The organism is Caballeronia concitans, from assembly GCF_001544615.1.
GTDB classification, from domain to species: domain Bacteria; phylum Pseudomonadota; class Gammaproteobacteria; order Burkholderiales; family Burkholderiaceae; genus Caballeronia; species Caballeronia concitans.
In genome coordinates this window covers 1-57671 of record NZ_FCNV02000014.1, presented here as the reverse complement: position 1 = coordinate 57671, position 57671 = coordinate 1, and the positions used below count along the sequence as shown (strand labels likewise).

Here is a 57671-nt window from a genome sequence, read left to right as displayed (position 1 = left end):
CCGGATATGACAGCCTGTGAAGCGATGACGGTGGCGAGCGCTGCCAGCAAAACGAGAGGAATGAGCGCCCACGCGGGCACCGACTCGAAGAAGGGCTGGCTGATGACCGACGGCTTGTTCAGCACCAAAGCCGCCTGACCGAAATAGTTGAGCACCAGCGCAGGAAAGACGAGCAACAGCCACGACAAGCGGATAGGCCTCTTGCCGAAATGCCCCATGTCCGCATAAAGCGCCTCGCCGCCAGTCAGAGCCAGAAACACTGACCCGAGCACGATGAAGGCAGTACCGGGCGCATGCGCAAGGTACTCGAGCGCAAACGCCGGAGACACCGCCTGCAGAATGCCGGGCCGACTCGCGATGTTCATCACGCCAGTCACTGCGAGTGTGAGGAACCATATCAACATGATGGGCCCGAACACTTTGCCCACCGCGCCCGTACCACGCTTTTGAACCCTGAAGAGCGCCGTGAGAATGACGAGTGCGATCGGGACGATCCACGTCGACAGATGCGGATCGACCAACGTTACGCCTTCGACTGCGGAGATGACCGAGATCGCCGGCGTGATCATGGAGTCGCCATAGAACATGGCCGCTCCGAAGACGCCGAGTGTCAGCAGCAGGCGACGAAGCCGCACCGGCGCCACGCCCGACGCGAGCGCGGTCAGCGCGAGAATGCCGCCTTCGCCGTCATTGTCCGCGCGCATGACGAAGCAGACGTACTTGAGCGTGACCACGACGATGATCGACCACAAGATTAATGAAACGATGCCATAAACGTTTGCCGGATTGACGCCGCCGGCGGCTTTCAGACATTCCCTCAACGTATAGAGCGGACTCGTGCCGATATCGCCGAACACCACGCCGATGGCGCCGAGCGCAAGCGTAGGCGTGGCGCGTTTTGCTGGTGCAGCAGTCTGTAGGGCGGATGTAGACATAGTGCAAGCTGAGTGAGTAGACGAACGCTGCCGGAGAGAGTCAATCGCGGTGCGCAGAATCCGGACCTGAGGCGCGGAGAAGGAGGCGCCATGTGTGCGCTGGATAGCACATCGATTTTTTATCGTGAATCTGGACGGAAAGCTTACACACGCATTGCAGTCAGTTTTCATCCCAATCGATGTTAGATAACCTGCGACACTTAGATATGCGAATGATCGCGTTTGTGCATGAAACCGACGTGCGCTCGCCGCCTGCGCAGAACAGGAATGTCACGCAATTCTGACAACTCACTCCAAACGCAACGCGGAAGTATCGGCCGTCCAGCCTTATGGCTTGCTTAAGCCAGGCGCGCTCACATGCCGGTGAAAACGATAGCAATCTTTTGTGTCGCGTCGTCCGTATTCTGTGCGGGCGTCCGTGACTTGCGAGGCGCGCTGCATGCAGGCTATTCAACCGTTGAAGGGGATAAGCAATGCAAACGTATAGGTGGAAACAAGTCCTGGCGGCCACTGCCGTCATCGCGCTCGCGGGGTGTGGAGGTCACGACGACAACAATAGCGGACCGCGCTATCTGTCGGATATCGCCGTGCCGAATATCAAAGCCGGTGTAAATTTCTCATTCGATATTGGGGCGATCGCCGGCACGCGTTACGTCTTTACCGATCGCAATAACGCGTCTCTCGATTCGATCGATATCAATTCGAAGGCATTCCTCAAGACGATACAGGGAAGCGGCGACCTCGCTTTCACGGGTCTCGGCCCCGGCCCGAACTCGTCCGCGGGTCCGGACGGGGCGATCACGGTCGGCAATCTCGTGTATGTCGGGGACGTCAACTCGGTGAAGATCGTCGATCCCGCAGCGGGCGTCGTGCAGAGCAAGATCACCGTGAGCAGCACCGGCGTGCGCGCCGACGAAGGCTGTCTCGATCCGACGCACGGCATCCTGATGATCTCGAGTCCGGAAGAGCCCACGCCGTTCGCCACTTTCATCGACACGGCGACACAGCGGATCGTCGCGAAAGTGACTTTCACCGATAACGCCGGAAAGCCGACTGCGGGACTCGAAGCCTGCAGATACGACCCGACGGGTGACAACTTCTACGTGAATGTCGATGGCAGCACGGCCAACCCGCATGGCGAACTGGTCAAGTTGCCGGGCGCGGCCGTTCGCGCCATCCCGAGCGGCGGCACGCAGAACTACACGGCACTCGCCGGCGTCGCCATGTACGCCGAAGGCAATTGCGATCCCACCGGACTCGCGCTCGGACCGGGAACGGATATCGCCGTGGGATGCAGAGAAGCGACGACCGGCGCGCCATTGCTCTTGCAGATCATGGACCGGACGAGTGGGGCGATCGTCGCATCGCTCAATGCGGGCGGCGGCGATCAACTCGAATACGATGCGCCGACCAACCGGTACTACAACGCGGCGAGCCGCTGGACATCGTCGGGCAACGCGTCGACGAACGGGGCATGTTCGACCGCATCGCCGTGCACGCCGGTGCTGACCATCGTCGATGCGGCGAAGCGCAGTGTCGTGACGCGGCTGAACACGGGCAACAACGCGCACTCCGTCGCAATCGATCCGGCGACCGGGACGATCTTCGTGCCGTATTCGTCGGCGACATCGCCAGCGGGATGCCCAGGTTGCGCGGCGAATGGGTTCGTCAACGGAGGCGTGTCGGTCTTCGCTGCGAAGTAATCAGCGTTATTTAACTATCGGAAAAAGGGCGGTGCAGTGCGGTCCGTCGAGTCGCGCCGCCCTTTGAATCAACGTGAATACGCGACTCACTTCAATAGCGTCATCTGCAGCACTTTGAAAACCACGAGTCCCACCGCAATCACCAGATAAGCGCGCAAGACGCCCATCCACACGCGCGTCGCGAGCGTCATTTTCTGCGGCTTGAGTGTATTCAGCGAAGGCATGCGCCATGCGTTGCGCTGCGCGTGATCGACCGGCGCGTGCGGCACATGCTTACCTGGGCTCGCGCGACGCAACAGTAGCGTGGCCGCATAACCGACAATCGCGAGTGCGGTGCCGCCGACCAGTACGTCGATGATCGTCTTGCCGGCGATGTCGGGATACATCACCGACGCCGTGAGAATGATCGACAGCATCACGAGCATCCAGATAACCGAACCCGTGAACAGGTTGAGCTTCTTCGAGTTGACCCAGGGACCGAGCACGGCTTTGTCGTTGCAAAGGAGCAGCAGGAACACGGTGGCGCTGGGCAGCAGCACGCCCGCCAATGTTTGCACCGCTTCCGTCAACAGGCCGAGCGGGCTTCCTGGGATCAGCACGATGGCGGCCGCGAGTGCGACGATGCCGAAGTACACCAGATAAAAACCCTTTGCATCCGTTACGCCGCGATGCAGCGAGTGGCGGATCTTGAAGACGTCGCCGATTGCGTAGGCGGTCGATAAGGAGACGGCCGCCGCGCCGATGATGCTCGCATCGAGCAGCGCAACCGCGAACAGCGTCGCGCTGGTGCGGCCCACGTACTTACCGAGGCCCGCAATGACGCCGCCCGCGTCGGTGAAGTTGCCGGCTTCCGGATGGCCCGCGAAGAGCGCCGCGGTGAAGCTCATCATGGCGACTGCGCCGATCAGCACGAACGCGATGCCGATCCACAAGTCCACTTTCTCGTACTTCATGAAGCGCGGCGTGATGCGCTTGTCGATCACATAGCTCTGCTGGAAGAACAGTTGCCACGGCGCGACCGTCGTGCCGACGATGCCGATCACGAGCAGCATCACGTCCGACAGCTTTGCATGAGCGGGCCAGTTCGGCACGACGAGATCGCGCGTCATCTGCGAGACCGGCGGATGGATCGCGACGAGCACCGGCACGAGCACGAGGCTCAGCACGCAAAGCCCCACCGCGAAGCGCTCGAAGCGCCGGAAGTCGCCGGTACTCACGGCGGCCATCGTCAGCGCGGCCGCGATGCAGACGCCCGCGATCCGGGGTATCCCGAAGAAGTCGAGCACGAACGTGATGCCGATGAATTCAGTGACGATGGTGAGCGCGTTGAGCAGGAAGAGATCGATCACGCTGAACGCACCCCAGAACTTGCCGAAGCGCTCGAAGATCAGTCGCGCATGGCCCACGCCCGTCACCGCGCCGAGACGCAGCACCATTTCCTGGTTGACGTAGAGCACGGGCACGAGCAGCAGCATGGTCCAGAGCAGCGTCGTGCCGTAGTTCTGGCCCGCTTGCGTGTAGGTGCCGAATGCACCGGCGTCATTGTCCCCGACCATGACGATGAGGCCCGGTCCGAGAATGGCGAGCAGCGTGCGCAGACGCGCCCACCACGTGCCGCGCGGTGCGGTGTCGTGATGTGCGATCGAGCCGAACGCGCCGCGAATGTCGCCGATGTGGGCGTCGTCGAGGACGGCGCCGCGTTGAGTGACATCTGGCGGAGAGACGTTGGATGGCGTGGACATGTTGGCCCCCGTGGCAACTCATGTTTTTGGACAAACGTCGACTCTCGGCATCCGCACGCAATGACTGCTTGCGCATGCCGAGACACGCTTGTTGTTTCAGGAAAAAAGGACTTTCAAGTGGCGCAGGAAACGGACCAGCACCGACTGGCGGACATCGAGCGCGAGCATCGCTTCGTAGTGGGCACGTGATGCGTCGCGCTGCGGCAGTTGCGAAAGAAGAAGGAAGTTCATGATCTGGCTCCGTGCGGCAGCAGCTTGCCTGCTCGCCGCGTCATGGGCGCGGGCCAGTCCGGCGGAGCTGAGCTGAGTCAGGCTACTTGGCCGAAGTGTCCCCGCGACCCGGATTCAAAAGGGTCGTGCGGCTTAAGGGACAACTGTCACTGTCGCTCATGGCGGCTCCTGTTCGATGTTCCGGAAGAACACGGTCAAGCGCCGTCCCGCATGCGCTTACCGCGTACACGAGCCTGACGAAAGGCGCGCGTAAGCACGGCCGCAAGCAAAACGGCGGCGAAGCCAGACCGGCGCATGCGCGAACGCGCTGCGCAATCTGGCGCGAATAAGGTGCACGTGGAAGTAACTGGAAAGTACTGCTGCGCGCACCGCTTGCCTGGGTGACAAACGGCGGCGTTGAAAAGGCGCGGACGTCAGTCGCTCAGGCGGAAATCTGATTTGAAGGTCGACTACTGCTGGTGTCCAAGGCGTTCGCCCAATCGTTGAAGACTGTCAATTTTAGGGATTTGATTCAGTCGCCGTCAACCCTTTGATGGACGTTAGCGACACTTTCTTTTTCGTCGTGAAAACGGAATGAATCGCGTTTGGAACGGCCAGACAAATCGCGTTAGTGAATCGAAGAGAAGGGGCGAATAGCGACCGATTTGCGACCGCATCGACTGCGTTAAAAAATATGCGACACCAACAATGCAATATCGCTCACAAAGGTCGGGCATAACGAGTAAGTTTGCGTCGGCTATAAAAAAACCCCACGCAGCCGCGTGGGGTTTTTCCTTGAGCGCATGAACGAGCGATCAACTCACCGTGGGCCGCCACTTCAGCAAGCGATGCTCGACCGCCGTGAGCAGATAGTCCGCCGCAAGCGCGACCACGGCCAGCACGATCATCGCCGCGAACACGCCGCTCGCATTGAACGCGCCTTGCGCCGTGGAGATCAAGAGGCCGATGCCCTGTTTCGAGCCGAGAAACTCGCCGACCACCGCGCCGACCAGCGCAAAGCCGAAGCTAACGTGCAGGCTCGCGAGAATCCACGACAGCGCCGACGGAATCACCACCGAGGTCGTCACCTGCCGCCGCGACGCGCCGAGAATCTGCGCATTCGCGATCATGTAGCGATCCGCCTCACGCACGCCCTGAAACGCATTCGCAAAGACGACGAAGAACACCATCACGACCGCGAGCGCGACCTTCGACGCCATGCCGAGACCGAGCGCGATCACGAACACCGAGCCGAGCACGACGCGCGGAATCGAATTGGCGATCTTGATGTAGAGGCTGAACACGTCGGACAGCAGCTTGTTGCGACCGAGCACGATGCCGCAGAAGATGCCGCCCACCGAACCGATCAGGAAGCCGAGGATCGTCTCTTCGAGCGTGACCCAGACCTGCGTGAGCAGCGGGCCTTGCGAGGTGCCCTCGACGAACCATTCGACGATCTGTTCGAAGATCGCGGACGGCATCGAGAAGAAGAACGGATCGATCCAGTGCAGACGCGCGGACAGCTCCCAGCCGCCGAGCACGAGGACGAGCACCGCAATGCGCAGTCCGATCACGAGCGCGTGGCGCTGCTTGATGCGCTTCTGCGCTTCACGTTCGACCTGCGCGAGCGCGGTCGGGTCGATGCCCGCGGGCATCGCTTGTTGAGGCGTGGACATAGTGATGTTCCTTTGGCTCAGGTTCAACCGATCTGCACTTCTTCGCGCAGGTCGTGCCAGATATCGCGCGAAATCTCGATGAAATGCGGGTGATAGCGGATTTCCGACGTGATGCGGGGACGCGGCAAATCGATCTCGTAGACCTTCTTGAGCGTCGCGGGGCGCGCGGTCAGCACGAACACGCGATCCGCGAGCGCAATTGCTTCCTCGAGATCATGCGTGACGAACACGACCGATCCCGCATTGGCCGACCACAGTTGCAGCAGTTCATCCTGCATCAGCGTGCGTGTTTGCATGTCGAGCGCGGAGAAGGGCTCGTCCATCAACAGGATTTCGGGCTTGTTGATGAACGTCTGCGCGAGCGCGACACGCTTTCGCATGCCGCCCGAGAGCTGATGCGGATAGTGCTTGCCGAACTTGTCGAGGCCGACGCGGCGCAGCCATTCGTTGGCTTCGTCGTAGGCGGCGGACTTCGAACGGCCGCGATACATGGGGCCTGCCGCGACGTTGTCGAGCACCGAGCGCCACGGAAACACGGCATCCGCCTGAAAGACGAAGCCGATGCGCGGGTCAATGCCGTCGACCGGCTGGCCCATCACGCGCACTTCGCCCGTCGTCGGCTTGAGCAGGCCCGTGATCATGCTGAGCGTCGTCGATTTGCCGCAGCCCGTCGGACCGACGATAGCAACGAACTCGCCCTTCGCCACGGACATGCTGAAGTCGCGCAATGCGACCGTCGCCTTGCCGTCCGGCGAGATGAAGCGGCATGAGACGTGGCGCAGCTCGATTGCGGGTTGAGTGGATTGATTCATCATTGAAGCCTCACTTGGACGCCGTCGCCGTGGCGGCCACGTAGTCGTTCGAATACGTGCGCGCGAGATCGATATGCTTGCCCTTCACCGAAGGATTGAATGCGGAGAGCACCTTCAGTACGGTGTCGGGACCATCGGCGGGCATCTTGCCGTCCTTCGTGAACATCGGCAGCGAGGCCTTCAGCGCGGCCACGTACAGGTCCTTGTTCTTCGCGTAATAGTCCTTCGGCATCTTCTCGGTGATCTCTTCGGCGCTATGCGTCGCGATGAAGTTGAGCGTCTTCGCGAATGCGTGCGAGAGCTTCGCGGCTTCGGTCTTGTGCGATTCGGCCCACGCGCGCTGCACGTAGAAGCTCGATGCCGGATACGTGCCGCCGAGCGCGGCGCGCGTGCCTTCGAGCGTGCGCATATCGACGAGCACCTTGGCGTCGCCCGTCTTGAGCAGTTGCGAGACGGTCGGCTCGGTGGTCATGCCCGCGTCGATGCGCTCCTGCTTGATCGCCGCGATGAAGCTCGCATCCGCGCCCACCGGCAGCAGCGTGTATTCCTTCGACGTCACGCCGGAGCGTTGCGCCAGGTACTGCGTGAGAAAGCTCGTCGACGAACCGAGGCCCGTCACGCCGAGCGTCTTGCCTTTGACGTCGGCCATGCTCTTGATCTTGTCGGCCTGCTTCGTCGAGACCATTTCGACTTCGCCCGGCACCTGACCGAAGATCACGAGCGCCTGCACTTCCTTGCCCTTGCTTTGCAGGTCGATGGTGTGATCGTAGAAGCCGACGACGCCTTGCACCGCGCCCGCGAGCAACTCGTTCTCGGCATCCACGCCTGCGGGTTGCGAGAGAATTTCGACGTCGAGCCCTTCGTCCTTGAAGTAGCCGAGCTGCTCGGTCAGCTTCGCGGGCAGATAGATGATCTTGGTGGCGCCGCCGACCATGATGGAAATCTTTTCGGCGTGCGCGGACACGGACGCCGCCGCGAGTGCGAAGGTGATACCGGACAAAACCGCGATCTGGCGAAGGGTACGCATCTGAAGTCTCCTTGAGTGTGGGCCGTGATGTAGTGCGACCCGCTTTTCGATTGTGTGCGGCGATTATAGGAACGCGAAACCTTCTGCCAGCTTTCTGCGACGATGCGAAAACATGGGTGTTAACCCGATGCGTTCATTGCGCGAGACACCTCTACAATCGCGCACCATGAAGCTGCTTCTCGTCGAAGACAATCCGACGCTCTCTCTCTGGCTCGCGAAGATGCTGGAACAGGACGCGTTCGTGCTCGAAGCCGTGCAGGACGGCGAATCCGCCGATCAACTGCTGCGCACGAATCAATACGATGTCGTGTTGCTCGATCTGAATCTCCCGAGACTATCGGGCAAGAACGTACTGCGCCGCATGCGACAGCGCGGCGATGCGACGCCGGTGATGATCCTGACCGCGAGCGGTTCCATCGACGAGAAAGTGGAATTGCTCGGCGCGGGCGCGGACGATTATCTGGTGAAGCCGTTCGAAGTCCGCGAACTCGTTGCGCGCGTGAAGGTGATGATCCGGCGGCGCTCGTCATCGACGGCGAACGAAGTCGCGTGCGGCGATCTCGTCTTCGATATCGACACGCGCCAGTTCACGCTCAAGAGCGCGCCGCTCAACGTGACGCCGCGCGAGCGCAGCGTGCTCGAAGCGCTCATCTTGCGTCTCGGCAAGACGGTCTCGAAGGCATCGCTATTGGATGCGATCTTCTCGCATGAAGATCAGCCGAGCGAGGACGCAGTCGAAATTTACGTGTCGCGGCTGCGCAAGAAGCTTGACGGCAGTTCGGCCGCGATCGTCACGCTGCGTGGGCTCGGCTATCTGCTGCGCAAGAAGGACGATGACCAATAGCTTGCGCATTCGCCTGTTGTGGTGGCTGCTCGTGCCGCTCGCGATCTATGTGTTCGTGACCGGCAAGGCCGCGTACGACAACGCCCGTCACACCGCCGATCTCGTGCAGGAAAACACGCTGCTCGCTTCGGCGCGGATGATAGCGGGCGAAGTGGAGTGGTCCGATGGCCGCCTGCTTGTGGACATTCCGCCTGCCGCGCTCGAAGTGTTCGCGTCGCCGCAAGGCGATCAGGTCTTCTACAACGTCAGCGTCGACGATGGGCGTCTGCTCGCGGGCGCGCCCGACTTTCCGACGCGCAAGACGTCGGCGGCCCATGATTCACCGGTCTTCTACGACGCCGCCATACATGGCAAGCCGATCCGCGCGGTCGGCATGGTGCGCCAGATGTATGACAACGGCGCGATCCGCAGCGTGCTCGTTTCGATCGGCAAGACGCAGGCTTCGCGCGATGCGATGCTCCGCGAAATCTGGCGTCCGCAACTCGTGCGGCAGATCGAGATGGTGCTGCTTGCGGTGGCGCTGACGTGCATCGGCCTGACGTTCGAATTGCGGCCGCTCCTGAAGGTGAAGGAAGAGGTGATGGATCGCGATCCGATGCAGCTCGAACCCTTGCGCGTCGAGCGAATGCATACGGAGTTGCGGCCCATTGTCGAGGCGATCAATCAGTGCATCGCGCGGCTCGGGCTTCAGGTGGCGGCGCAACGGCGCTTCATCGCGGATGCCGCGCATCAGTTGCGCACACCGCTCACGCTGCTGGAAACGCAACTGCAATTCGCGCGGCAGCATCGCGAGATGGAGCCGACGCTTTCAGAAGCGCTCGCGGCAATGCAGCGCAGCAACCGGTCGATGGTCGGCCTGACCAACAAGCTGTTGCTGCTCGCGCAGGCGGAAGCCGCGGACTACACGCAGCTCGCGAGACAGAAGGTGGATCTCGCTGCGATTGCGCAGGACGTGATCGAAGATCTCGCGATGTTCGCGCAGAAGCACGACATCAACCTCGGCGCGGAGCTGGCCGAATCAGCGTGGATGATCGGGCATCAGGGATTGCTGTCGGCGCTCGTTCATAACGTGACCGAGAACGCGATTCGCTATACGCAAGCGGGCGGGCATGTGACCGTCGCGGTGGCGCGCGACGAAACTCGCGTGACGCTCACCGTCACCGATGACGGCCCCGGCATTCCCGCCGAAGCGCGCAGCCGCGTGTTCGAGCCGTTCTATCGCGCATCCGCCGATACCGAAGGGACCGGGCTCGGGCTCGCGATCGCGAAGGAGATCGTGCAGGCGCATCGCGGGGAGATTGCGCTTACGCATCGCGAGCAGCCGATGCGCGGGGTCATCTTCACGGCGACGTTCGGGGCTTTATAGCGCGAACAGAATCGTGAGCGCGGGGCACGATGCCTGTGGCCCCTTCAATGCATGGCCGAAGCCGGGCGCTGCCTGAACATCAGCATGCAGACGAGCATGAACGTCACGAGCGCGAGCGATGCTCCGTAACGGCTCAAATCCAGTCCGCCTTGCGCGATGGGTTTATCGAGGAAATCGCCCAGCACCGCGCCCAGCGGTCGCGTGAGAATGAACGCACTCCAGAACAGGAACGTGCGCGAGATGCGCGTCGCGAAGTAGGCAATCGCGGTCAGCGCGAGCAACCCGCCGAAGATCAGCGCGGCGCCCGTGTAGCCGAGGCCCGCGGTATCGGCGGTCCAGTCGCCGAGCGCCGTGCCGAGCGTCTGCGAGAACATGATCGTCACCCAATAAAAGATTTCGGCGCGCGGCGATGACACGGTCTTCACCGATACCGAACCCGTCACGCGATACCACACGCCGAGTGAAATCAGCAGCAACGCAAGCAGAATCGCACTGCCGCCTGCGTAGCCGATCCCGAGCGAGCGATCGGCGAAATCCGCCATCGTGGTGCCGACGGTCGTCGTCGCGACGATAGTGAGCCAGTAAAGCGCGGGATGAAATTTGCGGGCCTTCATCTGCGCGGTGACAGCGGCGATGAATACGATCGCGAAGATAATCGTGCTGACCAGATAGCCGAGCTTCATCGACATGGACACCGCGTCGCCGCCGGTTTCACCGAGCGTCGTGGCTGCGATCTTGATGAGCCAGAAGCCAAAAGTAACTTCAGGAACCTTGACAGTGAGTGCGCTTCTTTCTTGCATGGATGCTCCGCTTGAGAGAACGAGTGCAGAAGCGGATATTGCTTCGCTCGTTGAAGTGCTCAAAGTTTAGTCAACCATTACTTAAGAAAGTCTTAGCGCGACGCATCTAGCATGCTTTTACCGCGAGCGCTCTAGGTATTTGTTCCGTCACCTTTTGTGTTCATATGAAATTTCTACTCATCGATGCCGGTGGCTAAGGGTGTCTTGGCGATGCAACGTACCATCACGACGCGCCCGCGAGCGCGCCGCGACGGTGCTTTTTCAGCCGCTGATTCGCATGGAGCGATCAGTCGCGGTCGTGATCGCGATCGTGATCATGACCGTGATCGCCATCGAAGCCCGGCAGCGCTTGCGTGCCTTCGGCCACGACCGAGTGCAGACGCTTCGCATCCACGCCGAGCAGATTCAGCATCGTGGGGGCGACTTGCGTCGTCAGCACGCGATCGTTCACCGTGCCGCCCGCGTGCTTGCCGCCGGGCGCATAGACCACGAGTGCGAGATGATTGTCGTCCGGTGCATTGCCGCCGTGTTCCGCGTCCTTCGATGTGCTCGACGTATAGATCACGCCCGGATTCGGCTGCACGATGATATCGGGCGTGCGGCCTTCACGCGGATCGCCGAATGCGGCCGTCATGCGCGGACCATAGAGCAGATATGCATACGGACCATCGGCGCAGATGCCGGGCGCGTTGCAGCTCAGATTGTCCTTCAGCGTCTTGACGACCTGCGCAAGCTGATGCTGATCGCGCAGCCAGATGAGCCCGACGTCGTCCGTTTGCGCGAAGCCGGTATTGACGAGCCCGGTGCCGTCGTTCAGATTGCCGCTCTTCGTCGCGTTCTGGCCGTAGTTGCCGTTGGGATCGAGATAATTGTTCGTCTGAAGCAGCTTGGAAAGCGTGTCGCCGTTCTTGACGAGCTTGCTGTGATCCGCCGGCGACTGACCATGCTTGGACGTCACGACAATCGCGGTCGACTGATAGAGATTGCGCTGCTTCAGTTCCGCCACGATGCGGCCGAGCGATGCATCGACATACTTGATGGCCGCGCTCACTTGCGTTCCCGGCGTGAAGCTCGCATCGAGATAGCCGCCGCTCTTCGCGACTGGCGCCTTCTGCGCCACGCTCAACGTCTGGAAGTTCGCGCCGAAGAGCGTCGGCACAGCGGCCGATGCCGTGCCCGCGGAATCTTTGCCATCGATCTGATTGATCAACGCCTGCACATGCAGATCGTCGAACACTTCGGTATGGGTATAGACGTCGGTGTAGTCCGTCTGCGTCTTCGGATCAATGGAGTTGATCTCCGTGCGCATCAGATCATCGACGCCCGCGCCCGACGGTCCGTTGAGCCAGTCATAACCCCATGCATGCTTGTCGGCCCACGCGGTGCGCGCGTTCGGCACGCCCGCCTTGATCGCCTCGAAAACGGTATTCGTCTTCACATAGTCGTGCGGATACACCGGCTTGCACACGCCATTGACCTTCGCATGCGGAATGGCCTGCGGATTGAACGCGCCGCCGCCATCGAGATGCGTGAGCGCGCCGCCATTCTTCGCATCGATGCCGGTGGTTTCATCGAAGACCACGTTCCAGCCTTGCGGACCGGTGCAATTCGAGTCCGACGGCGAGTAGAGCGTGCGGTCGTAGGACACGTCATAGAAGAGTCCGGCGGTCTTGGGCGAGCCGCCCGTCACGAGCGCGGCGAGTCCCGGAAACGAATCCGACAGGCCGGGCGTATGCGCGTTCGTGTAAGTCGTGCCGTCCTTTGCCAGCAGCGCGATGTTGGGACACGTATTGGACGCGATGCATCGCGCCACGTCCTGCTCGTGCATGCCGTCGAAGCTGATGAGCATCACATGCTTGATCGCGTGGGCATGGTTGTTGTCGCGATCGTGGCCGCGATGATCGTCGTCGCCTGCCATTGCAATCGACGCATGCAATGCGGCCACCGCGAGGATCGCGGCGGCGATGGGGCGTTGCGGGACTGCGCGCTTGTTCGTCTTCCTCATGCCTCGACTCCGTTTGCTGTTGATGAACGTCTTGCGGAAGTCGGTTACTGTGCTTTGGAAATGCGGCGAGTCGATGAACAAGGACTTTCAGTTCGCTTTTATTTCGCGTTTTTATTTTTCTAGTGCCAAGCCTTTCTTAAGCGGCTCATAAGGAATGTCGAGGAACGGATTTGTGCGAGACGCAGCCGCGTTTCAATTGGCCAGGTGATATCGCGCCTTGAATGCCTGAGTGAGTTTCTTGTCTGCATCGCAGACTTTCATCGGCTTCAGCTTGCCGCCCGTCACGCTGGTGAACGTGTGCGTCTGTGCGTCCGTCGTGCCGGTGACGCAGCCGCATTGCTCACCGCGATTGGTAGGAGGCATGTTGTCGGGCACGCCGTTCTGGTCGAGCGTCCAGGCAGCGTCGCGATCGTCCAGCACCAGATCGCCGCCGGGGAGTGTGTTGGTGATGATCCCGCAGCGCATCTCGGCGTGCGCGTTGATCGACAACGCCGAAAGAACGATGGCCGCCGCGAACGTGAGTCTCTTCATGATGTCCTGCTATCGAATCGAATGATCTGGATGCGCGAGCGTGAATCCGGACGATGTCGGATTCACGCTCGATCGATGAATTGCCGATTGACGCTTACAGCGTTTCGACCGGCTTCTGATCTTCGGAAGCCGACTTCGGCAGCGCGGCAATCTTGCCCGTGCTCGACAGACGAACCAGACCTTCGCCGATCTTCGCGGTGCTGACGGCCTGCGCGCTCACGGACGTGGCGACATCCTTCAGTGCGGCGAGACGCGGGAGCAGCATCGGATTCGCGGCGACGCCGGTCACGAGCGCGCGGCTTCCGTCGGCCAGTTGCTTGTCCTTCAGCACGCCCAGGAAGTAGGTGAATGCCGCGTTGCCGAACGCCTTCAACTGATCCTTGTTCATCGCGGCGAGCTTCTGCTGAATGTCGCTGCTTGCCAGCGCCTTCTGAACGGCCGTCGCTTCGTCTTCGCGAATCTTGTTGATGGCCGCGGCCTTCTCGGCCGGATCGGCGATCGCGTTCGCCGCTGCAAGTTCGGCTTCCTGCTTCGCGATGGCTTCCTTGCCTTCGATCGCGCGGAAAATGTAGCGCGACGACGTGGCGATCATCGTGTCCGCGTCCTGCGCGGTCTTGATGAAGAGATCGATGTCGGAGCCGGTCACCGTGCTCGCCGATGCGCTGCCGCCCACACCCGGAATCGCCGAGGTCAGATTGCCGAGGCCGAAAGCGTTGGCTTGCGGCATCTGGGTGGCGAGGCCGGTCACGATGAGGGCGCCGAGCAATGCGGAGTAGGTTTTCATGCGATGTGTTCCCGTGAGAGTTATTTCTAGTTGGTTTTGAGGAGTTGCTTCATGACACCATCGAGACCCGAGCGCGTGTCCGCGTCGAGATCCACGTTCTGTAGTTCGGCGATATTCGACTTGTCGGTCGAGGCCGGATACGCGTTCGTCGTGAAGCCATGTTCGAGAATGGCTTGCCCCGCGACCGTGTCGCCCGCTTTCTGACGGTACGCGAGACGCACGTTGTAGACGGTCGCGCATGCGCCGCTTTCGCAATGCTGGTCTTTCTGATCGATGCGGTTCAGCGCCTGGAGGCAGCGGTCATAGACGGCCGGCTTGAGTTCGAGCGTCGTCGAGAAACCGGTCGTGCCGTTCACGCGTGCCTTGACGAGCGCCGCGAGCGTGGGATCGACGAGCGTGATGGGCGCACGCGTCGCGCTTGCATACGCGAGCTGGTTGAAGCGATCGAGCGTGACCGAGCCGATCTGATTCTTGTCCGACGGACAGAACGCCAGCCGCTGCGCGCTCGCCGATGCGTTCGCAATGCCGTCCAGCAGCACGACATCGCCACGCGAAGGGCGCGGCGGATCGCCCGCGACGGCGAGGTCCGTGGACGCGACGACGGTATTGCCGTTGCGGCTCACGACGCGCGCTTCCCACGTCGGCACGAGCACGTGTTCGGTGATGTTCCCCGGACGGCCCGCGTCGTGCGACACCTGAAAGCTGTCGCCGGGCTGCAGGTTCATGCCGGGATCGTCGATCTGAAACGTATCGGACGATGCATCGGTCACGTTCAGCGTCACCGGCTTGAAGCGCACCTCTTTCGCGAAGCGGTCGGCGAGATCGCTGAGCGCATTCTTAAGGATTACTTCCTTTCTGTCCGCGACGTTGAAGCCGGATTGATTGGTCACGGTATCGTCGATGCGCTGATCCACGTCCGCTGCATACAGCACGCGCCCGTCTTTCGATACGAGTTCCGCGAACGCCCACGCCTGATAGTGCTGCTGCGTCTTGTAGGCGAGATTGGTCGCGAGCGTGTAGTGACGCGCGGGCGGCAACACCATGCGGATAAAGTAGTTCGGCAGCGCGCGTTTGCCGCTCACGTCATGACCGATTCCGGTATGGCTGTCGATCGACGCCTGCACCTGACTGAAGTTCGCGTTGAGCGGCAGCGTGGCGAACGGCGCGTTACTGCCGAGGCGGTCGGTGAAAAGCTGCGTGCTGACGGCATCGGACAGGTCGCTGTTGCCATCGCTCACGATCGCCAGCACGCGCGGCTTGCGCACGTCGGAGAGCGCCATCGTGCCGGGGCGGCTGAACACCGCGCCGCTCGCGGGCTTGCCGAGCACCGGAACCGCGACCGCGTAACTCTGGCCGGCGTAGACCACGCGCACTTCGGCGTCGCCGGCATCGAGCACGTCGCCCTTGCCGATGCCCGACTGCGATCCCTTGTCGAGCAGCGTGAAGCCGCGCCACGTGTCCGCCACGGTCGCTTCGATGACGTACGGACTGAACTGGCTCGATGCCGCCGTGAGCGTGCTGTCGAGCAGCGCGGCGAAACCTGCGCGATACGCCGCGGCGACCTTCGCATCGAGATCGGCGTGTGACAGCGATTGCTGCACGGTCATCACGTCATAGCGCGTTTGACTGAACGACTGCAGCACTTCGCCCGTGACCGGATTGCTGAAGTACACGCTCAGCGTGATCGGCAAGTAGACGTCCGTCGTGCCGTCGCTCTTGTCGATCTGATAGCGCGAGACGCGCGTCACCTGCACGGACAAGGCCAGCGTGCGCAGACGGTTCTTGCTGTCGATGGTCGGTTCGAGCGCGGAGAAATGCGCCTGTGCGCGTTGCTGAAGCAGCGCGACCGTCTGCCCGATATCGAGCGATGCGCGAAAGCCGGGATCGATCTTGCTGCTCGCCGATGCGGTGCGATCGGAGCCGGGCGCGACGTCGTCGAAGAAGATGCCGGGCACGACATACAGGCCGACCGATTGCGCGGCCTGCGCGTGCGGCACGCCTATTAAAGCGAGCGCGGCGATCAGTGCGGAAACTTTCGTGCGCATCTCAGTGCACCGCCTTCTTGCAGCCGTTCATGCACAGCGTGATGACGTTGCCGTCCACGGCCGAATCGAGGCTCGCGAACTGCGGGTTGGTGCCGAGCGCCATCGCGATTGCCTGATCGAGCGGATCGCTGCCGCGATACGTCGCGATCATTTCCACCTGGCCGGCGCCGGCCTGACGCTGCGTGGCCTTGTCGAGACCCGGCACCGACTTCAGCGCCTGGCCGAATGCCGTGCGCGTCATGAGCGGAAGATTGTCGCCCGTGAGACGGATCGTGTATTCGGCGCCGTACATCGTGCGCTTCTTGACGAACTCCTGAATGCGCTTGCCGACCTGATTGCCGAGGCTGCCCGCGAGCTTGACGGCGAGGCGTGCGCGGCAATCGTCCGGCGATGCGCCGATCGCGGCTTCCGATTGCGTGGCGGAGCCGATGTCTTCGCCGGTCTTGGTCGAGAACGTCTTCGTGCTGGCGACGCCCGTGCACGACTCCTGGCCCGAGTTTTTATCGACGCCGAGATCGTAGATCACCGACGAGCCGATCATCAGATAGTCGGCCGTCGCGTCCTTGCGCGCGTAGTCGACGTACTTGGTGAGTTCCGCGCCGTTCTCCAACTGATCCAGCGTGATGGCGCGGTCGCCGAAGTAGCGGCTCTTGAAGATCGCGTTGTCGAGCACCTTGATGTCGAGATCGCCGAGCTGGCCTTTCAGCTCGTTATACGTGTAGTTCTTGCGGTCGGGTCCGGTGTTTTGCGGCTGGTACTTCACGAGCTTGCGGAAGTACGTGTTGTCGTGATCTTCGGCGTTCACGTTATGCGCGTAAGCCGAATTCGACGATGACGCCGCCGCGACCCGGCTGCTCGCCGCAGCGGCCACCTGACGGGACGCTGCGCCCGCCGCCTGATGACTGTTCTGGCTCGAAGCATCGAGCCGGCCCGAGCCGCTCGCGGACATTGCCGCCGCGTTTCCGTAGCTGTCTTGCGCGGCGCCCGCGACGTTCGCGTTGTACGCAGCGTTCACGTGATTGGCCGACTTGTCGTTCACGGCGAACGCGACCTGTTCCTTCGACGCATAAGCGGCATCGCTGCTCGCCGCATACGCGGCATGTTTCGAACTCGACGCGGCTTCCTTTTCGTTGTAATGCGAGCCGGCTTCGTGGCGGAATTCAGTGAGTTCTTCGAGCGGGGCGCGAAGATTGGTCGGCGTGGTGAAGAACTCGTCCATCATCACGAGAATCGGCTGACTGCGCGTGGCGTTCGTGTTCAGCGCGAGACCGAGATCGCTGATCTCGCTGCGCAGCGCCTTGTCGTCCATGCGAAGCGTCACCTTGACCTGATACTGGCCGTCGGCGGAACTCGGTGTGACGTCATAGAACGCTTCGTCGCCGATCTGCACGACGAGGTCGTCGAGCTTCGCCTGCACGTCGGCGTTGCGGCTCGTTCCCGCGCCGACGACCCTGTCGAGCGCGGACAGCACCGCATTGCGCTTCGCCTGACGCAGCGCCACGGTACGCACGGAGTTGACGTCGCCCGTGATCGCAGCGGAACCGACGCCGCGTGCCTCGATATCGAGCGCGTGGGCGCAAGGCGTGATGACGAGCGCCGCGACCGCGACGCTCAGCAGTTTCTGTTTGAAGAAAGTCATGTCGTTGCGTGTGATGGATTACTTGTCGTTCGGAAGAGAGACGGACACGTCGCCGGCACGCACCACCGTGCCTGTCGACGTTTCGACGATCGAGGTATCGCCGGCCTTCGCGAGCGGCCGCATGAGCCCGAAGCGCATGAGCAGCGCTTCGTATTCGCTCGACGACCGAAGCGGATCGAGATAGGAATCGGCATCGAGGCGCGTGATGTCGCGCATGCCGTGATTCATCGCGCTTTCCAGCGCAGCCAGCGCGTCGATGCGATTGCCCACTGCCGAACGCGCGTCGGCGGCGATCATCCAGGCATCGACATCGTTCGGATTGGAGGCAGTGAGTTTGTCGGCGAGCGATGCCGCCTGGCCGAAGTTCTTGTGTTCGAGTTCTGTGCGCACCGTCGCGACGGTCACCGGGACGTCGCCTTCACGCGTGGACTGGCTTTTCTCGCTGTCTTTGCACGCCGACACGCCAAGCGCGAGGGCGAGCAGAAGCGGCGCAACATGAATGCTGCGAAACTGCATGGGTTGGTCTCCCCGTACTGGAAAATCGTGCTGCACCTGAGGTGCTTTTGTTCGTGTTCTGCTAGTGACTACAGCCGGCCCTCGTATGAGCCTCGAATTCTTTTGGATGTCTAATTAAAGCGAAAGCTTTCTCTCAGCGAAATGTCTGGACCCCGCGCAGTATCACGACTTACTGATTAGCCACTCACCCCGTGCGCTCATGCGATGTTTATCTTTCTGAGTTGGATAAGAGCATATCATGTGCTTATCAATTCGATAAGAATCGTCTGAAGTTTTTTTGGCGCGTTTTTACAGAGAATTGAAAGATGTTCCCGGCGAACGGCTCGCCAGATAAAAAACCCTAAAGTCGGCGCGAAGGCTGCCGTTAATAACCGCCTTCGAATATCGAGTGAGTCGCGATGATGCACACCTCTGGCTTAGACCGCTGCCACGCAGTCGATCTCGATGTCGAAACGTCCGGGCCATGCGGGCACGTTGATGAAGATGCGGGCAGGCGGCTCCGGTCCGAAGAAGCGCGCATAGATCTCGTTGACGACGGGAAACAGTTCGACCGACGTGCAATAGACATTGCACTTGAGCACCTGATCCAGCGACGATCCCGCCGTCTCGACGCACAGCTTCAGTTGCTCCAGCACGCGTTGCGTCTGCTGTTCGATGGGCGCATCGAGCACTTCGCCGGTCTGCGGATCGAAGGGCGGAAGACCGGACACGTAGACCGTGTCGCCATGACGCGTGGCAACGGAGGTCGGCGCCTTCCAGCGCTCGAGCCAGCTGGACAACGGTTCCACACGAATGATTTCGCGTGCCATCTGCTGCTCCTTGAATGCAAGACGTTTCCTGCGGCATACAAAATGCCAACGGCTATCGCCGCCCGCACGATATGCCGTGTGCTGTTGCACTGCAAAAATGCGAAGCGACCGCGCGCATCTAGTTGATTCTCCGCGAAATCAAAGGCGCGCGCATCGGAGGAGCCGGCAGCGTGCTCCGTCCCGATAACGCCTACAATCTCGCGTCTCTTAGTCCAAACGGATTCCGCCCATGTCCCGATTCGTCCCCGTCGCGCTCGAACACGCGAGCCGCCTCGTCAATCATGGCCCGACCGTGCTCGTGACGAGCGCCCACGGCGAGCGCCGCAACATAATGGCCGCCGCCTGGTCGATGCCCGTCGAATTCACGCCGCCGCGCATCGCTATCGTGATCGACAAGAGCACGTACACGCGCGAACTCATCGCGGCGAGCGGATCGTTCGGCGTCTGTGTGCCGGGAGCGGCGGCGATCGACCTGACGTATGCCGTTGGCACGGCGAGCGGCCGCGACATCGACAAGTTCGATGCATTCGGTATTCAATCGACAAAAGGCCAAATACTCGGCGTGCCGCTCATCGAGCAGGACTGCGCCGCGTGGCTCGAATGCCGGCTGATCAGCGAGCCGCATACGGAAGCCGCGTACGACACGTGTTTCGCGGAAGTCGTCGCGGCCGCGGCGGACGAGCGCGTGTTTGCGAACGGCCACTGGAGTCTCGATGAATCGAATGCAGAATTACATACGATTCACCATTTGGGCGCGGGGAAATTCGCGCGGGCATCGGACGTGCGGCAGGCGAGGGCACTGCCGCGTTGATCGCGCATCGCCCGCGAGAGGTCATGACTTGCGATTCGGCTCGGCCTCGGTATCCGTGCCGGTCTTGCCATCGCTTCGATTGGTGACGGCGCCGGTCTCGTCGAGAAGATCGTCGAGGTCGTCGCTATCGGCGTCCGATGGTTCATCGGGTGGCGTGGACATCAATTGAATAACGCATGCCACATTGTCATGTGGTGCGGGCACGTATGCCCCGAGGCGTGAAGTCGTCAAGATGTCCTCCAGTGTCTGAGATGGCATAAGCGCGGGAATCGATCAGCAAGCGCTTTGCCTGCATCGGCACGTTTGCGCCTTTGCGCCGCCGAATGACGCAATACTTTGAGAGTGACTTGCGATGAACCTGCACCGCCTCGATCTGGTTTCTCTGTCCCTGTTCAGTCTGATCGTCCGGGCCGGCAGCATCAGCAAAGGCGCGGCACTGGCCAATCTGGCGGTCGGAGCGGCGAGCAAGCGCATCTCGGACCTCGAAGGGGCCGTGGGCGCGAGCCTTCTGGAACGCCATTCTCGCGGCGTCACGCGCAGCGTCGCGGGGCAGGCCTTGTACGATCACGCGCAACGCATTCTTCACGATGTCGACCGGCTCGCCGCCGATCTATCGGACTATGCGTCCGGCATGGTCGGCATCGTGCGACTATGGGCGAACACGTCAGCGATCACGCAGTTCCTGCCGTCCGACATCGCGAGCTTCACGGAGGCGAACCCGGGCATACGCATCGAGCTGGAAGAGCAAAACAGCAGGGACATCGTGCTCGCGTTGCTCGACGGCCGTGCGGATCTCGGCATCTTCGCGGACCGCACGCCGGCCCTGGGCATTCACTTGACGAACTATCACGCCGATCGCCTCGTGCTCGTCATGCCCCGGTCGCATCCTTTGGCCGCGCGGCGTTCCATCGCCTTCGAAGAAGCACTCGAATACGACTTCGTGAGTCTTTCGAAGGGCACCTCGCTCGCCGAACGCATGCAGATGGAAGCGGAAGCGCTGGGGCGGCATCTCAAGTTGCGCATCCGGGTACGCAGCTTCGACGCCATGCTTCAAATGGTTGCGGCGGGCATGGGCGTCGCGGTGCTTCCATCGCTGGCCGTGCATGCGCTCGTGCGATCGCTCAATCTGCGTCAGGTTCCCCTGAAGGACGCATGGACCGAGCGCCAGCTTTTGATCGGCATGCGGGACCCGAATGCAGTTTCGCGCCACGTGCGCCTTCTCGTCGATCATCTCTGCAAGACGCAGAGTAGTCGGTCGACATCGAACTGACACCGCTTCAGCTTTCGCAGACCGCGAAAGCTCGTTTCGCCTCTTTGCGCTTCTCCGTCGTAGGCCGCGCCATCAGTATGTCTCCATGCGCCACCAGAGCGCCCGATTCTTATTGGCAGCCGCACTCCATGCATAGCGATGAGCGCACGGAGTCCGGCGATAACCGGAGACGAACATGAACGAGACCCTATCGGCCAGCATCGACCTGCCGACTCCCGACGAAGCGCGCACCGTGCGCAAGGTCGCATGGCGAATCATGCCCCTCATCATGGTTTGCTATCTGTTCGCATTCTTCGACCGCATCAACATCAGCTTCGCCAAATTCGCGCTTCAAAGCGATCTCGGCCTGACCGATACGGCCTATGGCCTCGGCGCGGGTCTTTTCGTCGTGGGCTATGTGCTTTTCGAAGTGCCCAGCAACATGATGCTTTACAAGGTCGGCGCGCGCCGCTGGATCTGCCGGATCATGATTTCGTGGGGCATCGCGACTGCGTTGATGGCCTTCGTGCAGACCGAATGGCAGTTCTACACGCTGCGCTTTCTGATCGGCGCGATGGAAGCGGGCTTCGCACCCGGCGTCCTTTTCTATCTGACGCTATGGTTTCCGGTGGCGTATCGCGGCCGCATCACGTCCATGCTGTTTCTGGCTTCGGCGTTCGCGGGGATTCTCGGCGGTCCTGTCGCGGGTCTCGTACTGGCGAACATGGAAGGCGTGCTCGGCATGCGCGGCTGGCACTGGCTCTTTCTGGTCGGCGGCTTGCCCTGTGTGGCGCTCGGCTATCTCGTGTTCAAGGTGCTGAAGGACCGCATCGAAGACGCGACGTGGCTCACGCGCGATGAACAGGCCATGCTGTCGAACCGGATCGCCGATCAAAACCGGCACATCGGCGGACACTCGCTGATCGGCGCGCTGAAGACGCCCGGCTTTCTCAAACTCGGGCTCGTCTACTTCATGATCCAGGTCTGCTCTTACGGCCTCAATTTCTGGGCGCCTCATCTGATTCGCACGTCGGGCATCACGCATCCGACGACGATCGGCTTCCTCACCGCCGTCCCGTATCTGTGCGGCGCGATCACGATGGTCGCGGTCGGCCGCCTGTCCGATGCGAGCGGCCATCGCAGCCGTTTCGTCGCGGGGCTGATGCTGCTCGCTGCAATCGGCTTCCTGTGCGCCGGTATCTTCGACAAGCACACGAGCCTTCTGATCGCCGCGCTCGCGGTGATGGGCGCGGGCATCATCGCGTCCGTTCCGGCCTTCTGGGCGCTGCCGCCGAAGCTCGTGACGGGCGCGGGCGCAGCAGGCGGCATCGCGCTCATCAACACGCTGGGTCAACTGGGCGGCATCGTCAGCCCGGTGATGGTGGGCCATATCAAGGACGTCACGGGCAGCACGACACCGGCGCTGTATGTGATCGGCGGCATTGCGCTCGTCTGCGCGGCCATGTTGATCTTCGCCTTGCCCGCAAGACTGCGCGTGCGCGAAGAACATGCCGTTGCGCGATAAATGCGCAATCATCGTAAAGCCCCGAGATAGGGAAGACATCTGAAGGAGCATCACCCATGAACAACGTCATGTCCGCTGCCGCTTTGCAAGGCGTGCGCGTCATCGAGATGGGGCAGCTGATCGCAGGGCCCTTCGCAGGCAAGACGCTCGGCGAGTTCGGCGCGGACGTCATCAAGATCGAAGCGCCCGGCAGCGGCGACCCGTTGCGCAACTGGCGTCTCATCAAGGACGGCACATCGGTATGGTGGCAAGTGCAATCGCGCAACAAGCGCTCCATCGCGCTCGATCTGCGCAGTCCGGAAGGCTAGGACATCGCCCGCAAGCTGATTGCCGAAGCGGACGTGCTGATCGAAAACTTCCGTCCGGGCACGCTCGAACGCTGGGGGCTCGGTTGGGACGAACTGTCGAGCGTCAATCCCGGCCTCGTCATGCTGCGCATCTCGGGCTATGGGCAGACCGGGCCTTTTCGTGATCTGCCGGGCTTCGGCGCGATCGGCGAAGCGATGGGCGGGCTGCGGCATCTGACCGGCGAGCCTGGGCGGGTGCCGGTGCGTTGCGGCATCTCCATCGGCGATACGCTCGCGGCGCTGCACGGCACCATCGGCATTCTCACTGCGCTTTATCATCGCAAGGTGAATGGCGGGAAGGGGCAAGTCATCGATGTCGCGTTGAACGAGGCCGTCTTCAACGTGATGGAGAGCCTGATTCCCGAGTACAGCGCGTTCGGCGCGGTGCGGGAAGCAGCGGGCAGCGCGCTGCCGGGCATTGCGCCGTCGAATGCGTATCGCTGTTCGGACGGGTACGTGCTGATCGCGGGCAATGGCGACAGCATCTTCAAGCGTTTGATGCAGACCATCGGCCGCGACGATCTGGGCGCGGCGCCCGATCTCGCGGATAACGCGGGACGTGTCGCACGCGCTGACGAACTCGATCGGGCCATCGAAGCGTGGACGCTCACGCAACCCGTGCAGCATATCCTCGAAAGTCTCGGCGCGGCGGGCGTGCCGGCGGGCAAGGTCTACACGGCGCAGGACATCGCGGAAGATCCGCATTACCGCGCGCGCGACATGATCCTTTCTCAAACCACGCGCGACGGTTACGAAGTAGAAGTGCCGGGCGTCGTGCCGAAGCTGCTCGGCACGCCGGGCACGGTGCGCAGTTCGGCCCCCGGACTCGGCGACGACACCGACGACGTCCTGCGGGAACTCGGTTATTCGACGCAAGATATCGCCGCATTGCGCGGCAGAAAGGTGGTCGCATGAAGCTCTGGAACGGCGCCGGACGGCGCATCTACATGCAGGAAGTCGGCACGCGCGATGGCCTCCAGGCGGAGTCCGCGTTCGTTGCGACGGAAGAGAAAATCGCGCTCGTCGATGCCTTGTCGCGCGCCGGCGTGGCGAAGATCGAAGTGACCGCGTTCGTTTCGCCTAGGGTGATTCCTGCCTTGAGCGATGCGGATGCCGTGCTGCGCGGCATCGAGCGCCGGCCAGGCGTCGTGTACAGCGCGCTCGTGCCGAACGTGCGCGGCGCGGAGCGGGCAATCGAAGCCCGCGCGGACGAATTGAATCTCGTGATGTCCGCGAGCGAAACGCACAATCTCGCGAACCTGCGAATGACGCGCAGCCAGTCGTTCGACGCGCTCTCGGCGGTGGCCCATATCGCACGCGATACGGGTGTCGCGATAAATGTTTCGTTATCCTGTGCATTTGGTTGCCCGATGGAGGGCAACGTGGCCGAGTCCACCGTGATGGAGTGGTGCGACGCTTTCATCGGCACGATCGGCGCGCGCGGCGTCACGTTATGCGATACCACCGGCATGGCGTATCCGACTCAGGTGGCCGCGCTCGCGAGCGCGTTTCGCACGCGCTGGCCGGACACCGAACTCACGCTGCACTTTCACAACACGCGCGGCATGGGACTCGCGAACGTGCTCGCGGGCATCGACGCGGGAGCGCACCGGTTCGATGCGTCGCTCGGCGGCATCGGCGGATGTCCGTATGCGCCGGGCGCGACGGGCAACGTGTGCAGCGAGGAGATCGTGCATGCGCTTGAACTCATGGGCTACGACACGGGCGTGAATCTCGGCGGCCTCATCGATGCCGCGAAGCGCCTGCCCGCGCTCATCGGCCATGACATTCCTAGCCAGATCGTGAAGGCCGGCCGCCGCCTCGACTTGCATCGCCCGCCGGCCGACTTCGGAGCGATCCGTGAACGCGCGCATGGCCGGCCGTTGCCGGCGGCACCGCAAGTTTGAATATCACTTGCCGTACATGTGGAAGTCGAAGTATTTGGCTTCGATCTTGCGATCCATCCCGTCACCGCAGCCTACGCGAAGCAGCGCGTCGCGGTGAGAGCCTTCGCGCCCGCCGTGCAGGACCAGCTTTAAATCGTGACGAACGCATTGCAGCCGATGCCCGTCGTCGCTGAAACGTTCTGCGCGGAAGTCAAAGAAGCCTTTGCGAAAGTCGTGAAAGCGTAAGCCCCTATCAATACGTTCGAAAGCATTCACTAATGCGACTTACCTGATGCAGTGAATGCGCGATGCATGCAGGTATGAGGACTGCTATCTCGCGTGCTCCAGCGTGGCATCGAAGGAGCGAATGTGATTGCGATACGCCGGCTTTCGGCATGGACATGCCGGCTCGGCGCGACGTGCGTAGTCGCGCTGTACGCCCTGTGCGCGTGGGCCGACAACGGAACATCGGAGAGTCAGGAAGCGGTGGCGCACGAATCGGCACCGCTCGCGTATTTTTTGCGCAGCAAGGGACCGGCTGCACATCCGGTGCTGCGCCTCGACTGGATACTCACGGCTATCTGCTGTTTCGTGTGTCTCGCCATCGCGGTGATGCTCATCATCGCCATGTTCCGGCGTCGCAAGCAGCAGGACCCGCGCGCGCTGACATCGAAAGGCGGCGTGAGCTTCGTCTATGTCGGCACCGCTATTTCGACGGTCGCGCTGCTGGGCATCGGCGTCTACATGCTGATGGTGCTGGCCGAAGTCGCCGATCCGCCGCGCACGCCCGCGCTCACCGTCACCGTGACCGCGTATGACTGGTGGTGGAAAGTCGACTACGGCGACGGCCCGACTCACTTCACGACCGCCAATGAACTGCACATTCCCGTAGGCGTGCCGGTGCTCGTGCAACTCAAGAGCGCCGACGTGATTCACGCTTTCTGGGTGCCTGAACTATCCGGCAAGACGCAGACGATACCGGGCGTCGTGAATCGGCAGTGGATTCAGGCGGATCGCCCGGGCGTGTTTCGCGGGCAATGCACGCAGTATTGCGGCTTGCAGCACGCACACATGGCCTTCGAGGTTTATGCAGAGCCGCAAGCGGAATTCGAACGATGGATGACCGCTCAACGCGCGCCTGCGCCTGCGCCGTCCACGGTGCAGGCCGTGCGCGGCGCGAAGCTCTTCGAAGAGCGGTGCGCGGGCTGTCATACGGTGCGCGGCAGCCCGGCCGCCGGCGTGCAGGCACCGGATCTCACGCATGTGCTGTCGCGCAGGCTGATCGCGGCGGGTACGGTCGTCAATACGCCGGACAATCTGATGAACTGGGTTCAGCACGTGCAGGAGATCAAGCCCGGAACGCTCATGCCCGACATGAAACTCACGCCCGCCGAAGCGGGGGATTTGTCGGCGTATCTCGCTGCTCTCAGGTAAGGAAGACACGATGTCCGCAACGAGCGATCGCAGCATGAAGCAGATGGACCGCGTCGCGTTCCGTCGAGAGCCGGACTTTGGCCGCGTGCCGCAAGGTTCGGAAGACGAGAAGCGTTTGCGCGAGATATGGGAAGGCGAATCGGGCTGGCGCGGCTTCATCACGACGGTCGATCACAAGAAGATCGGCTTGCGCTATATCGTCACCGCGTTCGTGTTTCTGCTGATCGGTGGCGTCGAAGCATTATTGATGCGTCTGCAGCTCGCGCGGCCCAACGAAACGCTGCTCACGCCCGACCAGTACGCGCAACTCTTCACGATGCACGGCGTGACGATGATCTTTCTGTACGCGCTGCCGGTGCTGAGTGGATTCGCCAACTTTCTGTGGCCGCTCATGCTCGGTTCGCGCGACATGGCGTTTCCTCGCCTCAATGCGCTTTCGTACTGGGTGTTTCTGTTCGCAGGCGTGTTTCTGTATTGCAGCTTCCCGTTCGGTCAGGCGCCCAATGCGGGATGGTTCAACTACGTGCCGCTGTCGTCGCTCGAATATAGCCGTGGCCCGAATATCGATGTCTATTCGCTCGGCATGGTGCTGCTCGGCATATCGACGACCGTGGGCGCAGTGAATTTCGTCGTGACGCTCTTTCGCATGCGCGCGGTGGGCATGTCGGTGGACCGGCTGCCGATCATCGTATGGGGCACGCTGACGGTCTCGTTCGCGAACCTGCTCGCCGTGCCCGCCGTGAGCCTCGCGTTCTTCCTGCTATGGATGGATCGCAACATCGGCACGCATTTCTTCGACGTCGCCGCCGACGGCCGCCCGTTGCTCTGGCAACACCTCTTCTGGATGTTCGCGCATCCGTGGGTCTACGTGGTCGTGCTGCCTGCGATGGGCATCGTCTCCGACGCGTTGCCGACGTTCAGCAGGCGTCCGCTCGTCGCGTATGCGGCGGTCGCGATGTCCACCGTCGCCACGATGATCATCGGCTTCGAAGTATGGATTCATCACATGTTCGCAACCGGCATCGCGCCGCTCGCGCTCGCGTTCTTCGGCGCAGCGAGCGTGCTCATCACGATACCGAGCGCGGTCGCCGTCTTCGCATGGATCGCGACGATATGGATGGGCCGCCCCGTCTTCACCGTGCCGTTCCTCTACTTCGCGAGCTTCGTGCTGATGTTCGTGATCGGCGGTGTATCGGGCGTGATGACGGCCGCCGTGCCGCTCGACTGGCAACTCAACGAAACTTACTTCGTCGTGGCGCATTTGCATTACGTGCTGCTCGGCATCAACGTGTTTCCGGTATTCGGCGGCATAACTTACTGGTTTCCGAAATTCACCGGGCGGCTCATGAACGAGACCATCGGGAAGATCGCGTTCTGGATCGTCTTCGTGGGCTTCAATCTCGGCTTCTTTCCGATGCACATCTCGGGCCTTCTCGGCATGCCGCGCCGCATTTACACGTATCCGGACGGCATGGGTTGGGACACGTCGAATCTCATTACGACGATAGGTTCATTCCTGCTGGGCATCGGTGTACTGGTGTTCGCGGTGAACGCGCTCGTCTCCGCACGACGCGGAAAGATCGCGCCGTCGAATCCGTGGGATGCGCCCGGCCTCGAATGGTCGCTGCCTTCGCCGCCGCCGCCGTACAACTTCGCGGTGCTTCCGATTGTCGAGTCGCGTCATCCGATGTGGGAGGATCGTTTGCAGCGGTCGGGACGGCGCTCGAGTCTCGAAGAAGGTTACCTGCTTCATCAAGGGCGCGAGTCGCTCGGCGTGCATCCGTTCACCGGCAAGCCCGATGTCATTCTCAAGATGCCGGACGACGCGTGGTCTCCGTTCTTCCTCGGACTCTTCACCGCGCTGACGTTTCTCGGCATGCTGCTGCGATCGCCGTCGATGACGCTCGCCGCATTCGCCGCGAGCGGCGCGACGCTCATTGCATGGATGTGGCCTCGTCGATCGCTCGCGCAACGTGAACCGCCCAAGCCGGAACAAACCACGCCGGCACGCAGCGCGAAGAAGCGGGACGCGCTTCCCGTCGGCAGCGCGGGCGAACATTCGGGCGGATGGTGGGGCGTGCTCGCGCTCGTCGTGACCGAGGCGAGTCTCTTCGGTTATCTCATCTTCGCGTATTTCTATTCGCAATCGCAGACGCAACTCGCGTGGCCGCCCGAAGGCATGCCGAAGATCGGCATCGGCGCAATGAGTACGGCGGTGCTGATATTGAGCAGTGTGTTCGCGTGGCTGTCCGAACGCACGCTCAGGAAAAGCCGCACACGACCGGCGTTCTGGCTGATGGTTATCGCCATTCTGCTCGGGTGTCTCTTCGTCGGCATTCAGATGAAGGAATGGCACGATCATGCATATGGCGTGAGCGCCCATCTATACGGCTCTCTGTACTACACGATCACCGGCTTCCATCTGGCGCACGTGCTCGTCGGCATCGTGATTCTGGTGTTGCTGGCCACATGGATCGCGCTCGGTTACTTCGATGCCGAGCGCAATGCGCCCATGCGTATCGGCGGCTTGTACTGGCACTTCGTCGATGTCGTATGGCTCTTCATCTTCACTTCGCTTTACGTGACGCCGTTCTGGCTGAGGGGCCATTGATGCAGGGCTCCGCATCCGACGCGCTGAAACTCACTCACGCTGAAAAGCGCCGCCTTGCATGGTGCGCGGGCGCCGGCTTTTTCCTTTCGCCGGGCGCGTGGCTCTTACAAGTGATCGTCTCCGAAACGATCTCCGCGCAGACCTGCGACACGACCGTGCCGCTCGACTCTCCCGGCGTTGCGCATATGCACGCCTGGTTGTGGGCGATATCCATCGTCGCGCTGCTTATTTCCTTCGTATGCGCGGCGCTTGCTTTGCGCGGCTTCATCTTTTTGCATAAGAAACATCGACGCATGAAGGAGCGGACGAAAGACAGTGAGTTGAAAGAAGAGCCGCCTCGTGAAGAAGAGGAAATCAGCCGCAAGCGCTTTATTGCGTTATGCAGTGCGTTGATCGGTTGCGGATTCGTCGTCGGAATCGTATTCACGATCCTTGCGGAAGTGTTTCTCGTCTCTTGCAGTCAATGGCATTGATATGAACGCGCCAAGAAGCTCGACACGCCTTATCGCCTCGATGCTGCTCGCAGCGGCCACGGTGCTCGCCGGATGCAGCGGAAGCGCGGACGATCATCTTCCGCGCGACATCGACGCGCAATCACCGATGACGAGTGACCCGAAGCTCATCGCACGCGGCGAATATCTCGCAAAGGTGGGCGATTGCGCGGCCTGTCACGATGCCGCGGATCACACGCCGCTCGGCGGCGGCATGGCGGTCAATTCCCCGTTCGGGCCGATCTATGCCAGCAACATCACGCCCGATCCGGTATACGGCATCGGACGCTATACATTGAAGGAATTGTCGGACGCGATCCGCTATGGCAAGCGTCGCGACGGCAAGCGTCTTTATCCCGCGATGCCTTATGCGTCGTTCGCGCATATGACGGATGACGACGTAACCGCGCTCTATGCCTACCTCATGCACGGCCTCAAGCCCGCGGCGAAGCGCGCGCCCGAGACGCATCTGCCGTTTCCGTTCAATCAGCGCTGGGGCATGCTGTTCTGGGACTTCGCGTTCGGCAATCGCGATGAATACGCGCCGGACCGGAAGCAGAGCGCGCAATGGAATCGCGGCGCTTATATCGTGCAAGGTCTCGGACATTGCGGCGCATGTCACACGCCGCGCGGCCCTGCTTATAACGAGCTTGGCTATAGCGAAAAGTCACCGCTGTATCTGACTGGCGGCGCGAACGATCACTGGCTGGCGCCGAATCTCACAGGCGATCCGGGAAGCGGATTGGGGCGATGGTCGCAACAGGACATCGTCGATTTCTTGCGCACGGGACACGGCGCCGGAGCAATCGCCTTCGGTGCGATGGCGCCCGCGATCGAAGAGAGCACGCAATACATGACGAATGCCGACTTGAACGCGATAGCGGTGTATCTCAAGTCACTGCCGCCGCAGCACAGGTACGGCAGCTATGACAACAACGCGCACGCCAAAGTGCAGACCGAGCGAAGCCTGAAGACCGGCGAGAAGGAATTGCCCGGCGCTGGCGTGTATCTGTCGTTCTGCGCGCGTTGTCATCAGGCCGATGGAAGCGGGCAACCCGGCAAGGCAGCGGCGCTTGCGGGCAATCCTGCCGTGCTGTCGGATGACCCGACCTCCGTCATGCGTATCGTCATTGAAGGAAGCAAGAGTCCGGCGACCGGGACCGGGCCTGCCGTGCAGAAGATGCCGGGCTTTAACGATCAACTCACGTCGAGTCAGATCGCAGACGTGGTCACGTTCATCAGGGGCACATGGGGTAATCACGCGAGGCCGGTGTCGGATCGGCAGGTCGAGCGGCTTCGTTCGGCAATTCATAAATAAGCATCGATTTAACGCAGGACAGCTTCTGCAATACCGGCGAATGCGCAAAGCATGACCACGACGAGCGGCGGAACCTTCCAGCGCGTCAGAAGAAAGAAGCCAATGACGGCAATGGCGAAGTCGGAGCGGGTATTCACTGCGCTGGTCCAGACCGGCGAGTAGAGCGCCATTGCCAGCAGTCCGACGACGGCCGCATTCACGCCCGACAACGCAGCGGCCGTGGACGGGCGCGCCCGCAACGCTTGCCAGTAAGGCAATGCGGCAAGCACGAGAAGCAGACCGGGCAGGAAGATGCCGACCGTCGCAAGCATGGCGCCGCAAAGGTGACTTTGCATCGCGGTCATGGTCCAGCCAAGAAAGGCAGCGAACGTGAACAGCGGACCTGGAACGGCCTGCGCGGCGCCATATCCCGCGAGAAATGCATTCGACGATACCCAGCCCGTCGCCACGGTTTCCTGCTGAAGAAGCGGCAGCACGACGTGACCGCCGCCGAAGACCAGCGCGCCCGAGCGATAGAACGCATCGAATATCCGGACCGTGTGCGTTGAATCGATCGACGCGAGTGCCGGGAGCCCGACGAGAAGCGCACAGAAGACAATGAGCGCGAGTGCGCCTGCGAAACGCGACACGCGAAACTCATGCGTGTGCTCGTGCGTCGTTGCGATGCTCACCGGTCCGCTCGTCCTGTACCATGCAACGCCGAGCAGCGCACCCAGCAAGATAGCGATGAGTTGCGCGTAAGCGGTATCGATAAGGGCGAGCAATGCGATTGTCGCGAGCGCGATTCCTGCCCGCCGATGATCCGGACACAATCGCCGCGCCATTTCCCACACGGCTTGCGCAACGACCGCAACCGCGACGAGTTTCAGCCCGTGAATCAGGCCGCTGCCGAATGGGCCGCGCATCGACGGAGCAATGCTTGCAAAGCCGATCAGCAGCGCAACCGATGGCAGCGTGAAGCCGCACCATGCCGCGATGCCGCCGAGCCAGCCCGCACGCAAGAGGCCGATGGAGAAACCCGCCTGACTGCTCGCGGGTCCGGGCAGGAACTGACAAAGGCCGACGAGATCGGTAAAGGTTTCGTCGTTGAGCCAGTGACGCCGCTCGACGAACTCACGGCGAAAATAGCCGATGTGCGCGACCGGTCCGCCGAACGACGTCAATCCGAGTTTAAAAAAGACCAGAAGTACTTCAAGTGCCGTGCCCGCGCGGCGATTGCGCGCCGACATGTTTGCTTCCATAGTGCGTTGGCTCACTCAAATGCCTCGTGCAAATACAAGGCGATGGTGAGCAACGATACACTGGCGCAGCGCCCGCGTGTGTGCATGGCGCGTGCGTTGCGCCTTTTGCATCTATTTGAGTCCGCCGACTATGCGCTCCATTTCGTCCTCGCCGAAAGCGCGCATCGTCGTCGTGCGTACGTTGCCTATTCCGCCGAGCGCCAGTCCAAGACGTGTTGCCGTTTCGTCGTCGGGTGAGTCGAAGGAGACAACGAGATCGTAGGAGCCGAGCGTCCAGTGCATCGCGCCGATGGTTACGCCCATTGCCTTGCTCGATTCGCGGAATGCGCGCGCCCGATTCACGGTGTCCTTGGCGGTACGCACGCCCTGATCGGTCCAGTTGAGCAGCATGATGTAAGTGGCCATGTTGTCCTCTCGAAGTGAAGTGAATCTGCCGCACGCGTGAATCGTGGCCGGTCCGTGAAGGACGGCCAGCGCAACACGACGTGCGCCGGATTTTCCATGCGTGCATAAAGACGCAAAGACGAAGGAAGACAAGGCGGCATTGCGCCTATGGGACGGGCGCTTACGCAGCAACGCCGCAGATAAAGGAACATCGTTTGAATGTTTCGCGTTCCGGCCTGGCACTTGGCGTTTAAGGCGACCGTCAGGTGCCAAAAAAATTATAGGCGACGCTCGAGCGTGCAAGAGCCGTCTATCGTCTGACAACATCGCGTATTTTCCGGGTGCATCTGTCGTATTGCTTACGTCGAAAGAGCGATGTAGTGAATTAGCAAGGTGAATTAACTCCAGCGGCGTCAAAACGCAGCGCTTATCCGCCAAGTTTTGTTTCATTAAGCGCTTGATAAGACCGCACTGGTTAACGTCCATGCTGGCACGAAGAACATCTACACGGACCGCACTATGTCACCCAAGCAGGTCAAGACCTTAGTCAAAGTTTCATGGCGGAATCTCTCATCCCGCCGTTTTCACTGGAGGCATGGCGTCGAGGCCCGAATGATCCGCCGCGCGATCGAAGAGAAGCACGGAAGAACGGACCCCGCTCAATTGCGGCTCGCCGATGCCTACGCATCCGACGTATTCGGCGACGCGTGTTACGCACCGTGGCTGCACGTCTATACGGCGCTGAGCGGCAAGTTCAAGGAAGGCTGGATTCCCGATAACTATTACGGCTGGGTCGTCGTTCCGAAACTGAAGGGACTCTACGGTCAGGTCTCGCACCTCAAGCCGGTTGCGCGGCTCCTCTTTCGCGACGACGCATTCCCGGATATCGCGTACTACGTGAACGGCATTTTCTATACCGCCGATCATATTGCCATTCCGGATTCGGAAGTCGCGAACATCGTGTTCCGCAGCACGGATAGCGTCGCGTTCAAGCTCGATCAGACGTCGCAAGGCAAGGGCGTCTTTCTGATGGATCGCAGAGAGTTCGATGTCGCGCGCATCCGCCAGCTCGGCAACGGCGTGCTGCAACGATTCATCGTGCAGCACGCATGGTTCGATCAGTTCGCATCGAAGGCGGTCGCCACGGTGCGTCTGACCACCGTCGTCGACGATGCGGGCCACGTCTCGTTGCGCGCGTGTTTCCTGCGCCTCGGCCGCGCCGCCGACACGTATATCCGGCCCGACAGCGAAGTGTGCGTACCCATCGACCTCGCAACCGGACGCCTCTTCAGCAAGGGCTATCTGAGCGACTGGACGGATGCCCACGCGCATCCCGACTCGAAAGTCACTTTCGAAGGTCTGACGTTGCCCGCGTTTTCCGCATGTGCCGACAAGGTCGTCGAGCTTCATGCGAAGGTGCCGTTTGCGCGCTGTATCGGCTGGGATCTGACTGTGGATTCCGATGGGAAAGTCGTGATACTCGAATGGAACGCCGAACACAACGACGTGAAATTCAGCGAAGCGACGCAAGGTCCGTGCTTTGCCGATCTGGGATGGGAGGCGCTCAAGTTGTCGCAACGGGATCGGCGAGTATCGCTTGCCGATAGTCCCTAAGCGACACTACACGCGCGCGGGCTCCGCGGCCCCCGCGTTGACATCGCGCGAAATGATGATGGCGGCCGTCTCCGCGAATGCCTGCGCGAGTTCGAGGTCCGAGGCGGCAGGCTCACGCGTATCCGCGAAATACATGGCGAGCGCGCCGACGAGCCTGCCATCGCGCGTCTTGACCGGAAACGACCAGCATCCGCGATAACCGAATTGCGACGCGAGCCAGAGCCAGTTCCGCCATTTCGGCTCCATGAAAATGTCCGGCGTGATGACGGGCTGGTCCATCGCGACGGCGAGTCCGCAAGCCAGTGATTCCGGCGAAATGATGAAGCCATCGACGCAGCGCGCGTATTCGTCGGACATGCCCACGACATGCCGCAGCGTGTTGCCCTCTGCGATATAGAACGCGCAGCGCCGGCCATCGTCGGCTTGTGCGACGAGCGTCTCCGTGAGAATGCCGAGTGACGTTTCGATCGGCGCACCGCTCATCGCGGCCTGGAACGCGTCCCTTTGCGCGGCGATCCAATGCTGGCTTCGCTGCAACAAGCGTTCGCTGTCGCGCAATGCTTCTTCCGCCTGCTTGCGCGCGGTGACGTCGCTTGCAGCGCCCAGCCATTCCTTGATGTTCCCGGCGTCGTCGAGAATGGGCAACGCACGCGAAAGCGTCCATCCGAGCGTGCCGTCCAGCCGCCGCACGCGATGCTCCAGCTCGAACATATGCTTTCCCGCGACGGCGCGCTTGATCGCCGCCTGCACGTCGGCTTGATCGTCCGGATGAATGTAGCCGGTCATCCAGCCTTCGCTTGCGGCTTTCATGTCGGGCAGAAGGCCCCGGCCATTCAGTTCGAGCATCTCGGACCAGTCGGCGCTCATTCGATACACCACGTCGGAGCTTGCCGATACGAACGCCCTGAAGCGCATTTCGCTTTCGCGCAAAGCCGCAGCGGAGCGCGCCCGTTCGATGAGCGCGGCCACACGCGCAAGCAGTTCGCGCGGCGAGAATGGCTTCGCGACGTAGTCATCGGCGCCGGCCACCAAACCTTCGACGGCAGCCGTTTCGCCGGCACGCGCCGTCACGAGCATGACGGGCGTGCATTTCAAGGCGGGATCGGCGCGCACTCTGCGCAGCAGTTCGAAGCCGTCCATTCCGGGCATCATGACGTCGGCAAGCACCACGTCCGGACGCCAGCTTGCAATCAGGCCGAGCGCAGCGTCCGCCTCCGCTACGGTCTCGACGCTCCAGCGCTCGCCCAGCAGGCGGCGCAGATAACGGCGCACGTCCGCGTTGTCGTCGACGACCACGATGCGTCCGTTCTGCGGCGCGCCGATAAAGCTGGCCTCATGATGGCGGCCGACGAGATCCTCCAGCACGCCGACGGCTTCCGGCTTGATATCGGTTACCCATCGCGTCGCCTGTTCCGCAAGATCCGCGACGATGTCCTTCGACGGCATCGCGATGCCCCGCGCAGACGTTTGCTTCGTATAACGAAACGATTTGTAGGGCATCCAGATGGTGAACGCGGTTCCATGTCCTTCGCGGCTGCGTACGCGAATCTGTCCGCCCATGCGGCTGATCAGATCGTGAACGATGGACAGCCCGATGCCCGCGCCTTCGGCCGTGCGTGCGCGCGTGCCTCGAACGCGATGAAAACGCTTGAAGATATTCGGAAGCTCGTCGCTCGGAATGCCGACGCCCGTGTCCGAAATCACCACCTCCGCGTGAAGGCGCAAGGCGAGCAGCTGAACGGTGATGCTTCCTTCGAACGTGAACTTCAGCGCGTTCGCCAGCAGATTCGAAACGAGGCTGCGCCACATGTCGGGTTCGACCGGCACCAACGGCATTTCCGGGTCGGAATGAATCTGGAATTCCAGCCCCGCCGCTTCTATCGCGCTGCGGAAATGACTCGCGACATCCACCGTCAACATGCACAAGTCGGTGAGTGCAAGCTGGGGCGGCTGGCGGCGCGATTCGATCTGCGAGAAGTCGAGTAAGTTGGTGACGAGCGACTGCAGCCGCCGCGCATTGCTCGCCGCCACTTTCACTTCTTCGGCGAGCGGCGCGGGCAGCAGGTCCTTGCTGCGGACGAGTTCGTCGAGCGGCGCGAGAAGCAATGTGAGCGGCGTGCGAAATTCGTGGCTGACGTTGGCGAAGAACTCGGTCTTGGCGCGGTCGACATCGGCGAGCCGGTCGAGTCGTTCGCGCTCGCGTTCCTTCGCCTGTCCTTCGGCAAGGCCGGCCGAAATCTGACGCACGACCAGATCGATGAAGCTGCGATACGCCTCGTCCCACGGCCGATGCGGCGACAATGCAAGCACCACGACGCCGAGCGGAGGCTCATCGGTGGCGGCGCGAATCGGACGCAGTTGCGCGGTCTGTGGCGGCAGTCCGCCTCCACGCACATGAGGAACGGGGCTCAAGCCGGGGCAACGGTTCGCGAGATCGTCGATGAAGAGGCCTTCGCTACCGTCGATGATCGATCCCGACAACGCACTCGCGATCGGCCAGAGAGCGTCGCTATCGAGATCGAGAACGCGCGGCGCGCTGCCCGCACCGGCTTCGATTCCGGTCGACGCGGCGAGCGTTGCCTGCCTCGTTCGTTCGTCGATCAGATAGATCAGCGCGAACGGCACGTCCTGTGGATATGACGCGAGCGCTGTGCCAACGCGTTCGCAGGCGTCGAGCACGCCTTGCGCGCCCGCCAGTTTCGAAGTCAACGCGCGCAACGCCAGCAGGCGGCGCTCGGACACGACATTCTTGGTCGTCTCCCACACGCTGTTGAAGACGCCCACGACCGAGCCGGTCGCGTCGCGTATGGGCGAATACGAGAACGCAGCGAACACTTCTTCGAAGAAGCCGTAGCGCTGAACGAGCAGCGGATAATCGTCCCCGCTCGCGGCAATGCCTTCGCTCAGCACGCGCTGAACCAGCGGACCGATGTGCGGCCATATTTCGGGCCACGTTTCTTGAGCGGGTGCGCCGAGCGCTTGCGGATGCTTGCTCACGCCGAGGAAAGCGCGCCACGCGTCGTTATAGATCTGGATGAATTGCGGCCCCCACCACACGGCCATCGGCGTGGGCGCATCGAGCGCGGTGCGGGCGGCCGCGCGCAACGCTTCCGGCCAACTCACTGCCGGACCGAGCGCGCTGAGCGACCAGTCGATTTCGCGTGCGCGCGCCGCGACCTCGGCGGCATCGCCGAACGTTCGACGGATCGACTCCACTTCGGAGCGCATCCTGGGACGGGGCGTGCGCGCGACGAGTTCGCCGACGAGATGTCCGAGTTCGTGCAACGGAACGACCATGTCCGCCGCGCCCGAGTCGATGACTGCGGCGGGCATCGACGGCTGCTCCGCGGTCTCCTCGCTTTGCGCGAGCACGCGGCCGCCCGTGCGATGCAATTCCATTGCACCCAGCGCGCCGTCTCTTCCCATGCCGGACAGCACGATGGCGATGGCGCGCGTGGAAAAGCTGTGCGCGACGGATTCGAGAAAGCGATCGATAGGCCGCTCAATGGCGCCCGTCTCGCAAGGCGTCAATGCGTACGATCCATCAGGCAGCAGTTCGAGGAAAGCGCGCGGCGGGCATATCGCGATCTGGCCGGGGAGAATGGATGCGCCGGAGCGGGCCCATTGCACGGCGAACGGCAGACGCGAGTAAATCTCCGGGAGCGTGGAGTCGGGCGGAAGATGCAGCACGACGACAATCGGCACCTCGAAATCGGGCGGAAGCGTACGCAGAACTTCCAGTGCAGCCGCCGACCCGCCTGCCGAACCGACGAGCGCCAAGACATCGAAGTCAGCCATCTCGGTCGATGACGCCGAGCGAATATTCATATGAAATATCGCGATTGCCTTCAGACAATGTAGCAGCTATTCACGCCGTCCGAATGGAATGCACGCAATCGTCGTGCGCGACGCAGCACGGTCAGAATCGGCCGGTCCCGGCGAATCACTTCGCGACTCCGAAGGCGTATGACCTGCGACATTGCAGGCGCCTTTCGAAATGCGGCACGCGGAAAGCGGCTGCCAACGCGGACAGGGCAAACGGCGAGGAACGCGCGTATCGTGTTGCTTTTCTCAAGCCCTGCACCGATCGCCATGAACCTCAGTCGCCCTGACCGGACACGTTGTGCCGCAGTTGCCGCCACGTTTCTTACGCTCGCCCTGACGGGCTGCGCGTCGTCGTCGATGCAGTCGCGGGATTCATCGCGTGAGTCGCAAACGCAAAGTGCAAACGCGATGTCGCTCGATGCCGCCATCGCCGGATCGCAACGCAGCGAGCGAGCGGGTGCGCGGGATGTGTATCGCCATCCGAAAGAGACACTGCAATTCTTCGATCTCACTCCGACGCAAACGGTATTGGAAATAGCGCCGGGCGGAGGATGGTACACGGACATACTCGCGCCTTACCTGCGCGACTCCGGACACTTGTATGAAGCGCAATATCTAAGCACATCCGCCGAGCTTGCCGCAGAAGATCGCGAGACCGATGCGAATTATCGGCGCAAGCTCGCGAATGCTCCGGCGCTATACGGGAACACGGTCGTCGGTACGTTGCGGGCGGGTCAGTTCGAAGGCTTCGACGCGCACGAGCAATTCGACCGCGTCTTCACGTTTCGAAACATCCACAACTGGATCAAGGACGGACAGATCGATGCCAACCTGCGCGCGTTTTACGGTGCGCTCAAGCATGGCGGCGAACTCGGTGTCGAAGAACATAGAGCGAAGCCGGGAACGACGCTCCAGCAGATGATCGACTCGGGTTACGTGACCGAGGCGTTCGTCATCGAGCATGCGCAAGCGGCCGGCTTCGTGCTCGTCGCGCGCAGTGAGATCAATGCGAATCCGAAGGATACGAAGGACTATCCGCACGGCGTGTGGTCGCTGCCGCCGACTTACGAGGGCGGCAACGTCGATCGGGCACGCTATGCCGCAATCGGCGAGTCGGATCGCATGACACTCAAGTTCGTCAAGCCTTAGCGATATCGCGTGCAACTCAAGGCACTCGATCGTAAGCGCGGATGCAATGCGTTTGAATTCGCTCGTCGGAAACTCACTCCGATCAAAGTATTCGGCTCTTGCGGCGTTTAGCGCTGCTTTATGCGTTAATCAGTGCTAGGCCTCCCGGTGATCCGTCGTCGAAGGTATCTTGCCCCCACTATCGGAAAGATTCTTGCGAGGAGGGGGAACATGGAAGCAAAACGTATTGAACGCATTGCCTCGGCCTTGCGACGCGCCGCCGAGCAGGAAAGGCTGCTGCCTTATCAGCGCTTTCACGCGATGTTCGGGCCGGACGATCCACTGGCAACTCGGTACGATGCGCTCGAGAAAGCAGTGGCTTCGCTCGGCGAACTTTCGGCCGTTGACTATGGCGCGTTGCTCACGCTCTACAACGGACTGCCCGGGCCCGAATTCTTTCGCCGTGCGAGGAAGCACCGCTTCGACGATTATGTCTCCGTGATGGGCGCGGGCATTCATTGGGAGTCGATCAAGCGCAAACGGGCGCTGGTCGAAGTGGAACGCCGCCGCGTCTATGATGACGCCAAACTCAAGGCCGCAGCCCGCGTCGTCGAGACGGTGTGAGTGCGGTGAACATAGCGACGTGAGTGGGGACAAAGCCGTGTGCAGAGGCGTTGCCATGCACACGGCATCGGCGTTTGCGTCTGTCGAAAGAACTCCAGCGAGATTGCTCGTGAGTTCGCCTTCAAATCACTCTCCCTCGATCATGAGACCGAGGGAGATCGCTATTTACGAAGCGCAGATCCCGAGCGCTTCATGGAAGGGGTTGTAACGCGGTCCAGCGCGTCCATCCCGCCGCGCTGTTCGGCGTACTGAGGCGCAACGCACGCGAGCCGTCGCGGAAAATCAGTGACTCGGTACGGCACGCGTTCGTATCGCGAATGCCGTACGTACCCACGTAGCCGAGTTCGCGAGTGAACGGTAGATTGCCTTGGCGCAGAAGGGCAAGATAAGCCTGAAATTCTTCTTCGCAGGTCTGACTGGCCCAGCGGTTCAACAGTGTCGCGACAAGTTCTGCATCACACATGGTTTCCTCCTGATTCGTGCCGTCTCCGTTGGCACGATGACAAAATAATTATTCTTGGTTAACCGACTCTGCAAACGCGCAGGTCGATTCATTCATTTCATTGATCAGGACAGCATCCGGACGAATTCCGCCGGGCTCGTCGCACGGCCGAACAGATAGCCCTGCAACATGTCGCAACCCAACTCTCGCAGCGCCTTGGCCTGAGCGGAAGTTTCAACGCCTTCGGCGGTCACGGTCATGCCGAGCGCATGCGCCATCGCAACGAGTGCACGCGTGATCGCGATCGAATCGTGGCTGTCGGGCAAATCCCCAACGAATAAGCGGTCAATCTTCAGATTGTGCAAAGCGAAGCGCTTGAGAACCGACAAGGACGCGTAACCCGTTCCGAAGTCGTCGATAGCGAGCTTCACCCCAAGATCCGCGAGCGCTTTGATCGTCGCTCGAACGGCCGCGTCGTCGGGCATCAATATGCCTTCGGTGATTTCAATCTGAAGCGCCGATGCTTCGAGTCCGGTCCATTCGAGGCACGCGGCAACGCGCCGTATAAGGTCTTCGTCGAACTGGACCGGCGAAACGTTCACCGAGACCACGAGACGCGGGGCCACGGTCGAGCGCCATTGAGCGGCCTCGGCGCAGGCCTGTTGCAACACCCAGTCACCGATGCTCTTCATCAGGCCGGATTCTTCGGCAATGGGTATGAATTCGGCGGGCCCGACGTCGCCGAGTTCGCTATTGGTCCAGCGCAGCAGCGCCTCGGCGCCCACGGTCTCGTGCGACACGCTATCGAGCACCGGCTGATAGGCGACCCTCAATTCACCCGCCGCGAGCGCATGACGCAGCAAGGCTTCGACCCGATCGCGGCGCTGCGAATCATCGTGATTGGTCTCTGCGCAGTCGGACCTCGCGACCATGCCCGCGCGGCCATGCAAACCCGGCGCCGCTTTCTGGCAGCGCAGGCAAAGAGTTGAACCCCGCGCGCGTCCGTCCGCGCGCGGCGAGCTGGTTTGATGAGTCATCTTTTGCCTCCTATGCTGAGAGCCACGTAGAACCAGCGGCCGGCAGGCAAAGCCGCATCACGCGACAACTCGCACCGCGATTTGTCGACGGTGCAACCACGATATCGCGGCATGGTGTGCGCGAATACGGATCGAGACAATGAACGCGTCAATCAATTGTGAACACACGCTGTCCGTTGACGTTCGCTCTATGTGCGCCGGACACACAGCCTCAGCGCAGCTGTACAGATAGCGCCAGCAACCGGCATGTTCTCGACTCCGTCACGGCCGCCTGATTGAAATATCGACTGCACATGTTCAGTGCACTGTTTGCCGATAATACTTTCGCGGAAAACTTCGCTTGAATGCGCTGGCGGCATGAATTGCCAGGCGCAGCAGAAGTCCTTCAGGCAGCGTCGAATTTGAGTCGGATATTCAATGGGTATTTCTTATCGTCGTCAAGATGTTTCGAATCGGCGAGTGAGATGTCACACGGCGAAAAGCTGAAGGTGGTGGACGAAAGCGCGTTGATTCAGCGTCACGCTTGCAGTGCCTGCGGAACGCATCTGTACGGACGCATCGAGAACAAGGATCACGCCTTCTACGGACTCGACTTCATTCACAGCGAACTGTCGAAGGAGAGCGGCTGGGATGGTCCCGGCTTTGCAGCTTTCGTTTCGTCCGTCATCGAAAGCGGCACGGCCCCGTCTGCGATGGCCGACATCCGTCAGACGCTGCGTGACAAGGGACTGGAACCCTACGACTGCCTCAGTCCGGCCTTGATGGACATTCTGGCCGCTCACTCGGCGAAGGCGAAGGGCACTTATCGCGAGGCCTGATCATGGAACGCATCGAGCAACACGCCAGCCACGGCGGCCGCCAGGAAGTTTGGAAACACGTATCGTCGACGCTCGGCTGCGAGATGAAGTTCGGTCTCTATTTGCCCGATGCGGCCTTGCGCGGAGAAAAATGCCCGGTGCTGTACTGGCTTTCGGGCCTGACCTGCACCGAGCAGAATTTCGTCACCAAGGCCGGCGCTCAGCGCTACGCCGCTGAACACGGCCTCATCATCGTCGCGCCGGATACCAGCCCGCGCGGCGACGATGTACCCGACGATCCAGCGTACGACATCGGCAAAGGAGCGGGCTTCTACGTCAACGCATCACAAGCGCCGTGGGCAACTCACTACCGCATGTATGACTACGTGGTCGATGAATTGCCGGCGCTCATCGAAGCCGAATTTCCCGCTAGTCAGGCACGCGCAATCAGCGGGCATTCAATGGGCGGGCACGGCGCATTGACCATTGCACTGCGTAATCCGGGACGTTACCGCAGCGTGTCGGCTTTTTCGCCGATCGTCGCGCCGACTCAGGTGCCGTGGGGCAAGAAGGCATTCAGCGCTTATCTCGGCGAAGATGAGGAGACGTGGAAACAATACGACACGGTGGCGTTGTTGCAGAACTCGGTCGAGCGTTTGCCGCTGCTCGTGGATCAGGGCGAGGCCGACGAGTTTCTCGAAGGCCAGTTGCAACCGCAATTGCTTCGTGCAGCGTGTGAAGCGGTGGACCATCCACTGCAATTGAATCTACGCCCCGGCTATGACCATAGCTACTATTTCATCAGCAGTTTCATCGGCGGGCACATTGCTTACCACGCGCAAGCATTGCGGTAACTCATAGAGTCCGTGTGCGCCTTTCATTGAAGAGGGCGCACCGGCTCACGCGTTCGGCGCACGCGCGGAGACGCTTCTCAGGAACGACAGCAGCTCCGGTGAACCGCAGTAGGCCACGTTGAAGCGAAACCAGACGCTATCCGTGGATGGCGCGAGCATGAACAGATCGCCTCCCACGAGCGCGATCTTCGCAGCTTTCGCTTCTGCCGTGATGGATTCCGCATTGAACTGGGCAGTGGGTTTGACCTGCCATCCCGCACTCACGAAGAGTCCGCCACGGGGCGTGGCGAGAGGCGTCATGCCGACTTCGGCCAGAAAGGAAAGAAACCGCTCGCGGTCGTTTGCAAGGCGCATCCGCAGTCTGTCGATATAGCGGCGATGCCCCGGGTCCGACAACAGCTCGAATATGCATCGCTCATTCAGTTCCGACGTCGTCAGGCCGCATGCCATCTTCGTGCGGACGATATCGGATACGAGATGATCCGGGCAAAGAATGAATCCTGTCCGCAGGGACGGAGCGATGGTCTTGGAGAAGCCACCCAGGCAGATCACGCGATTCAATCCATCCAGCGATGCCAATGACGGATCCGAAGGCAATGCCAGATCGCGATAGATGTCGTCTTCTACGATATGGAAGTCGTATTGCTCGGCCAACGCGACCACGCGATAGGCCTGAGAAGCGGGCAACGTGGACGAAAGCGGATTTTGCAGCACCGAACTGAGAAAGATCGCCTTGGGCCTGTGTTCCGCGGCCATCTCCGCGAGCTTGTCGACATTGAGTCCGTCCGATCCTCGCGGCACGCCGAGTATGCGTACGCCATAGTTGCGCAAGAGATGGTTCGTGTTGAAGTAACCGGGTTCTTCGACGAATGCCGTATCGCCCGGCTGCAGAATGGTTCGTGCAACAAGGTCGAGACCGTGCGATACGCCATTCGTGAGAACGATCTGCTCCGGTGAGACAGGACAGAATCGCTCCGTGAACCCACGGGCGAGCAATTGACGCAGGCGCGGGAAGCCGAGCGGATGACCATAACCGACGAGACGTTCAGCCGGCATCTTGATGGCCTGCTTCACTGCCTGCAACAACATGCTTTCGCTGCACCACTCGGGCGGCAGCACGCCTGAACCGACTCGCAGCAGATCGGGGTCCTGATTCCAAACGAGGACCGTCAGCCATGAACCGCAAGCCGCTTCCTTTCGTATTGGCGGTACATCCCTCAGTGCCGTCACCTGCGCGGTGCGCGAAGTCACGAAGTATCCGGAGCCCGGCCGCGAACTCAGCACACCCCGGGAGACGAGCACATCGTAAGCCTCGGCCACCGTGAACGTACTCACCTCGAGTGACTTCGCCAGTTCACGAACCGAAGGTGTCTTCGTACCCGGACGCAGGCGCCCCGACTCGACCATGGCATCGAGCTTCGCAACGATCTGCTTCACAAGGCTCACGCCACGCTGACGCTCGATGCGCAGTTCTTCCAGCTGCGCCGGTTCGCGCCTCGAAGGCGAAGGCATGGGTAATGTCGCGACTTCACAGTCGCTGTCCGGCATCGCGTCATTCGCAGATATGCGCTCCGCCATTGATGTTGCATAGCCAGTCATGGGGTGTCTCCGCTTTAGTTTGTTTTGCGATTCGGTTGCGAAGGCTGCGGATGGAATCGCTCCTAGATGAATTTTATCTACCGATAGCCGCAAGAAAAGGTAGGAAAAAAATACGGTGCTTTTCACGATTGAAACGCTCGCGAGACTGACGGATTCTCGTCGGTTATTTCGCTCAGAGCCGCGTAGATTCCCTGCATCCGAGCCATGAAGTCAATACTTCAAAGGCTCTGCGGACGCGGATCGTGAGAACGATTACCGGGCGGCGAACGTACTAAAGCGGAAAAGTCGCCGGTAAATTCGGGGAGGCTGGTGAAAAGATGAAACGCATCGTTTCACTCAGCGGGCTAATCATGATTAACGAAGTATGGAATGCATCTCTGTGCGAGCGGTTGAGCAGATGCTGCGTAGCGCGCCCCTTTAAAACCTACGCGCCCCGCACGACCGTTCACTGTACAGATGGTTCAGCCTGCACGTGCATTGGTCTCATGCGGGACGTTTGAGAAAAGCAAATCGTACTGAACATGTTCAGGAAAAGTTCGATTACGCAAGATGCCCGAAATCGCGTTCAACCGATGGCGTCTTTTGCAAAATCGGAGCGGCTGTCCCCAGGAATAGAACATGGCACATCTGTCTTACGTCAACGTCTTTGCCCGCGATATCGTGGCGCTGAGCGCTTTCTATCAGAAGGTGTTCGGCTTTCAGGAAATCGAATCCATCCGCTCGCCGATCTTTCGCGGGCTCGACACGGGAAAGAGCTGCATTGGATTCAATGCGCACGAAGCATACGACTTACTCCAACTCTCTCATCTCAGCGAAACGAGCGGTATCAAGCTTCTGCTCAATTTCGACGTCGATACACCGGAGGCCGTGGACAAGCTCGTGCCCATCGCGCTGGAGGCCGGGGCCACGTTGATCAAGGCGCCGTATGAAACCTACTACCACTGGTATCAGGCGGTTCTGCTCGACCCGGAGAGCAATGTATTTCGAATCAACACAGTCTTGCTCTGATTTCAGGGAGGAGCGATGAAGTCGTCGGAGACGTTTGAAGTCGAAGTGCGCGGCATCCGCATCGAAGCGGAAACCGTGCGCTCCTTTGAGCTTTGGCCTGTCAGCGGGGAATTGCCGCCATTCACGGCTGGCGCGCATATCGACGTGCACCTTGCGTCCGGCATGATCAGGCAATACTCACTGACAAACGCTCCCGAGCGTCACCGGTATGTGATCGGCGTTCATCGCGATGCGGGCGGCGCCGGCGGTTCGATGTTCATGCACGACTCCGTCGGACTCGGCACCCGTTTGACCGTGAGTGCGCCGCGCAATTTCTTTCCGCTGAATGAGACTGCTGCACACTCGGTTCTCGTTGCAGGCGGAATCGGCGTCACGCCCTTGCTGGCGATGGCACGGCGGCTGAGTCAGCTTGGACGCTCGTGGGACTTCTATTACTGCGCCCGTTCGCCGGCCAAGGCGGCATTTCTCGCTGAACTGAAAGAACTTGCCGCGGCAAGCCATCACGCAGGCGCACTTCATTGCGTGTTCGACGGCGAACCCGGCGCGGCATCCCTGAATCTCGCCGATGTGCTCGCCGCGCATCGGTCCGATACGGATTTTTATTGCTGCGGTCCCACGCCGCTGATGGATGCCTTTTCAGCGACGTTTTCCACGCTGCCGCCCGAACGCGTTCACCTCGAGTACTTCAAGGCCCCAACGCCCGATACGCGGCGAAGAAGGTCGAGATGACGAAGATGCCGGAACTCGTCGCCGCGATGCACTCGCTGATCGGTCTTGCCGCCGTGTTCATCGCGGTCGCGGCGGTGGCCGAGCCGGCGGTGTTCGGCATCACGACGCAGCAATCGCAGGAGATCCCGTTCGGCAATCGCATCGAATTGTTCATTGGCTGCTTTGTCGGGGCGATTACTTTTTCGGGCTCGGTGATCGCCTTCGGCAAGCTGGCCGGGCGCTTCAAGTTCCGCCTGTTTCAGGGCACGCCGGTGGTGTTCGCCGGGCAGCACGCCCTGAACCTGCTGCTGGCGGTGATCATGATCGGCTTCGGCGTCATCTTCGTGCAATCGCAGGAGTGGCTGCCTTTCGTGCTGATGCTCGCGCTCGCTTTCGTGCTCGGCGTTCTCATCATCATTCCGATCGGCGGCGCGGACATGCCCGTGGTCGTCTCGATGCTGAACTCGTATTCGGGCTGGGCGGCGGCGGGCATCGGCTTCTCGCTGAATCATCCGATGCTGATCATCGCGGGCTCGCTGGTCGGATCGAGCGGGGCGATTCTGTCGTACATCATGTGCCGCGCGATGAACCGCTCGTTCTTCAACGTGCTGCTGGGCGGCTTCGGCGGTGCGACGGGAGCGGCGGCAGGCAGCCAGCAGCAGCGTCCGGTCAAGTCGGGATCGGCCGACGATGCCGCCTTCCTGATGGGCAACGCGGAAACCGTGGTCATCGTGCCGGGATACGGTCTCGCGGTGGCGCGTGCGCAGCATGCGCTTAAGGAACTCACCGAGCTGCTGAAGGAAAAGGGCGTGACGGTGAAGTATGCGATTCACCCGGTTGCGGGACGGATGCCCGGTCATATGAACGTGCTGTTGGCCGAGGCGGAAGTGCCGTACGATCAGGTCTTCGAGATGGAAGACATCAACGGCGAATTCGGTCAGGCCGACGTCGTGCTGGTGCTCGGCGCCAACGACGTGGTCAACCCGGCCGCCAAGACCGATCCCGGCTCGCCCATTGCCGGCATGCCGATTCTCGAAGCCTACAAGGCGAAGAGCATCATCGTGAACAAGCGCTCGATGGCCGCCGGTTACGCCGGGCTGGACAACGAACTCTTCTACATGGACAAGACCATGATGGTATTCGGCGATGCCAAGAAGGTCGTGGAGGACATGGTGAAGGCCGTCCACTGACGCATACGGTCGCGCGGGACGAACGATCTGCAGACCGGCGGACTTCTTCGACGCGTCTGCTCATCGTTCTCCCGCATTGCGGATCGCTTCGTTCCCGCGTCAGACTGAAAGGTCATCGAGAGGCGCGAGCGTGAATTACGACGCGGCATCGCGCCTCTCGATGTCGCCTGAGTCCGGCAGATGAGCAGAAACTGGCGCCGCAGTGGAGAGAGGTTATGCAGTTAGATATGAGACTGGTGATGGCCTTCTCGCTCGTGATGCGAAGCGGAAGCCTGACGCAGGCCGAAGCCGTCAGCGGCATCTCCAAGGCAACGCTCAGCCGTCAGTTGCAAGTGCTGGAGGAAGAGCTAGGCGTGACGCTGTTCAACCGGCGCGCGCGCGGCATGACGCCGACGGAAGCGGGAAGGGCCTTCTACACGCATTGCGAGCAGATACTCGCTGACGTCTCCGGACGGCTGGAACTCGCCCGCGAGCAATTACAAGAACTGGGCTCCGGCATTAGCGGCGAACTGACGATCAAGGCCGACAGCGAATTCAGCACCACGTTCGCCGCGCATGTCACCAAGCTGTTCATGGCGCGACATCCGAATGTGAAGCTCAACCTCGATATCGCCGACTATCCCGGTTGCGCGAAAGCCGAGGAGATCGACGGCTACATCTGCGCCGAACTGCCGGACATTCCGGACTTGGTCGGCAAGCTGCTCGGTCAGATTGGCTATGGGCTGTACGCCAGCCCGTCCTATCTTCAGAAGAAGGGCAATCCTGTCACGCCGATGGACCTCACGCACCACGATTCGATCGTCATCCGCTCGGCCAGCGGCGACAAGGACGGCCTGATGCTGCATTCGCAAGGCGGAGGCCAGCCGTATCGTCCCAAGGCCAATGTCACGACCAACGATCCCTGGATCATGAAGACGTTCTGCATCGACGGCTTCGGCATCGCCTTGTTGCCGGACTTCTTCGTGCGGCCCGAGCTGACCCAGGAACTGCTCGTTCCCGTGTTGCCTGAGTGGAAGCCGAAGCCGAGACGCATCTACTGTGCTTATCAGAAGCAGCGCTTTGCCGGAAGAAAACTTCGCGACCTGATGACGCTGATGGTCGATTGCGTCGAAGACATCGACAGCTGTTCCGGCTACGTCGGAAGAAGCTCGGCTGGCATCGGCTAGACGGTTTGTACTCGATCGTTCGAGTACGCTCTTCACCTTTGTTATTCCGGATTCCTATGCATCGCCAACAATGCCCAGGTGTATAGCTTTGCCGGACTGTACGCCTTACCGACCATTCTGCCATCCGTATAGAGACTGTCACACGCATTCTGGCTAAAGTCGGCATCAAGGAAGAGGCAGGCCCACGAATTCGCAAACGGCTTTCAGTGAATTTGAAGCAACTGCTCCTGCCAACCCCCCGATTTTGACGTAGAGACGAGATGTTATTGAACCGTTAAACACAAAAAAATAGTCCTGCCCGGCACGCCCGGTCGGTGATCACGCATATCAGGAAGAGACAATGCGCAGACAATCGAGGTCGAAGGTCGTTGAGTTAGGTGCGTTTCTGGTTTTGGCGTGTGCGTCGCAAGGAGCGATGGCACAAAGCAGCGTGACGCTTTACGGAATTCTCGATGTAGGTCTTCAGTACACGACGCGTGCAGACGGACAGCATTCGGCGATCAACCTCCAGAATTACGGAAACATACCGACGATCTTCGGGATGCGCGGATCAGAGGATCTGGGCGGCGGGGTATCCGCGATTTTCGAGTTGTCCCAATCGTTCAGCATGACTAACGGAATGGCGGGGCTGCCCGGTGAGGCGTTCGGGTGGCAGAGCTATGCCGGTCTCAAGGGCGGTCTCGGGAAGGTGACAGCAGGCCGCCAGTTCTCCGTTCTCTTCGATGAAACGGTGACGTTCGATCCGAACTACTTCGCCGCCTATGGAGGGCAGGCGCAGCTCAATCCGCTGTCGGACATCATCGTCAACAACGCGATCAAGTATGTATCGAACAACTACGGCGGCTTCGTTTTCGAAGGGCTGGTTGCGACTGGAGGCGTGGCAGGGAATTTCCGATCCGGCCGCACCCTGGAAATCGGGATGCAATACAGTCACGGCCCGTTCAGCATGAGCGCGGCGCTACGACAAAAGAACGGCGCGCAGACGGCGACGGTGGATACCTCGGGGCAGACCGAGGAGATCGGCGTGATCGCCGCTGCGTACAAGATTGGAGCGGCAACACTGCTTGCTGGTGTCGAGCGCACGACCGGAGACTTGTCGCCCGTGAAAACGGTGATTTGGGGAGGCGGGCGCTATGACGTTTCGCCGGATTTTCAGGTTCGGGCTGCGGCCTATCAGACCCTTTCGAACGATCCGCAGACGGGCAATCCGACGCTCTATGTGGCAGGCGCTGTCTATTCATTATCCGTTCGCACCCAGGCGTATTTGAATGTCGGATTCTCGAGGAACTCCGCTCATAGCTCCCAGACCGTTTATGAATATGGAGACGCGCCGCTCAATGGAGCGCACCAGTTCGGGGTGATGGCAGGCATCACACACCGGTTCTGACCGAAGGCTTTTTTTCATCCAATGGATTTCGCGTTCTGTCGAACCTCGGCGCTCGTTCGCGAGCGACCTGCATTGAAACGCGCTGCGGAGCGAATCGCGGTGACACGCCAGCATCTCGTCCCGGCGCAACATGGGGCTCTTGGAACACATGAAGATTCATCAGCTTCGCGCTCTTGTCGCGGTCGCCGATACCGGCAGCGTGCGAGGCGCCGCGCGCATGCTCAACGCGTCACCGGCTGCGATCACGCAGAGTCTTCAGCAGATGGAAGGCGATCTCAGGCTCCAGCTCGTCGCGCGCACGCCGTCGGGCGTCACGCTCACGGCGGACGGGCGGACGCTGCTGGAGCACGCGCGTCTCATTGTCGGTCAGATTGCGCGGGCGCATCAGGCCGTCGACACGATGCGTGGCGAAACGCGCGGACGCCTTTCCATTGCGGCCACGGCGTGGGTGGCGATGACGTTCCTGCCCGACGCCGTGCGCCGGTTCCGGCAGATCATGCCGGAGGTGCAACTGGAGTTTTTCGAGGGATTGCTGGCGATTGCGAATCCGCGGCTGCGCGACGGGAGTCTCGACATTCACATCGGGCGACAGTCGCCGGGCGAGATCGCCTCTGACTTTGATTTCAAGCCGCTCTTTCTGACGACGCTCGCCGTCGTCGCACGGCAGGGGCATCCTCATGCGGAGAGCCGGGCGCTTGCGGACCTGCTCGTCGAGGACTGGCTCGTCGCGCTCGATGCGGAGACGGAGGGTATCGCGCCGTACAACATGTTCAAGCGGCACGGCTTGCCTTCGCCGCGCAGCGTTCATTTTCTGCATTCGTTGACGGTGGCGGTTTCATTGTTGCAAAAGACGGATATGGTGAGCATTTTTCCGTGGCCGCTCGTCGAGCGCTGCGCGCCACGGGAATCGCTTTGTGCGATTCCGGTGCGGGAGCAACTCGACGAGTCGTTGGTCGGCGTGGTCACGCGGCCCGGACAGCCGCGCAGCGCTGCGGCCGACTGCTTCGTCAATTGCCTGATGGACACCATCCGCGATCCGGCATCGACATCGACGCCGGAGATGCGGCGCGTGATGAATTCGGTGGATGTGTTGATTTAGGGGAGGCGTCGGTTGGGGCTGCGGTTGTGGACCGTGTGTCCCAATCGTAATTGACATAATCTTTACTATCGATGTTTTATGTTGTAGGTCCCAAGTTCAAATGTCGTGTTTCTGCTAAGTAGAGATGTCGCATTTTGCCGTAGGTTCGTGGCCAGACAAGCGTTTCTGGAGCGCGGACCATGAACACGACTGGGACCATCACGATGTCGATGCGCGAACTGGACCGGCTCAAGGTGATTCAGGCCGTCGCCGGGCGCCGACTCAAGCCAGGGTGAGCAGCAACCCCGACATTTGAACTTAGCGGCAACATTGTTTTTTACGGCAAAGTTGTAATGTTCTCGAACCACTCCGGCCCTTGAGTCTCCTCCGAAGCGGTCGTTCAACACTGCGGCACGACACTTCCGGAGAGACACCCTATTCGCGCGCTAGCGCAATTCGGACTCCGACGGTTCCAGCACACCGCGTAACTTCCCGAGAATCCAGTTGAACAACGGGGTGGTATGCCGGTAATAGTTCCACGTGGGAAGCTGGCGGGCGCCCAGGATGCGCTTGAACTCGTAGGACGTGGCGCCCAGTTCGATTTCCGTGAAGCCTTCGCGGATGCCGAAATCTATCGCGCGGATGAACATGGCAAAGTACAAGCCGTGGTCCCTGCTCTTGTCGTAGTCCAGTCCGATATAGCGGTTAACCAGCTTGTTTCCCTTGCCGATCAATTGGGTGAACCCGATCAACTCGTCTTCCAGGTAGAAAAGCAGGTACTGGCTAAGCGCGTTGGTGTTGACGAAATATTCAGGCGTTAATTTCTCGAACTTCAAGTCGGCCTTGTGATAGGTGTTCAGATACAGCTGATATACCTTGGGGACCAGGTTTTCTGGCAGACCGGCGCACTCCTCGTAGCGCAGTGCGGATGACTTTTTCAGCTTGCGTTTAAGGAGGTTTCTGCGGTCGCTCTTCATCGACTGGTAATAGTCCGGGCCGAGCGCCAGCACAGGTACGGGCAGACCTATCGCCTGCACAAAATCCGGCAGCGGCAGGTCCTGACCGAATCCCTTATAGGCGAGCAGGCTACCCTTCTTCGCCAGCTCCTCGTTTATGGCTGAGAGGATTTCCAGGGAGGCATCTCCATGGATGCGGCCAACATCCGCTATCGGATTCCCGATGCAAGCCAGCTTGAACCGGATCAAGCTCAGGCTCTGCTTCAGCCAGCCGTTGGGCAACAAGGTATTGAGCCTAAAATTCATGACAAAGTAAGGTGCCACCGTAACGAGCCGGCCTGCCCGGTAAGCGGCAAAATAGCCGAAATGGAAATCATCCATGCCGGCCATCTGGACGGCCTCGTAATACTCAGCGCCCTCCGGCTCGCCGTGTAGAAACCCCTCTGGTGGAACGGCCAGATCCTCGATGCACAGCATGGGTAACGGACCTCGTTCGTCTTGTTGTATCGGATTGTCGTGTTGGTTAGCGTGCTGCCTGGCGACTTCCTGTAGTTAAGATCCTGATGTGAAGCTGGCCGGCCTTGCTCATTGCGTTCCTTACTCGAGGCAAGAAGCCAAGAAAATAATAGACGAGCGTTGGGTGCTCCTTCCGGCAGATAAACCATACGGTTGTACAGGACTGGGCGGCATCCACCTACTTGCTTCACAACTCCAATGGCCGCGGTCGGGGCCGTTAGCAGGATCGTCATCTGAAACAGAGTCCACTATGAGCAAGCTCGACGGGCCGGAAACGTCCAATCCCTTCCTCACCGTGCTCCTTCCGAAAGGCATGAGTCCCGCTTTAGCGGCCTCGTTGCAATTTGGCGTGGAGCAAGCGATCAGTGCGCCGTGTAGGTAGTCGCGTCTGCACTGCGCACGTCACGTCTTGTGGGGTGGCCTCACTGCGCTGAGCCTCCCAGGCTACTCCGAATAGAAGCCCGAACCTACCAAGCCTGGAACTCCGTCAATCTTGACTGCCCTTACATACGTCCATTTATGCGATGGCTCAGTCTGCCCCGGTCTCGGGAACATGTAGTCGACCCAGCCCGATCCCGTTGTTTCAGCCGTATGGATCATGGCGTCATGAAACAGCTTGCCGTTGGCATCTTTCTGGCCGTGGACGTTAGTCCCTTCCCGCGCAGGGAAGGCCGGATTCAACAGGACATTTGCGTTTCGATCGTAAGCAAACAGATAGGTGTCGCCATGGAACCACTCACTGCCCTTGATTCTAAACTCGGCAAACGCGGCTTTGCCTTTGCTGTCTATCAACGCGGCGGCTTTGTCGACCAGCTCCTTGGTTTGTGCGGCTCTTTCGGACGTTGGTGGAGATGACTGAGAAAATGCGGGGAATGTCGGGCAGATAAATCCAGCCAGTAAAAAAATGCCAGTAGAGAGGGCTTTGGCGATCATTGCACGGTCTCCGACCATTGACTTCAGCGCTGCAGCGAATGACAGCGTGTGGACGAAAAGCACTTACCGCATGCAACAGAGTAGTCCACGGAGCCTAGCTCGCCCAGAATTGTTTGGCCGCGCTATCGGCGATTCGATAACGGACGTTCGCGAATGGCAGTAACTCTGGCCGCTTGCTGTCTGCCGCGGGCGACCGGCCGAACCCGGACCCGCTTGAGCCGTTAAGCACTTATCGCGGCGACGCCCGGAATAAGCACGGATTCCGCTTCGTCGTATCCGCGCTCACGAACCGTTGCGCGACGATCGAGCAGGTCCGGCGGCGGCTTCTCGTGATTCTTCGATACCGCCAGCTTGCCGCTGACCGTCACGCCGTGGCCTCAGCTCGCACAGTAAGCGCCCGCGGACGTTTCGAATTGTCCCCGACTTTCCCCGACGAGAGCTTCCACCCACAATAGGCGCGCCGTCGATCGCCGTTTTGCTTGGAAGACCGATTAGTCCAGCGCCGAATGCAACGCGATCATTCATGGCTCGATTCCCTGATGGTTGGTTCGGAACCAGCCCGAGACGGATAGGCTGCGAGAAACGTTGCTACCGAGCGCATGTCCTCATTTGACAGCTTGTCGGAGATCGCCTTCATTGGCTCCCCACGCGGCCGCAAGCCAGCATGCCGAAACACCAGCAGTTGCTTCAGAATGTAGTCTGCATGCTGCCCCGCGAGACGCGGAAATTCTCCCATGCCTTCACCGTGTGCCCCATGACACGCACTGCAGGCGGGCACGCCTTTATCCGGTATACCGGAAGTGAAGATAGTCTTGCCGTCCTCGACAAGGCGACGATCACCTGGCACGCCAGCGGGTGGCGGACGATTCGCGAAATAAGCGGAAAGCTGATCGATTTGCGGGTCGCTCAGATGCGAAAATCCCCACATGAACCGTTTTGCATTCGGATCGGACCGAAGGTGTGCCCTAAAGTCCATCAGTTGATTGACCAGATATTCCTTTTGCTGTCCGGCAAGCTTGGGAAACGTGGGCGAGACGGAATCGCCGTTCACGCCATGGCAGTTCGAGCACACCTGTTGCGCGATCGTCCTCCCGGCGACGGCTGGATTGTCGATTTGCCGTGATTGCTCGATATTGTGGCAACCAACGGCGCTCAACAGCGTAAAAAGCGCGATCCATCGGGAAATCGCATGAATGTCCGATTGCGTGGGGCGTTGGCTCACGGACCGTACGGCCGCCATAATCGATGGCAAGGCTTTCACTCGATTTCCTCCCGATGCCGACGTCGTGGTCGTCGCAGCCTCACGTCTGTAATGCAGCGCGCAGGAAGCGTCACCAGTATGCAGCCCAAAAGTACAGGAACAGTGTGTCGTTAGCGCTCGCACTGCGTCCTCGACCATCGTAGTTCGAACGTGCGCCAAGGTATTTGGTGAAATGCGTGTATTGCAAACCTACGCGAATGTTCTGAACGGGAATCCAGAATATTTCCGGCGTCCAGCCTTGCGTGGCAGGAGAAAAGTTAGCGCTGCCGGCGTAGGCGACGCTGTCCGGGCTGCCGGTTATATTGAAAAATGAAAGACTCGCACCGTACTTGGCCTGATAAATGTAAGAGGCTTTCAGACGCAAGGACTTCAAATTGGCAGACTGGCTGTCGCCAAAAACGAGGTTATTCGGATCACTGATGTTTTCCCGGATGTAGCGCGCCTGTGCCGTGAAAGTGTTCGGCTCGAGCAGATACTGGTACTGCGCGTCGAAGCCGATATCGCGATAGCGAGTTACGCCCTGAGTGAAGCTCGGAAATGCGTTGGCATCGTTGGGGTAGACGTTGACATTCAGCCCGAACGTACCGACCATGATGTTGTGCGGTCCCCACTCGTGAGTCAGCGCAACACGCCAATAAGGGTTTTGGCCACGGACGTAGGTCTGCGGATGGTTCGGATCGCCGGCCTTGTTGCCTTTGCTCATGAACGACCAGATGCCGTCAGCCGTACTGTAGAAGGACAGTTCCGCGTAGATCGTCCGGTTCCAGTACAGGTATCCTCCTGCGCCGACAACCTGCTGTGCCAGTGACCCTTCGATGATCGGCTGGAATTGTGGCGCGCCCACCGCACTCGTCGGCGAGGAAAGGTACGGGTAACTCCAGGCCGGAGTGCTGTTCCAAACGTCTTGCACGGTCGGACTATTATGCAGGGTGGTGCCAAGAATCAGGTCGCTTGCGTCCCCGATGATCCTGTCTACGTAACGGAAGTCCATGTTGTCGGACGCCCAGTGACCAATCCATCTGCCGTTGGCATCCTGATGATCGTAGTTCGAGTAAGTGAACTGCGTGAACGCCCCGATCCTGTCAGTAATCTTGCCGGCCAGAAAGATGCTGGCTGCATCGAATATCGGCAATCCGTCCTTGGGCGAAACAAGGTTGCCGCTGGCATCATGATTGACGCGCGTCTTCGTGAGATCGAGCGTCGCCATGACGGCGATAGGAACAGTACGTTCGCCGAACGTGTAGCCGTTCAGTTTGAACATTCGGCCATAGGGTGTCAGTTCAGGAAACTGTCCGCCTGCGTGGCAGGCGACGCAGCTTTGCCCTGTCTGACGAGCGAAGATCGGCAGCGCCTGAACAGATGACGCGTTAAGCATGCAGACAGCCCCGACTGCAAGGATCAAGGCGCATTGAAGCAGGCGACGAATGGCGACGAAATTCACCATGCCCTCCTCTCCTCTGGCTCGCCTGGCATCGACGGGCTTTCGAGGCGCGTCGACGGCTTTACTGTGACGAGCGGGAAGACAAAGGCGACACATCGTGCACGGCATGATCGAGTCGCCTGCAGGTCGGATGCGCTAAACAGGCTCATGCCGCCACGGGATGGATCGGCGTCCGGCTGCTTGCACGATGACAAGAACGATGGAGGATCCCGCTTTATTCCAGTGACCGTTTTCGCCGGCTGTGCTATTTCACAGCCACGCAATGCGTCGAGATCCGGCTCCTCCCAGCGTTTAAGGGAAGCGGGGCACGCTACGCATGATCGTGCCAAGATTGGCACGAGACCAACGCCGAAAAGCCAACGTTATGACGCGCCACCCGAAAGCTTCGACAGTACGTTGGCAACGACGCGATCGCATCGCGTCCCGCCGAACTCGAACACGTCGCGCTCCGCGAGATCGAGCGCTTGAGCGAGCGACTCGCGCAACATGCTGCGCGCGCGAAAATGCCGGCTGCGCACAGTCGCTTCTGGAATGCTCAGACACTGCGCGGTCTCCTCGACACTCATTTCCTCAATGGAGCGCAGCACGAATACGACGCGAAACAACTCGGGCAATTCGTCGAGCTTCGATTCGAGCAGCGCACGCACCTGCGAACGCGCGAGCGCTTGATCTGGAGCGTTGTCGTCGCGCGTGACCATTGCATCGGCGGGTTCGATGAAGTCGGGGGACTCCACCATCGGAATCACATTCTGCCGCCTCGCCGTGCGCCGCAGGCGTCCGAAGCATTCGTTGAGCACGAGCCGCGACAGCCACGTGAACAACTGTGAATCACCGCGGAACTGGTTCATCGATCTGTATGCATGCAGATACGCATCCTGCAGCGCATCCTCCGCATCGGCGTCGTTGCGCAAGGTCGCGCGCGCCATGCGATAAAGCCGGCGGTTATGCCGTCGCATCAGCAGAGCGAAGGCGGCGCGATCCCCCGCAGCGATGCGGCGCGCGATACCGAGGTCGTCGTCAGTGGTCTCAGCAGCAAGGCTCATGGTCGTGGTCGTCTTCATCGCACATTGAGGACCGCATGCATCGTTGGATGCAGCGTGCAGGAATACATGTAGCGCCCTGTCTCACGCACCACGTGGCTCCACGATGCATCCGGCGCGATGTCGCGCGAATCGAACGCCTTTGCGTCGGATGTCGCTGTGTGCGGAAACAGGTCCTTGTTGATCCACACCACGTGATCGCCGCGCGCTACTGTCAAATCCGGAGGATCGAACCGCATCTGTTCGATCGTAAGCGATCCGCGAACGACGCCCCTCAGAGTAAGGTGGTAGAGCGCGTGATGTGTGATAGCGAAGTGGGTCAGCGG

49 protein-coding genes and 6 pseudogenes (1 of these 55 running past the window's edge) are annotated in these 57671 nt (G+C 60.8%); 24 read left to right on the top strand and 31 right to left on the bottom strand.

Going from position 1 to position 57671, the window contains the following annotated elements; genetic code table 11:
* Positions 1-935, bottom strand: partial view of a potassium transporter Kup gene (locus tag AWB72_RS24320; protein WP_052450151.1) — the 5' portion only. 964 nt of this gene lie to the left of the window's left edge; 935 of the gene's 1899 nt are visible here — the first part of the coding sequence; its start codon is at positions 933-935; the stop codon falls past the left edge of the window.
* Between the two features lie 473 nt (positions 936-1408).
* On the opposite strand from AWB72_RS24320, the gene AWB72_RS24315 reads away from it, so the two are divergent.
* Positions 1409-2638 carry a YncE family protein gene (locus AWB72_RS24315; RefSeq protein WP_040053448.1) on the top strand — a complete coding sequence of 410 codons (1230 nt, stop codon included), beginning with the start codon at positions 1409-1411 and terminating at the stop codon, positions 2636-2638.
* 86 nt (positions 2639-2724) lie between these two features.
* Here the strand turns inward: AWB72_RS24315 and AWB72_RS24310 are convergent, their stop codons facing one another.
* From AWB72_RS24310 to AWB72_RS24295, 5 genes are all read right to left on the bottom strand, one after another.
* A complete protein-coding gene (locus tag AWB72_RS24310; protein ID WP_040053447.1) occupies positions 2725-4380 on the bottom strand; it encodes an NRAMP family divalent metal transporter in 1656 nt (551 codons plus the stop codon).
* Positions 4381-4476: 96 nt separating this feature from the next.
* Positions 4477-4611 carry a hypothetical protein gene (locus AWB72_RS29715; protein WP_280174598.1) on the bottom strand — a complete coding sequence of 45 codons (135 nt, stop codon included), beginning with the start codon at positions 4609-4611 and terminating at the stop codon, positions 4477-4479.
* A gap of 794 nt (positions 4612-5405) precedes the next feature.
* Positions 5406-6266, bottom strand: coding sequence for an ABC transporter permease (locus AWB72_RS24305; RefSeq protein ID WP_040053446.1), 861 nt, complete (start codon positions 6264-6266; stop codon positions 5406-5408).
* A 23-nt stretch (positions 6267-6289) separates the two neighbouring features.
* Entirely contained in the window at positions 6290-7078 is a 789-nt protein-coding gene (locus AWB72_RS24300; RefSeq protein ID WP_040053445.1) for an ABC transporter ATP-binding protein, read from the bottom strand.
* Between the two features lie 10 nt (positions 7079-7088).
* Positions 7089-8105, bottom strand: coding sequence for an ABC transporter substrate-binding protein (locus AWB72_RS24295; protein ID WP_040053444.1), 1017 nt, complete (start codon positions 8103-8105; stop codon positions 7089-7091).
* A gap of 166 nt (positions 8106-8271) precedes the next feature.
* Between AWB72_RS24295 and AWB72_RS24290 the strand changes: the two genes are divergently transcribed.
* Both AWB72_RS24290 and AWB72_RS24285 read left to right on the top strand, forming a co-directional pair.
* Positions 8272-8949 (top strand): response regulator, encoded by a 678-nt coding sequence (locus tag AWB72_RS24290; protein ID WP_040053443.1) that lies wholly within the window; start codon positions 8272-8274, stop codon positions 8947-8949.
* Positions 8939-10315, top strand: coding sequence for a sensor histidine kinase (locus AWB72_RS24285; protein WP_040053442.1), 1377 nt, complete (start codon positions 8939-8941; stop codon positions 10313-10315). The genes AWB72_RS24290 and AWB72_RS24285 overlap by 11 nt, the downstream gene beginning before the upstream one ends.
* A gap of 44 nt (positions 10316-10359) precedes the next feature.
* Here the strand turns inward: AWB72_RS24285 and AWB72_RS24280 are convergent, their stop codons facing one another.
* From AWB72_RS24280 to AWB72_RS24245, 8 genes are all read right to left on the bottom strand, one after another.
* The gene (locus AWB72_RS24280) at positions 10360-11115 is read right to left on the bottom strand and encodes a COG4705 family protein (RefSeq protein WP_040053441.1); all 756 of its coding nucleotides are present in this window, start codon (positions 11113-11115) and stop codon (positions 10360-10362) included.
* Between the two features lie 286 nt (positions 11116-11401).
* A complete protein-coding gene (locus AWB72_RS24275) occupies positions 11402-13033 on the bottom strand; it encodes an alkaline phosphatase family protein (protein ID WP_208863185.1) in 1632 nt (543 codons plus the stop codon).
* A gap of 279 nt (positions 13034-13312) precedes the next feature.
* The gene (locus AWB72_RS24270) at positions 13313-13651 is read right to left on the bottom strand and encodes a DUF4087 domain-containing protein (RefSeq protein ID WP_052450149.1); all 339 of its coding nucleotides are present in this window, start codon (positions 13649-13651) and stop codon (positions 13313-13315) included.
* 94 nt (positions 13652-13745) lie between these two features.
* The gene (locus AWB72_RS24265; protein WP_040053440.1) at positions 13746-14435 is read right to left on the bottom strand and encodes a hypothetical protein; all 690 of its coding nucleotides are present in this window, start codon (positions 14433-14435) and stop codon (positions 13746-13748) included.
* A 26-nt stretch (positions 14436-14461) separates the two neighbouring features.
* On the bottom strand, positions 14462-16480 hold the full coding sequence (locus tag AWB72_RS24260; protein WP_040053439.1) for a hypothetical protein: 2019 nt from the start codon (positions 16478-16480) through the stop codon (positions 14462-14464).
* Between the two features lies 1 nt (position 16481).
* Positions 16482-18119, bottom strand: a complete 1638-nt coding sequence (locus AWB72_RS24255; protein WP_040053438.1) for a hypothetical protein — start codon at positions 18117-18119, stop codon at positions 16482-16484.
* An 18-nt stretch (positions 18120-18137) separates the two neighbouring features.
* The gene (locus tag AWB72_RS24250; RefSeq protein ID WP_040053437.1) at positions 18138-18635 is read right to left on the bottom strand and encodes a hypothetical protein; all 498 of its coding nucleotides are present in this window, start codon (positions 18633-18635) and stop codon (positions 18138-18140) included.
* 416 nt (positions 18636-19051) lie between these two features.
* Positions 19052-19444: a RidA family protein gene (locus tag AWB72_RS24245; RefSeq protein WP_040053436.1), complete on the bottom strand. Its 393-nt coding sequence runs from the start codon at positions 19442-19444 to the stop codon at positions 19052-19054.
* Positions 19445-19673: 229 nt separating this feature from the next.
* On the opposite strand from AWB72_RS24245, the gene AWB72_RS24240 reads away from it, so the two are divergent.
* Positions 19674-20255, top strand: a complete 582-nt coding sequence (locus AWB72_RS24240; protein ID WP_040053435.1) for a flavin reductase family protein — start codon at positions 19674-19676, stop codon at positions 20253-20255.
* Between the two features lie 21 nt (positions 20256-20276).
* On the opposite strand, the gene AWB72_RS28670 is transcribed toward AWB72_RS24240, so the two are convergent.
* Positions 20277-20486 (bottom strand): hypothetical protein, encoded by a 210-nt coding sequence (locus tag AWB72_RS28670; protein WP_143754679.1) that lies wholly within the window; start codon positions 20484-20486, stop codon positions 20277-20279.
* 121 nt (positions 20487-20607) lie between these two features.
* Between AWB72_RS28670 and AWB72_RS24235 the strand changes: the two genes are divergently transcribed.
* From AWB72_RS24235 to AWB72_RS24220, 4 genes and pseudogenes are all read left to right on the top strand, one after another.
* Positions 20608-21525 (top strand): LysR family transcriptional regulator, encoded by a 918-nt coding sequence (locus AWB72_RS24235; RefSeq protein ID WP_040053433.1) that lies wholly within the window; start codon positions 20608-20610, stop codon positions 21523-21525.
* Positions 21526-21700: 175 nt separating this feature from the next.
* Entirely contained in the window at positions 21701-23029 is a 1329-nt protein-coding gene (locus tag AWB72_RS24230) for an MFS transporter (RefSeq protein ID WP_052450148.1), read from the top strand.
* Between the two features lie 56 nt (positions 23030-23085).
* Positions 23086-24291: pseudogene (locus AWB72_RS24225) on the top strand (CaiB/BaiF CoA transferase family protein).
* A complete protein-coding gene (locus tag AWB72_RS24220) occupies positions 24288-25283 on the top strand; it encodes a hydroxymethylglutaryl-CoA lyase (protein ID WP_040053432.1) in 996 nt (331 codons plus the stop codon). Before AWB72_RS24225 ends, AWB72_RS24220 begins: the two are co-directional and overlap by 4 nt.
* 3 nt (positions 25284-25286) lie before the next feature.
* Here AWB72_RS24220 and AWB72_RS28665 read toward each other — a convergent pair whose 3' ends face one another.
* Positions 25287-25538, bottom strand: coding sequence for a hypothetical protein (locus AWB72_RS28665; RefSeq protein WP_143754678.1), 252 nt, complete (start codon positions 25536-25538; stop codon positions 25287-25289).
* Between the two features lie 165 nt (positions 25539-25703).
* Here AWB72_RS28665 and coxB point away from each other — a divergent pair, with 165 nt between their 5' ends.
* Genes coxB through AWB72_RS24200 form a run of 4 tightly spaced genes read left to right on the top strand, consistent with a single transcriptional unit; the run spans position 25704 to position 31116 of the window.
* Positions 25704-26696, top strand: a complete 993-nt coding sequence (gene coxB, locus AWB72_RS24215; protein ID WP_244285739.1) for a cytochrome c oxidase subunit II — start codon at positions 25704-25706, stop codon at positions 26694-26696.
* A gap of 10 nt (positions 26697-26706) precedes the next feature.
* A complete protein-coding gene (gene ctaD / locus AWB72_RS24210; RefSeq protein ID WP_052450147.1) occupies positions 26707-29307 on the top strand; it encodes a cytochrome c oxidase subunit I in 2601 nt (866 codons plus the stop codon).
* Positions 29250-29780 (top strand): hypothetical protein, encoded by a 531-nt coding sequence (locus AWB72_RS24205; RefSeq protein WP_244285732.1) that lies wholly within the window; start codon positions 29250-29252, stop codon positions 29778-29780. Before ctaD ends, AWB72_RS24205 begins: the two co-directional genes overlap by 58 nt.
* A 1-nt stretch (position 29781) precedes the next feature.
* Positions 29782-31116 carry a c-type cytochrome gene (locus tag AWB72_RS24200; RefSeq protein ID WP_040053430.1) on the top strand — a complete coding sequence of 445 codons (1335 nt, stop codon included), beginning with the start codon at positions 29782-29784 and terminating at the stop codon, positions 31114-31116.
* Positions 31117-31124: 8 nt separating this feature from the next.
* On the opposite strand, the gene chrA is transcribed toward AWB72_RS24200, so the two are convergent.
* On the bottom strand, positions 31125-32357 hold the full coding sequence (gene chrA / locus AWB72_RS24195; RefSeq protein WP_040053429.1) for a chromate efflux transporter: 1233 nt from the start codon (positions 32355-32357) through the stop codon (positions 31125-31127).
* Positions 32358-32468: 111 nt separating this feature from the next.
* The gene (locus AWB72_RS24190; protein WP_040053428.1) at positions 32469-32762 is read right to left on the bottom strand and encodes a GYD domain-containing protein; all 294 of its coding nucleotides are present in this window, start codon (positions 32760-32762) and stop codon (positions 32469-32471) included.
* Between the two features lie 591 nt (positions 32763-33353).
* Here AWB72_RS24190 and AWB72_RS24185 point away from each other — a divergent pair.
* Entirely contained in the window at positions 33354-34355 is a 1002-nt protein-coding gene (locus tag AWB72_RS24185; protein WP_052450146.1) for a sugar-transfer associated ATP-grasp domain-containing protein, read from the top strand.
* 6 nt (positions 34356-34361) lie between these two features.
* On the opposite strand, the pseudogene AWB72_RS29850 reads toward AWB72_RS24185, so the two are convergent.
* The 3 pseudogenes from AWB72_RS29850 to AWB72_RS29840 all read right to left on the bottom strand — a co-directional run.
* A pseudogene (locus AWB72_RS29850) lies at positions 34362-35132 on the bottom strand (GAF domain-containing protein); the annotation flags it as partial.
* Positions 35133-35303: 171 nt separating this feature from the next.
* A pseudogene (locus AWB72_RS29845) lies at positions 35304-35642 on the bottom strand (response regulator transcription factor); the annotation flags it as partial.
* Positions 35643-35855: 213 nt separating this feature from the next.
* A pseudogene (locus AWB72_RS29840) lies at positions 35856-38153 on the bottom strand (chemotaxis protein CheB); the annotation flags it as partial.
* 294 nt (positions 38154-38447) lie between these two features.
* On the opposite strand from AWB72_RS29840, the gene AWB72_RS24175 reads away from it, so the two are divergent.
* Positions 38448-39329, top strand: coding sequence for a class I SAM-dependent methyltransferase (locus AWB72_RS24175; protein ID WP_040053427.1), 882 nt, complete (start codon positions 38448-38450; stop codon positions 39327-39329).
* Positions 39330-39539: 210 nt separating this feature from the next.
* Positions 39540-39932: a hypothetical protein gene (locus tag AWB72_RS24170; RefSeq protein WP_040053426.1), complete on the top strand. Its 393-nt coding sequence runs from the start codon at positions 39540-39542 to the stop codon at positions 39930-39932.
* Positions 39933-40122: 190 nt separating this feature from the next.
* Here the strand turns inward: AWB72_RS24170 and AWB72_RS24165 are convergent, their stop codons facing one another.
* Positions 40123-40395, bottom strand: coding sequence for a hypothetical protein (locus tag AWB72_RS24165; protein WP_084593139.1), 273 nt, complete (start codon positions 40393-40395; stop codon positions 40123-40125).
* A 104-nt stretch (positions 40396-40499) separates the two neighbouring features.
* Complete coding sequence (locus AWB72_RS24160) at positions 40500-41174, bottom strand: putative bifunctional diguanylate cyclase/phosphodiesterase (protein ID WP_342066216.1); 675 nt, start codon at positions 41172-41174, stop codon at positions 40500-40502.
* A 51-nt stretch (positions 41175-41225) separates the two neighbouring features.
* Between AWB72_RS24160 and AWB72_RS29565 the strand changes: the two genes are divergently transcribed.
* The 3 genes and pseudogenes from AWB72_RS29565 to fghA all read left to right on the top strand — a co-directional run bounded on the left by AWB72_RS29565 (position 41226) and on the right by fghA (position 43062).
* Positions 41226-41363: a hypothetical protein gene (locus AWB72_RS29565; protein WP_244285741.1), complete on the top strand. Its 138-nt coding sequence runs from the start codon at positions 41226-41228 to the stop codon at positions 41361-41363.
* Positions 41364-41878: 515 nt separating this feature from the next.
* Positions 41879-42229, top strand: a pseudogene (locus tag AWB72_RS24155) (S-(hydroxymethyl)glutathione synthase); the annotation flags it as partial.
* Positions 42230-42231: 2 nt separating this feature from the next.
* On the top strand, positions 42232-43062 hold the full coding sequence (fghA, locus tag AWB72_RS24150; RefSeq protein WP_040053425.1) for an S-formylglutathione hydrolase: 831 nt from the start codon (positions 42232-42234) through the stop codon (positions 43060-43062).
* Positions 43063-43107: 45 nt separating this feature from the next.
* Here the strand turns inward: fghA and AWB72_RS24145 are convergent, their stop codons facing one another.
* The gene (locus AWB72_RS24145; RefSeq protein WP_244285730.1) at positions 43108-44787 is read right to left on the bottom strand and encodes an aminotransferase-like domain-containing protein; all 1680 of its coding nucleotides are present in this window, start codon (positions 44785-44787) and stop codon (positions 43108-43110) included.
* A 492-nt stretch (positions 44788-45279) separates the two neighbouring features.
* Here AWB72_RS24145 and AWB72_RS24140 point away from each other — a divergent pair, with 492 nt between their 5' ends.
* From AWB72_RS24140 to AWB72_RS24115, 6 genes and pseudogenes are all read left to right on the top strand, one after another.
* A complete protein-coding gene (locus AWB72_RS24140; protein ID WP_087128785.1) occupies positions 45280-45669 on the top strand; it encodes a VOC family protein in 390 nt (129 codons plus the stop codon).
* Positions 45670-45684: 15 nt separating this feature from the next.
* Positions 45685-46398: a ferredoxin reductase gene (locus AWB72_RS29560; RefSeq protein ID WP_342066186.1), complete on the top strand. Its 714-nt coding sequence runs from the start codon at positions 45685-45687 to the stop codon at positions 46396-46398.
* Positions 46374-47567, top strand: a pseudogene (locus AWB72_RS24130) (NAD(P)(+) transhydrogenase (Re/Si-specific) subunit beta); the annotation flags it as partial. The gene AWB72_RS29560 and the pseudogene AWB72_RS24130, both read left to right, overlap by 25 nt.
* 215 nt (positions 47568-47782) lie before the next feature.
* On the top strand, positions 47783-48733 hold the full coding sequence (locus AWB72_RS24125; protein WP_040053422.1) for a LysR family transcriptional regulator: 951 nt from the start codon (positions 47783-47785) through the stop codon (positions 48731-48733).
* 340 nt (positions 48734-49073) lie between these two features.
* On the top strand, positions 49074-50120 hold the full coding sequence (locus AWB72_RS24120) for a porin (protein ID WP_087128783.1): 1047 nt from the start codon (positions 49074-49076) through the stop codon (positions 50118-50120).
* A 148-nt stretch (positions 50121-50268) separates the two neighbouring features.
* The gene (locus AWB72_RS24115; RefSeq protein ID WP_040053524.1) at positions 50269-51219 is read left to right on the top strand and encodes a LysR family transcriptional regulator; all 951 of its coding nucleotides are present in this window, start codon (positions 50269-50271) and stop codon (positions 51217-51219) included.
* 425 nt (positions 51220-51644) lie between these two features.
* Here the strand turns inward: AWB72_RS24115 and AWB72_RS24110 are convergent, their stop codons facing one another.
* From AWB72_RS24110 to AWB72_RS24085, 7 genes are all read right to left on the bottom strand, one after another.
* Positions 51645-52631 (bottom strand): GNAT family N-acetyltransferase, encoded by a 987-nt coding sequence (locus AWB72_RS24110; protein WP_040053420.1) that lies wholly within the window; start codon positions 52629-52631, stop codon positions 51645-51647.
* Positions 52632-53114: 483 nt separating this feature from the next.
* The gene (locus tag AWB72_RS24105) at positions 53115-53603 is read right to left on the bottom strand and encodes a cache domain-containing protein (RefSeq protein ID WP_040053419.1); all 489 of its coding nucleotides are present in this window, start codon (positions 53601-53603) and stop codon (positions 53115-53117) included.
* Positions 53604-53824: 221 nt separating this feature from the next.
* Positions 53825-53971, bottom strand: a complete 147-nt coding sequence (locus tag AWB72_RS28975) for a hypothetical protein (RefSeq protein WP_159459400.1) — start codon at positions 53969-53971, stop codon at positions 53825-53827.
* A gap of 149 nt (positions 53972-54120) precedes the next feature.
* Complete coding sequence (locus AWB72_RS24100) at positions 54121-54864, bottom strand: c-type cytochrome (protein ID WP_244285729.1); 744 nt, start codon at positions 54862-54864, stop codon at positions 54121-54123.
* 70 nt (positions 54865-54934) lie between these two features.
* Positions 54935-56308, bottom strand: a complete 1374-nt coding sequence (locus AWB72_RS24095; RefSeq protein ID WP_040053417.1) for a hypothetical protein — start codon at positions 56306-56308, stop codon at positions 54935-54937.
* A gap of 359 nt (positions 56309-56667) precedes the next feature.
* Complete coding sequence (locus AWB72_RS24090) at positions 56668-57348, bottom strand: RNA polymerase sigma factor (RefSeq protein ID WP_040053523.1); 681 nt, start codon at positions 57346-57348, stop codon at positions 56668-56670.
* 14 nt (positions 57349-57362) lie between these two features.
* Positions 57363-57653, bottom strand: coding sequence for a cupredoxin domain-containing protein (locus AWB72_RS24085; protein ID WP_244285737.1), 291 nt, complete (start codon positions 57651-57653; stop codon positions 57363-57365).
* Positions 57654-57671 lie beyond the last annotated feature (18 nt).

Bases quoted from the DNA above. Each gene is read 5' to 3' on its own strand.
- AWB72_RS24315 (WP_040053448.1), top strand. From the start codon at position 1,409: ATGCAAACGTATAGGTGGAAACAAGTCCTGGCGGCCACTGCCGTCATC.
- AWB72_RS24310 (WP_040053447.1), bottom strand. From the start codon at position 4,380: ATGTCCACGCCATCCAACGTCTCTCCGCCAGATGTCACTCAACGCGGC.
- AWB72_RS29715 (WP_280174598.1), bottom strand. From the start codon at position 4,611: ATGAACTTCCTTCTTCTTTCGCAACTGCCGCAGCGCGACGCATCACGT.
- AWB72_RS24305 (WP_040053446.1), bottom strand. From the start codon at position 6,266: ATGTCCACGCCTCAACAAGCGATGCCCGCGGGCATCGACCCGACCGCG.
- AWB72_RS24300 (WP_040053445.1), bottom strand. From the start codon at position 7,078: ATGAATCAATCCACTCAACCCGCAATCGAGCTGCGCCACGTCTCATGC.
- AWB72_RS24295 (WP_040053444.1), bottom strand. From the start codon at position 8,105: ATGCGTACCCTTCGCCAGATCGCGGTTTTGTCCGGTATCACCTTCGCA.
- AWB72_RS24290 (WP_040053443.1), top strand. From the start codon at position 8,272: ATGAAGCTGCTTCTCGTCGAAGACAATCCGACGCTCTCTCTCTGGCTC.
- AWB72_RS24285 (WP_040053442.1), top strand. From the start codon at position 8,939: ATGACCAATAGCTTGCGCATTCGCCTGTTGTGGTGGCTGCTCGTGCCG.
- AWB72_RS24280 (WP_040053441.1), bottom strand. From the start codon at position 11,115: ATGCAAGAAAGAAGCGCACTCACTGTCAAGGTTCCTGAAGTTACTTTT.
- AWB72_RS24275 (WP_208863185.1), bottom strand. From the start codon at position 13,033: ATGGCAGGCGACGACGATCATCGCGGCCACGATCGCGACAACAACCAT.
- AWB72_RS24270 (WP_052450149.1), bottom strand. From the start codon at position 13,651: ATGAAGAGACTCACGTTCGCGGCGGCCATCGTTCTTTCGGCGTTGTCG.
- AWB72_RS24265 (WP_040053440.1), bottom strand. From the start codon at position 14,435: ATGAAAACCTACTCCGCATTGCTCGGCGCCCTCATCGTGACCGGCCTC.
- AWB72_RS24260 (WP_040053439.1), bottom strand. From the start codon at position 16,480: ATGCGCACGAAAGTTTCCGCACTGATCGCCGCGCTCGCTTTAATAGGC.
- AWB72_RS24255 (WP_040053438.1), bottom strand. From the start codon at position 18,119: ATGACTTTCTTCAAACAGAAACTGCTGAGCGTCGCGGTCGCGGCGCTC.
- AWB72_RS24250 (WP_040053437.1), bottom strand. From the start codon at position 18,635: ATGCAGTTTCGCAGCATTCATGTTGCGCCGCTTCTGCTCGCCCTCGCG.
- AWB72_RS24245 (WP_040053436.1), bottom strand. From the start codon at position 19,444: ATGGCACGCGAAATCATTCGTGTGGAACCGTTGTCCAGCTGGCTCGAG.
- AWB72_RS24240 (WP_040053435.1), top strand. From the start codon at position 19,674: ATGTCCCGATTCGTCCCCGTCGCGCTCGAACACGCGAGCCGCCTCGTC.
- AWB72_RS24235 (WP_040053433.1), top strand. From the start codon at position 20,608: ATGAACCTGCACCGCCTCGATCTGGTTTCTCTGTCCCTGTTCAGTCTG.
- AWB72_RS24230 (WP_052450148.1), top strand. From the start codon at position 21,701: ATGAACGAGACCCTATCGGCCAGCATCGACCTGCCGACTCCCGACGAA.
- AWB72_RS24220 (WP_040053432.1), top strand. From the start codon at position 24,288: ATGAAGCTCTGGAACGGCGCCGGACGGCGCATCTACATGCAGGAAGTC.
- ctaD (WP_052450147.1), top strand. From the start codon at position 26,707: ATGTCCGCAACGAGCGATCGCAGCATGAAGCAGATGGACCGCGTCGCG.
- AWB72_RS24205 (WP_244285732.1), top strand. From the start codon at position 29,250: ATGGCTCTTCATCTTCACTTCGCTTTACGTGACGCCGTTCTGGCTGAG.
- AWB72_RS24200 (WP_040053430.1), top strand. From the start codon at position 29,782: ATGAACGCGCCAAGAAGCTCGACACGCCTTATCGCCTCGATGCTGCTC.
- chrA (WP_040053429.1), bottom strand. From the start codon at position 32,357: ATGGAAGCAAACATGTCGGCGCGCAATCGCCGCGCGGGCACGGCACTT.
- AWB72_RS24190 (WP_040053428.1), bottom strand. From the start codon at position 32,762: ATGGCCACTTACATCATGCTGCTCAACTGGACCGATCAGGGCGTGCGT.
- AWB72_RS24185 (WP_052450146.1), top strand. From the start codon at position 33,354: ATGATCCGCCGCGCGATCGAAGAGAAGCACGGAAGAACGGACCCCGCT.
- AWB72_RS24175 (WP_040053427.1), top strand. From the start codon at position 38,448: ATGAACCTCAGTCGCCCTGACCGGACACGTTGTGCCGCAGTTGCCGCC.
- AWB72_RS24170 (WP_040053426.1), top strand. From the start codon at position 39,540: ATGGAAGCAAAACGTATTGAACGCATTGCCTCGGCCTTGCGACGCGCC.
- AWB72_RS24165 (WP_084593139.1), bottom strand. From the start codon at position 40,395: ATGTGTGATGCAGAACTTGTCGCGACACTGTTGAACCGCTGGGCCAGT.
- AWB72_RS29565 (WP_244285741.1), top strand. From the start codon at position 41,226: ATGACGCAGCAAGGCTTCGACCCGATCGCGGCGCTGCGAATCATCGTG.
- fghA (WP_040053425.1), top strand. From the start codon at position 42,232: ATGGAACGCATCGAGCAACACGCCAGCCACGGCGGCCGCCAGGAAGTT.
- AWB72_RS24140 (WP_087128785.1), top strand. From the start codon at position 45,280: ATGGCACATCTGTCTTACGTCAACGTCTTTGCCCGCGATATCGTGGCG.
- AWB72_RS29560 (WP_342066186.1), top strand. From the start codon at position 45,685: ATGAAGTCGTCGGAGACGTTTGAAGTCGAAGTGCGCGGCATCCGCATC.
- AWB72_RS24125 (WP_040053422.1), top strand. From the start codon at position 47,783: ATGCAGTTAGATATGAGACTGGTGATGGCCTTCTCGCTCGTGATGCGA.
- AWB72_RS24120 (WP_087128783.1), top strand. From the start codon at position 49,074: ATGCGCAGACAATCGAGGTCGAAGGTCGTTGAGTTAGGTGCGTTTCTG.
- AWB72_RS24115 (WP_040053524.1), top strand. From the start codon at position 50,269: ATGAAGATTCATCAGCTTCGCGCTCTTGTCGCGGTCGCCGATACCGGC.
- AWB72_RS24110 (WP_040053420.1), bottom strand. From the start codon at position 52,631: ATGCTGTGCATCGAGGATCTGGCCGTTCCACCAGAGGGGTTTCTACAC.
- AWB72_RS24105 (WP_040053419.1), bottom strand. From the start codon at position 53,603: ATGATCGCCAAAGCCCTCTCTACTGGCATTTTTTTACTGGCTGGATTT.
- AWB72_RS24095 (WP_040053417.1), bottom strand. From the start codon at position 56,308: ATGGTGAATTTCGTCGCCATTCGTCGCCTGCTTCAATGCGCCTTGATC.
- AWB72_RS24090 (WP_040053523.1), bottom strand. From the start codon at position 57,348: ATGAGCCTTGCTGCTGAGACCACTGACGACGACCTCGGTATCGCGCGC.